The sequence below is a fragment of the Nocardioides sp. CF8 genome (assembly GCF_000389985.1).
Lineage (GTDB): Bacteria > Actinomycetota > Actinomycetes > Propionibacteriales > Nocardioidaceae > Nocardioides > Nocardioides allogilvus.
On record NZ_CM001852.1, the window covers coordinates 1,040,711 to 1,084,206 of the forward strand.

Below are 43,496 nucleotides of genomic sequence, written 5' to 3' on the forward strand. Positions count from 1 at the left end.
CGGGGCAGCGCGGGTGCCTGAGGGGCACACCCTTCGACGGCTCGCTGACGACCTCGACGCCGCGTTCGGCGGCAGCCTGGTCCACGTCGGCAGTCCGCAGGGCAGGTTCGCAGCCGATGCCGCGATCGTCGACGGCACGCGGCTGCTCGGTGCGCACTCGGTGGGCAAGCACCTGTTCGTCGAGTTCGAGCACGACCACCTGATCCACGTCCACCTCGGGCTGATCGGTGGCTTCGACGTGCACACCGGTGTCGAGGAGGTCCCACTCCCGGTCGGTCAGGTGCGGCTGCGGATCGTGCGCGAGGACGCGACGGCGTACGCCGACCTGCGGGGCGCCACCCAGTGCGAGCTGATCGGCCCGGCCCGCGGTGACGAGATCCGCGACAAGCTCGGCCCCGACCCGCTGCGCGCCGACGCCGACCCCGACCGCGCGTGGCGCCGGATCAAGGCCAGCCACCGTGCCATCGGTGACCTGCTGATGGACCAGGCCGTGCTGGCCGGCGTGGGCAACGTCTATCGGGCCGAGGTGCTCTTCCGCAACCGGATCCACCCGCTGCGGCCCGGCAAGACGCTGCGCGCGAGCCAGTGGCAGGCGATCTGGACCGACCTGGTCGAGCTGATGCGCGAAGGTGTCGTGCACAACCGGATCGACACGGTGCGCCCCGAGCACACGCCCGAGGCGATGGGCCGAGAGGCCCGCAAGGACGACCACGGTGGCGAGGTCTACGTCTACCGACGCACCGGACAGCCCTGTCTGGTCTGTGAAACGCCCGTCCGGACCGAGGTGCTCGCCGGAAGGAACAGCTTCTGGTGTGCCCGATGTCAGCCACGGTTCCGCTCCCGCGCCGTACAGTCGTCGGCAGCACCTGCGCGAGGACCGAGGACATGACGGCATACCGGGAGGGTCGAGTGACGCTGGCGCCCTCACTCGGCCAGCGATTCGAGTCCGCGCTGCTGGGCTTCCTGCCGCGTGAGTTCCGCATGCTCGCACTGCTGCTGGCACTGACGGCCACCGTCGGGCTGCTCATCTGGCGGGTGGCCGACTTCGTGCCCCTGACGGCGATGGTGGTGCCGCTGGTGCTGGCCAACCTCGTGCTGGGCCCGCGCCAGCTGCCGTGGTTCGTGGTCGTGACGCTGCTGACCCTGGCCGTGCTGGTGCCCCAGCAGCCCGACATCACGCCGCGCATCGCGGTCACCGTGGTGATCCTCTTCGGCCTCGGCTTCATCATCCTGCTCTCGAGCTTCCGCCGGTCCCGCCTCGGCGTGGCGGGGCTCCGCGGCGAGTCGATGCTGGTCGACCTGCGTGACCGCATCCTGCGCCAGGGCGGCATCCCCGAGCTGCCCACGGGTTGGTACGCCGCCAGCGAGCTGCGCTCCGCCGGAGGCACCCCGTTCGCCGGCGACTTCGTCGTCACCGCCCGCCAGGGTGACCGGCTCGACGTCGCCGTCGTCGACGTCTCGGGCAAGGGGGAGGGGGCCGGGACCCGGGCCCTGCTCCTCTCCGGCGCGCTCGGTGGACTGCTCGGCGCGCTCCCGCCCGAGGAGTTCCTCGAGTCGGCCAACGACTTCTTGATGCGCCAGGACTGGGAGGAGGGGTTCGCGTCGGCGGTCCACCTCTCGCTCGACCTCGCCAGCGGGGCCTATGCCATCCGCTCGGCCGGTCACCCCCCGGCAGCACTGCGCGTGGCCGGCACGGGGCGCTGGTCGGTGCTGGAGGCGGAGGGTCCCGTGCTGGGACTGATCGACGGGTCGACGTACGAAGCCGTCGTGGGCACCATGCGCCGCGGGGACGCGATGCTGCTCTACACCGACGGCATGGTCGAGACGCCGCACCGCGACATCATGCTCGGCGTCGACAAGATGCTGGGCCGCGCCGAGCAGCTGCTCCGGGGCGAGTTCGAGGGCGGTGCGAAGCGGATCATCGAGTCGATCGGCTCGCGCAACGACGACCGCGCCCTGCTGCTGGTCCACCGCCGCTGAGGCGGACGCCCCGGTCCGGCCCGCTGTTCGACCAGCGGCGGCGGTTGTGGGTGGACAGGGGCCATGTGGCACGATGAGATCGCGCAAATTGTGCATCTGCCTGCCTGCAGGCCGACGTCGGGATGCGCACTGCGGATGTAGCTCAATGGTAGAGCTCCAGTCTTCCAAACTGATTACGCGGGTTCGATTCCCGTCATCCGCTCCAAGGGAGTCAGAACCGCTCACGACCGGGCGATTTCGGCCCACTTGGCGGGGCGTAGCGTAGTGGCTAGCGCGCCTGCTTTGGGAGCAGGAGACCGCAGGTTCGAGTCCTGTCGCCCCGACTGCAACGTGCACCATCGGCCGGCAACTGACCAGCAGTTCCGGGCCGCCAGATCAGCCCTCAGGGCAGCCAGACAATGAAGGAGACCACCTGTGAAGAGCGCCGTCGAGAACTTGAGCCCCACCCGGGCCAAGCTGACCATCGAGGTGCCCTTCGAGGAGCTCAAGCCGAGCCTCGACAAGGCGTACAAGAAGATCGCTCAGCAGATCAACGTCCCCGGCTTCCGCCGCGGCAAGGTCCCGCCCGCCGTCATCGACCGCCAGGTCGGTCGCGGTGTCGTCCTCGACGAGGCGATCAACGAGGTCGTTCCCCAGAAGTACGCCGAGGCCATGCAGGCCAACGCGCTCGAGCCGCTCGCGCAGCCCGAGATCGAGGTCACCAAGTTCGAGGACAACGAGGCGCTGGAGTTCACCGCCGAGGTCGACGTCAAGCCCGACTTCGAGCTGCCGGCCTATGACGCCCTCGAGGCCCAGGTCGACGACATCGAGCTGTCCGACGCCGAGGTCGAGGAGCAGGTCCAGGCGCTGCGTGAGCGCTTCGGCACCCTCGCCGACGTCGAGCGCGCGGCCGCCGACGGCGACTTCGTCACCATCGACCTGACCGCTGCCAAGGACGGCGAGACCGTCGAGGGCGGCGAGGTCAGCGGCATGTCCTACAAGGTCGGTCGCGGCGGGATGCTCGAGGGCCTCGACGAGGCGCTCGCCGGCATGTCGGCCGGCGACGAGAAGACCTTCGCCTCCGAGCTCGTGGGTGGCGACCTGATCGGCGAGTCCGTCGACGTCACCGTCAAGGTCACCGCCGTCCAGGAGCAGGAGCTGCCCGAGCTGGACGACGAGTTCGCCCAGCTGGCCTCGGAGTTCGACACCGTCGAGGAGCTCACCGCCGACGTGAAGGAGCGCCTGGGTCGCGGCAAGCGCCTCGAGCAGGCCGCCGCCGCACGCGACGCCGTGCTCGAGGCCCTGCTCGAGAAGGTCGTCGTCCCGCTGCCGGAGACGATGGTCACCGACGAGCTCAACGCCCGTCGCGAGAACGTCGAGCAGCAGCTCGTGTACGCCGGCCTGACCATGGAGAAGTACCTCGAGGACGAGGGTCAGACCGTCGAGGAGTTCGAGGCCGACCTCGACCGCCGCGTCCGCGACGCCGTCGCCGCGCAGTTCATCCTCGACGCGATCGCGAAGAAGGAAGAGATCGGCGTCGACCAGCAGGACCTGTCGAGCCACCTCGTGCGTCGCGCCCAGCAGTCCGGCCAGGACCCGCAGGAGTTCGCCAACCACATGTTCGAGCACAACCACATCCCGGACATGGTCCAGGAGATCCTGCGCGGCAAGGCGCTGGCGACCCTGGTCGAGTCGGCCGTGGTGAAGGATGCCTCGGGCAACGTCGTCGAGCTCGCCAACCTGCGCCCCGACGGCACGATCGGTGAGCCGGTCGAGGCCGACACCGAGGCCGAGGCCGAGTCGGACGAGGCTCCCGCCGAGGCGTGATCCGCTGACATCCACGGCCCGCCCGAGACCTGGTCTCGGGCGGGCCGCTGGCATTTGTGCCCGTGCCGTCACCGATCTCACAGCGCTTTGAGTGCACGCCTGTTCACTCAAAACGATAGGGTGTCGGCATGACCACCCGTACCGAGCCATCCCTGCTCGACGCGCTCGCGCTGCTCGCGCACGTCGCCGACGAGGTCGTCGTGGACACGGTCCGCGACACGCACCTCGCCTGGGTGGGTCGGGTGCACGGCCTGCTCGACCGGCCACTCGGGCTGCCCAGCGCCCTCCCGGGTCTCGGCCACCGGGTCGTCGCGGCCTCGGTCTATGCCGGCGTCGGGCTCTCGCTCAAGGGCGTCAGCGCCGGCCTCGGCGCCGCCGCGAGGACCGGTGCCGGGCCCGCGATGGAGACCGGACCGCGCGGCCGGTTCGTGCGCTCGGTGGCCAACGGCCTGATCGGTGACCGCCTCGAGCGCGAGCGGCCGCTGCTCGCGATCGCCATGGCGCCGCGGGTGGGCGGGCGCGACGTGCCGCTGACCTCCGACGGGCTCGCGGCGGCGTACCCCACGGCGACGGGGCGCGTGGCCGTCTTCCTGCACGGCCTGTGCGAGCACGAGGGCTTCTGGGAGCGGGGCCGAGAGCGTCGCGGCACGACGTACGGCGAGGAGCTGGCCGGGCTCGGATGGACCCCGGTCATGCTGCGCGCCAACACCGGACTGTCCGTCCGCGCCAACGGCGCCTCCCTCGCGGCGGTGCTGGAGCAGCTGGTCGAGACCTGGCCGACCGGGGTCACGGAGCTGGCGCTGATCGGGCACTCCATGGGTGGGCTGGTCATCCGGGCGGCGACCGCGGTGCAGGGCGACTGGACCTGGCGCGAGCGCGTCACCAACGTCGTCACGCTCGGCACGCCACACCTCGGCGCCCCGCTCGCACGCGGGGTCAAGCAGGGGAGCGGGGCGCTCGCCCGGCTGCCGGAGGTCGCCGGCTTCGGGCGCATCCTCGACCAGCGCTCGGTCGGTGTCGACGACCTGATCGAGGGCCTCGACGAGGACTTCGCGCCGCTGCCGCACGCGCACTACCGACTCGTGTCCGCGACGCTGGCGGCCTCACCTCGACACCCGACCAGTGCGTTCTTCGGCGACATGCTGGTGCGTCAGCCGTCCGCCTACGGTCGCGACCGCCGCGGTCGCGACCTGTTCCCGGACAGCGAGGTGCTGCACCTGCGCGGGCACCACTTCGACCTCCTCAACGACGATCGGGTGGCCACAGCGCTGACCCGGTGGCTGGACTGACCGGCCGGGCGTCCGGGCCGGCTGTGCGCTGTGGGCGAACAGCGGTGCATATCGCGTGGAACTGTCGGTGCTTCGGGCTAATGTCGCTCGCGTGAACCAGAACTCCAGCCCAGCACTCTCGCCCGAGATGAATGGCGGCAACGGGACCTACGGTCTCGACGACCACATCTACCAGCGGTTGCTCCGCGAGCGGATCGTGTTCCTCGGCTCCGAGGTCCGCGACCAGAACGCCAACGCGATCTGCGCCCAGCTGCTGCTGCTCTCGGCCGAGGATCCCGAAGCCGACATCTTCCTGCACATCAACAGCCCCGGTGGCTCCGTCGACGCCGGCATGGCGATCTACGACACGATGAACTACATCCCCAACGACGTGGCCACGGTCGGCATGGGCCTGGCTGCCTCGATGGGTCAGTTCCTGCTCTGCGCCGGCACCAAGGGCAAGCGCTACGCCCTGCCGCACGCCCGGATCATGATGCACCAGCCCTCGTCGGGCATGGGTGGCTCCGCCTCCGACATCAAGATCCAGGCCCAGCAGTCGCTGCACATCAAGAAGGTGCTGCTGGACCTCATTGCCGAGCACACCGGTCAGTCGGTCGACCAGGTCGTCGCCGACGCGGACCGCGACCGTTGGTTCACCGCAGAGCAGGCGGTGGAATACGGCCTGGTCGACAAGGTCGTCACCAACGCGCGCGAGGCCGCCGATGAAGGCCGTCCGGCACGCCGCAACTCCAACGACAAGGGCTGATCCGCATGAACTACTACATCCCGCAGTGGGAAGAGCGCACTTCCTACGGCGTCCGTCGCATCGACCCCTACACCAAGCTCTTCGAGGAGCGCATCATCTTCCTCGGCACCCCGATCAGCGACGACGTCGCCAACGCGGTGATGGCCCAACTGTTGTCCCTGGAGTCGATGAACCCCGACCAGGACATCAGCATCTACATCAACAGCCCCGGTGGCTCGTTCACCGCGCTGACCGCGATCTACGACACGATGCGCTTCATCAAGCCCGACGTGCAGACCGTGTGCCTGGGCCAGGCGGCCTCGGCGGCTGCGATCCTGCTCGCCGCCGGCACGCCCGGCAAGCGCCTGGCGCTGCCGAACAGCCGCATCCTGATCCACCAGCCCTACACCGAGGGCACGTTCGGCCAGACCTCCGACATCGAGATCCAGGCCAACGAGATCCTGCGCATGCGTGAGCTGCTCGAGAAGATGATCTCCGACCACAGTGGCAAGGACATCGAGCAGGTCAGCCGCGACATCGAGCGCGACAAGATCCTCACCGCCGAGGCGGCCGTCGAATACGGCCTCATCGACGCAGTGCTCGAGTCGCGCAAGGCCGCGCCGGCCCTCGGCTAGGGCTCACCACAGGACGTACGACAGTGTCTTCAAGCCTCGTGTCCGGCCCCCAGAAGGGGCCGGCACGAGGTACCGTCAGGGAGTTTGCAAGGCCGGGGTCCCGACCCGGCAGGACCGGAGGATCAACCCGTGGCTCGAATCGGTGACGGCGGCGACCTGCTGAAGTGCAACTTCTGCGGGAAGAGCCAGAAGCAGGTCAAGAAGCTCATCGCAGGACCCAATGTCTACATCTGCGACGAGTGCATCGAGCTCTGCAACGAGATCATCGAGGAGGAGCTCGCCGACGGCGGCGAGGTCAGTCTCGACGAGCTGCCCAAGCCTCGGGAGATCTTCGAGTTCCTCAACTCCTACGTCATCGGCCAGGAACACGCCAAGAAGGCGCTCGCCGTGGCGGTGTACAACCACTACAAGCGCGTCCAGGCGGGCGTGTTGCCGGTCCCCGGCAAGCACGCCAAGGACGACGTGGTCGAGGTCGCGAAGTCCAACATCCTGGTCATCGGCCCGACCGGTTGCGGCAAGACCTATCTCGCCCAGACGCTGGCGCGCATGCTCAACGTGCCGTTCGCCATCGCCGATGCCACCGCGCTGACCGAGGCGGGCTATGTCGGCGAGGACGTCGAGAACATCCTCCTCAAGCTGATCCAGGCCGCCGACTACGACGTGAAGAAGGCCGAGACCGGCATCATCTACATCGACGAGATCGACAAGGTGGCCCGCAAGGCGGAGAACCCCTCGATCACGCGCGACGTCTCCGGTGAGGGCGTCCAGCAGGCACTGCTGAAGATGCTCGAGGGCACGACCGCCTCGGTGCCGCCGCAGGGTGGTCGCAAGCACCCGCACCAGGAGTTCATCCAGATCGACACCACCAACATCTTGTTCATCGTGGGCGGTGCTTTCGCGGGACTCGAGAACATCGTCGAGCAGCGCGTGGGCAAGAAGACCCTCGGTTTCACCGCCGACGTGCGCGGCGAGGCCGAGCGCGACGCCGACGACCTGATGGCGCTGGTGCGACCCGAGGACCTCACCAAGTTCGGCCTGATCCCCGAGTTCATCGGCCGGTTGCCGCTCATCGCGAGCGTCACCAAGCTCGACAACGAGGCCCTGGTCCAGATCCTCACCGAGCCGCGCAACGCGCTGGTCAAGCAGTACCAGAAGCTCTTCGACCTCGACGGCGTCGAGCTGGAGTTCACCGAGGGTGCCATCGCCTCGATCGCCGACAAGGCCCTCGAGCGGGGCACCGGTGCCCGCGGCCTGCGCGCGATCATCGAAGAGGTCCTGCTCCACGTGATGTACGAGGTGCCGTCGCGCGACGACATCGCGAAGGTGATCGTGACCCGTGAGGTCGTCCTCGACGACGTGGCGCCGACGCTGGTTCCCCGCGAATCGGAGTCGAAGAAGAAGAAGTCCGCCTGACCCAGTTCCTCCCTACGTCCGATCTGGCCCCAACGGGTCAGGTCGGACGTAGTCCTTTCTAGTCATTTGTGCCCCGATCGGACGATGTGGGTCCGGGGGCAGGCGAGAATGGGGGTCTTCGTCATGGCCCAGGAAGGGGATCTCGGGTGAGCACAGAGCACAAGCGGCCGCTTGTCGCCTTCATTGCGGTGTCGATCCTGTGCGCCGTGATGCTGGGCCACGGCATCCGCAGCGAGGCCCTCATCGGCCTCTTCGGGCCCCACCAGCCGATGACGGCCGCTCAGAACGAGCAGACCGTCACCGTGCGCGACCGGGCCGCTGCCGTGGCGCCCACGGCGGTGGCCACCGGCCTGCCCGGTCTCAGCGCCGACCCGTCCGTCGCGGCCGCCTCCACGCCCACCAGCGCTCCGACGCCGACACCTGCCCCGGTGGTCGTGCAGACGGGGTCGCTGGCATCGGTGCCGCCAGTCCCCGCTGTCACCGCCACGGAGCCGCCGACCCCCATGACGCTCCAGACGCCGCTCCCCACGCCCCCGCCCACCCCCGAGCAGGCCGAGCGTGAGCACGGCGAGCAGTCGGACGCCATGGCGGCCCGCAAGGCCGCCCGCGAGGCGGAGAAGGCCGCGCAGCAGGCGCTGAAGGCCCAGGAGAAGGCCGACCAGGCCGCGATCCAGGAATCCACCGCCCACGCCAGGGCGGCTCAGCAGGACGCCGACAAGGCAGCCAGGCAGGCGGAGCGGTCGGCCGACGTCGCGGAGAAGGCGGCGGACAAGGCCGACCACCAGCAGTCCGTGGCCCCGTCGACCACGACCACGAGCCCGGCCGCCAGCCCCGCCGCGACCCCGACTCCTTCCCCGGTTACGACGCCCCAGCAGCAGTCGCTGCCTGGTGAGCCGTCGACCGACCAGGCTCCCGTCCCTCAGGACGAGAAGCCCGTCGGCAGGGACCCGCGCGTCGGCTGATCCCGCAGCGCCAGCCCGGGCGGCGTCTCGCCGTGCCGCGCACAGGCGTGGCTTCGCCGGACCAAGAGATCCTGCTCGCCGGATCGTGCGGTGGGCAGAGCAGAACCTCTCGGTACGTCGGACGGTCCTGCGCCAGGAGCGTCCGCCCGGTCTCAGGTCGGGTCGACCGCCGGGACCTCGGCCAGCTCGGCCGCGACCGAGATCTCCTGGGCCTTCTCGTCGGCGGTGAAGACCAGGTCGCCGGTGATCTTCCCGGCGCGGCGCAGGTCGTCTGCTGCGGCCTCGATGCCGGCGAGCAGGTCGGCGGGCCCGGTGATCTCGACGCGGGACAGCTCGGCCTTCATCGAGACCTTGGCCTTGGACTTGGCGCCCCGGACCCCGATCAGGGCCGCCGCCACCGCGGACACCGCTCCCGGGTCGGCGGCAGCAGCCGCGCCCAGGTCGGCCGGGACGGGCCAGGCCGCGTGGTGGATCGAGCCCTCCTGCCACCACGACCACACCTCTTCGGTGACGTAGGGCAGGAACGGCGCCAGCAGGCGCAGCTGGACGTGCAACGCGATGGCCAGCGCTGCTCGGGCCGACTCCGTGGCCGAGCCGCCGTCCTCGTCGTAGGCGCGCTCCTTGACCAGCTCGAGGTAGTCGTCGCAGAACTCCCAGAAGAACTTCTCGGTGACCTCGAGGGCAGTCGTGTAGTCGTAGGCCTCGAAGGCTTCGGTCGCCTTGCGGGTGACCACCTCGAGCCGGCCGAGCAGCGCGCAGTCGATGGGGGCGCTGACGGCGAAGTGGTCGAGCGAGGACGCACCGACGTTGCCGAGCACGAACTTCGAGGCGTTGAGGACCTTCATCGCCAGGCGGCGACCGATCTTCATCTGCGACTCGTCGAAGGGCGAGTCGGCCCCGGGGCGACCGAGGGCGGCGCGCCAGCGGACCGCGTCGGCGCCGTACTTGTCGAGGATCTCGGTCGGGACGACGACGTTGCCCTTGGACTTCGACATCTTCTTGCGGTCGGGGTCGACGATGAACCCGGAGATCATCGCGTGCGTCCACGGCGAGGCGTGCTGCTCGAAGTGGGCACGGACGATGCGGCTGAACAGCCACGTGCGGATGATGTCGTGGGCGTGGGTGCACAGGTCGTAGGGGAAGACGCGCTCGAAGAGGTCCTCGTCGCTGAGCCAGCCACCGGCGATCTGCGGAGTGAGCGACGACGTCGCCCAGGTGTCCATCACGTCGGGGTCGCCCATGAAGCCGCCGGGCTTGCCGCGCTGGGACTCATCGAAGCCTTCGGGCGCCTGCGTCGACGGGTCGATCGGCAGCGCGTCCTCACGGGGGAGCAGCGGGTGCTCGTAGTCGGGGTCGCCGGCCTCGTCGAGCGGGTACCAGACCGGGAACGGGATGCCGAAGAACCGCTGACGCGAGATCAGCCAGTCGCCGTTGAGGCCGCTGACCCAGTTGTCGTAGCGGTGCTTCATGTGGCCCGGCAGCCAGGTGATCTCGTCGGCGCGCTCGAGCATCTCGGCGCGGACCTCGGCCTCGCGACCGCCGTTGCGGATGTACCACTGGCGGGTCGCGACGATCTCGAGCGGCTTGTCGCCCTTCTCGTAGAAGTTCGCCATCCGCTGGGTCGCCTTGGGCTCGCCGTCGAGGTCGCCGGAGGCGCGCAGGGCGGCCACCACGGCCTCACGGGCGCTGAAGGTGGTCTTGCCCTTGAGCTCTTCGTACGCCGCTGCGGCGTCCTCGCCCGAGAGCCACTCCGGCGTCTCGCGCAGCATCCGGCCGTCCCGCCCGATCAGGGTGCGGACGGGCAGGTTGAGCTCGCGCCACCACATCACGTCGGTGAGGTCACCGAAGGTGCAGCACATCGCGATGCCGGCGCCCTTGTCGGGCTCGGCGGCGGGGTGGGCGAGGACCGGGATCTCGACGCCGAAGACCGGGCTGGTGACGGTGGTGCCGAACAGCGCCTGGTAGCGCTCGTCGTCGGGGTGCGCGATCAGCGCGACGACGCTGGGGATGAGCTCCGGGCGGGTCGTCTCGATGTGGACGGCCTCGCCGTCGGGCTTGTGGAAGGCGACGCGGTGGTAGGCGCCCGGGTAGTCGCGCGCCTCGAGCTCGGCCTGCGCGACGGCGGTCTGGAAGGTGACGTCCCACAGGGTCGGCGCCTCCTGGAGGTAGGCCTCGCCGCGGGCGTAGTTGCGCAGGAAGGCGGTCTGGCTGACGCGCTGCGCCTTGGGGCCGATGGTCGTGTAGTTCTCCGACCAGTCCACGCTGAGGCCGAGCGTGCGCCACAGCGACTCGAAGACCTGCTCGTCCTCCTCGACCAGCCGCTCGCACAGTTCGATGAAGTTGGGGCGGCTGATCGGGACCTGCTTCTTCGGGTCCGGCTTCTCCGGGGGCGTGAAGTCGTCGTCGTAGGGCAGGGTCGGGTCGCAGCGGACGCCGAAGTAGTTCTGGACCCGGCGCTCGGTCGGCAGGCCGTTGTCGTCCCAGCCCATCGGGTAGAAGACGCTCTTGCCGGTCATCCGCTGGTAGCGCGCGATCAGGTCGGTGTGCGTGTAGGAGAAGACGTGGCCCACGTGCAGGCTGCCGCTCACGGTCGGCGGCGGCGTGTCGATGGAGTAGACGTCGGCGCGGACGGCGGAGCGGTCGAACTTGTAGGTCTCGTCGTTCTTCCAGCGCTCCGACCACGTGGCCTCGAGCCCTTCGAGCACGGCCTTGTCGGGTACGACGACGTCGCGGCGGGCGGACGTCGTGGACTCGGGCTCAGGGCTGGTGGCAGTCATGGGGCGCAGTCTATGAGCGTGGCTCGGAGGCGAGAAAACCAGTTACCCCTGTGACATCCGGTGACTAGCGTGACGGCATGGACCTCGAGTTCTTCGCCGACCCCGCCGCTTTCCTCGACGCGGCAGGCGACCTGCTGGCTGCCGAACCCGTGCTCGGCACGGTGATCGGCAGCGTCACCGAGCGCACGAAACGCGAGCTCGCGGCCGGGATCGACTCCTGGGCGGAGGTCGGCGCGCCCTTCGACCGCTGGTGGATGGTGGTGCGCGACGAGGCCGGAAAGGCCGTCAGTACGGCGATGCGGACCGCTCCGTTCCACCCGAACCCGGTCTTCGCGCTGCCGATGGCCGACGAGGCGGCCGTCGCGCTGGCGATCGCGCTGCACGAGCGCGGCGAGTCGCTCGGCGGCGTCAACGGCGCGCTGCCCACGGTCTCGGTGATCGCGGCCGAGACCGCCCGGCTGGCCGGCGGTGACGTGACGGTGCACCATCACACCCGGCTCTGGGAGGCGACGGACGTCACAGTGCCGCCGGCCCCGCCGGGACGGTTGCGGCGGGCCACCGAGGAGGATGCGCCGCTCGTGCTGCACTGGTTCACCGCCTTCCACGTCGAGGCCGACGTGCAGGCCGGCCGCGAGCCCGACCCCACCGGCGGCGAGCACAACACGATGGACAGCGCGCTCGTCCGGATCCGCGAAGGCGTCGAGTGGCTGTGGGAGTCGCCGGCCGGCGAGATCGTGCACCTGACCGGCCGCAGCGTGCCGGCCTACGGCGTCTCCCGCATCGGCCCGGTCTTCACGCCCCGCGAGCACCGGGGCCACGGTCTCGCGTCCCACGTCGTGGGCGAGCTGACCCGTGCCGGGCTCGAGGCGGGGGACCGGATGTGCCTGTTCACCGACCAGGCCAACCCGACGTCCAACAAGATCTACGAGGCGCTGGGCTACCGCCCGGTCGTGGAGATGGCCAACCTGCTGATCGGGTGACCTGCCGGCTCGCTGGCCCTTCCCGTGAACGAGGCACGGGCGCGCCCACCCGGTCGTGGCGCCCGCGCCCTAGACTCGTGGCGAGATGAGTGACAACGCTGCGAACGCCCGCCCGGCCGAGACCTACGCCGAAGTCGAGGACGCCCTGCTGTCCCGCTGGCCCGAGACGAAGCTCGAGCCGAGCCTCGACCGGATCGCCGCCTTCACGGAGCTGCTGGGCGAGCCGCAGAAGTCGCTGCGGGTCATCCACCTGACCGGCACCAACGGCAAGACCTCGACCAGCCGCATGATCGAGCGGCTGCTGCGCGCCCTCGACCTGCGCACCGGTCGCTTCACCAGCCCCCACCTCGAGCGGATGAGCGAGCGGATCAGCATCGACGGGGAGCAGCTCACCGACGACGAGTTCGTCGCGGCGTTCAACGACGTGGCGGCGTACACGCACATCATCGATGCCGAGCAGGAGCACCCGCTCTCCTTCTTCGAGACCATGGTCGCGATGGCCTATGCCGCCTTCGCCGACGCCCCGGTCGACGTCGCGGTCGTCGAGGTCGGCATGGGCGGCACCTGGGACGCGACCAACGTCGCGGACGCCGACGTCGCGGTCGTGCTGCCGATCGCGGTCGACCACGCGAAGTACCTCGGCGACACCACCGCCGCCATCGCCGCGGAGAAGGCCGGCATCCTCAAGCCCGGCTGCTTCGCGATCTTCGCCGAGCAGACCCCCGAGGTCGCCACCGTGCTCCTCGAGCGCGCCGTCGAGGTCGGAGCGACCGTCGCCCGCGAGGGCATGGAGTTCGGCGTCATCTCCCGCGTCCCCGCCGTCGGCGGCCAGGTGATCAGCCTGCAGGGCCTGCGCGGGCGCTACGACGACCTCTTCCTGCCGTTGTACGGCGCCCACCAGGCCCAGAACGCCGCGGTCGCCCTGGCTGCGGTCGAGGCCTTCGCCAGCGACGAGCCCCTCGACGTGGAGATCGTGCGCGCGGCCTTCGCCGAGGTCACCAGCCCCGGTCGGCTCGAGGTCATCCGCCGCAGCCCCACCATCGTGCTCGACGCGGCCCACAACCCCCACGGTGCCGAGGCGACCGCTGCCGCGCTCGAGGACTCCTTCAGCTTCTCGCCGCTCATCGGCGTGATGGGCGTGATGAGCGACAAGGACGCCGACGGCGTGCTCGCCGCGTTCGAGCCGCACTTCCACCACCTGATCTGCACGCAGAACTCCACGCCGCGCTCGATGTCGGCCGCCGACCTCGGCCGTGCCGCCATCGAGATCTACGGCGAGGACCGCGTGACCGTCGTGCCCGACCTCGCCGAGGCGATCGACCGGGCCGCGACCCTGGCCGAGGCCGGCGAGGCCTTCGGCGACGCGCTCGGCGCCGGGGCGGTGCTGGTCACCGGCTCGGTGATCACGGTGGGGGAGGCCCGCACCATGCTCGTCCGGAAGGCCCGCGCATGAGCGAGACCCCGACCCCGCACAACACCGATCGCTCGCCGCGCCGGGGCATGTGTGCCGCGGTGCTGTGCCTGGAAGCGATCACGATCGGCCTGACCACGCCAGTGATGATCACCATCGCCGACGTCGCCGTCGGCCCCGCGCTCGTCGTCGGGGTCGGGCTCGCAGTGGTGTGCCTGCTGCTCGCCGGCATGCTGCGCAAGCCGTGGGCCTACACCGCCGGCTACGCCATCCAGGTCGCCGCGATCGGCCTCGGCTTCGTGATCCCCATGATGTTCTTCCTGGGCGCCGTCTTCGCCGCGCTCTGGGCCACGGCCGACTTCCTCGGACGCAAGATCGAGCGGGAGAAGGCGGAGGCCTGGGCGGCCTACCGCGCCTCGCAGTCCTGACCAGCACGACCCGCGTCGGCGTGGGCGACATGGCACCCTGCCTGTGCGAGCAGGTCGGCTCCTAGCCGCTCGCCAGCGACTCGACCAGCACCGCGAGGGCCGCGTCGAGCTCCTCGTCGGTCGGCCCGCCGAACCCGACGACCAGCCCGGTCAGCCCTGCGCTGCGGCAGTAGTCCGCGAGCAGGTTGACCCGGAACCCGGCCGCCTCGGCAGCTGCCCGGGCACGGACCGCCTTGCGGTGCGGGAGCAGCCACGTGGAGTACATCCCTGCCACGGGTCCCGCCAGCTCTGCGTACGGCGACAGCGCGGCGACGACGCGCGGGGCGCGTTCGCCGTACACCCGACGCGCGGAGCGCACCACGGCGTCGAGGTAGCCGTCGCGGACCAGCGCCACGAACGCCCGCTGCACGGGCCAGGCGGGCGCGTCGTGGGTGATCGCACGGTGCCGTTCCACCTCCGGGCGCAGGGAGGACGGCGGCACCATCCAGCCCAGCCGGAGCGAGGGCAGGACCGACTTCGACGCGGTGCCGAGGTAGGCGACCACGTCGGGGTCGATCGAGGCGAGGGCCGGGACCGGGGCCACGTCGTAGCGGAACTCGGAGTCGTAGTCGTCCTCGATCACGACGGCGCCGTCGCGGCGTGCGGCGGCCAGGAGCGTCAGCCGGTCGTCGGCGGGCATCACCCGGCCGAGCGGGTGCTGGTGGGCGGGCGTGACGTAGGCCGCCGCGCAGCCGGACAGGTCGGTGATCGGGCGCACGGCCGGATGGTCGCGCACGTCGCGCCCGGTCTCGCGCACGGTCAGGGCAGCGGCGCGGTAGCCGGGGTCCTCGACCACGACCGGCTGGCGGGGCAGGGCGTTGAGGACGTGCCGGAGCCCGGCGGTGGTGCCTGCGGTGATGCTCAGCTCGTCCGGGTCGACGCCCAGCCCGCGGGTCGTGCCGAGCCGCTCGGCCAGGAGCGCGCGCAGCTCGGGCAGCCCGCGCGGGTCGTCGTAGCCGCGGGGCGGGGTCGCCGACGAGACCTCGCGCCAGGCGCGGCGCCAGGCGGCGTCGTGGCGGGTGTCGACCCATGGTGTGCCGGCGTCGAGGGGGACCAGTGGGCGTCGTGGTTGGGGCCGTCGCCGGGGCGGCGACGTCGGGTGGCCCGGTCCGGGGCCGCCGCTGACCCAGCTGCCGGCGCCCTGCCGCGCCTCGAGCCAGCCCTCCGCCCGCAGCTGGTCCCACGCCTGCTCGGTCACCGCGCGCGAGACGCTCAGGTCGGCGGCGAGCCGCCGGGTGCTGGGCAGCCTGGTGCCCGGAGCGACGGTCCCGGCCAGCACGAGTCGGCGCACCTGGTCGGCGAGCTGGACGCCGAGGGGGCGGGCGTCGGCGCGGTCGAGGGTCACCGGGAGCATGGAAAATGGCCTGTCTGTTTGCTGTCGAAGTGGCTCGTGCGTGCGGGCCACTGTCACGCCACGATGGTAGCCATGGACAGCACCGCGACCCTCGAACCCACCGGCCGCACCACGATCGGGCGCGGCCGCAACCGCGCCGTCGCGGACCGCGGCCGGCTGATGGCCCTCCTCGGTGATGCGTTGATCGCGCACGTCGGCGTGGTGATGGGCGAGCACCCGGTGGTGCTGCCCGCTGCCTTCGCAGTCGACGCGGACGGCCCGGACGCCGGCGGCACGCTCTACCTGCACGGCTCGGTGGCGGCCGGCTGGCTGCGGGCGGCCCCCGACGCGACGGTGTGCGTCACCGTGACGGAGCTCGACGGGCTGGTCGCCGGCCGCTCGGCCTTCCACCACTCGATGAACTACCGCTCGGCGGTGATCATCGGCGCGGGCCGACTGGTCGAGGATGCCGCCGAGCGCCAGCACGCGCTCGACCTGATCGTCGACCACATGATCCCGGGGCGGTCGGCGACCTTGCGGGCCAGCACGCGCAAGGAGCTTGCCGCGACCGCCGTCGTCGCCGTACCCCTCCACGAGGCGTCGATGAAGGAGCGCGACGGCGGGCCGGGGGACGAGCCCGAGGACGTGGCGAGCGGTGGCTGGGGCGGGCACATCCCGCTGCGCCGGGTGGCCGCGTCGCCCGTGCCCGACGCGGACGCGCGCGGGGTCGTGCCCGTCGAGGTGGTGGCCCGCGCCCGGGCCCTGGCTGCCCGTTAGGCTGCGGCCATGACCGAGCGCTCTCTTGTCCTTGTCAAGCCGGACGGCGTACGCCGCGGCCTCACCGGTGAGGTGATCCGCCGCATCGAGGCGAAGGGCTACGCCCTGGTCGCCCTCGAGCTGCGGGAGGCCACGCCCGAGCTGCTCGCCGAGCACTACGCCGAGCACGAGGGCAAGCCGTTCTACGAGCCGCTCGTCGAGTTCATGCTGTCCGGCCCGGTGGCCGCGATGGTGCTCGAGGGGGAGCGCTGCATCGAGGGCTTCCGCTCGCTCGCCGGTGCCACCGACCCCACCGTCGCCGCGCCCGGCACGATCCGTGGCGACCTCGGTCGTGACTGGGGCCTGAAGGTGCAGCAGAACCTCGTCCACGGCTCCGACGCCCCCGAGTCCGCGGCCCGCGAGATCGGCATCTGGTTCCCCGAGCTCGGAGCCTGACGCGGCCGCAGGCCGCCGGCACGCGCCCTCACGCCAACAGGTAGGGGAAGTTTCGCGCCTCCTGCCCGTTGCAACGGCCAACCCGTGACGGAGTCCCCGCTTAAGCGGGGACTCCGACGCAAGAACAGTTTTCAGGCCTTGCGGCCACCCCCGAGCAACCCGCCGAGCAGGTCGCCGAGGATCGAGCCGGCGCTGGTGCCGGCGGACGACGGGGTGCCGGCGCCCTGCGAGGCGCCGCCGAGGATGCTGGACAGGATCGAGCCGAGGACGCCGCCGCCGGCTGCTCCGCCGAGCGCACCGCTCTTGCCGCCGACCTGCTTGGCGAGATAGCTGAGCACGATCGGGGCCAGGATCGGCAGCAGCTTGGCGACCAGCCCGCTCGAAACGCCCGTGGAGCCGAGCTGGTTGACGACCTGGTCCTGGTTGGCCCCGAAGATGTGGGCGGCGATCTTCTGCCCCTCGGCCACGTCGACGTCCTCGACGTCGACCGGCGGCGTCGCGACGTCGTTGTCGTGCTGGCCGAGGGCCTCGGCCAGGGAGGCCTCGCCGCCCGGGTCCTGCGTGTTGGCCTCGAGACCGCCGAGGAGGGCGGGGAGGGCGACGTCCACTGCACGGCGTACGGCGTCGGGATCCTCGCCGAGCTTGGCGGCGATCTGGTCGATGGGCAGGGTCGAGACGAGCTCGTTGATGTCAGCCATGAGGGAAACGTAGCGGGACTCGGGCCCCGATGGCAGGGCGTGTCTCCCCGGAACGGGCAGGCGCGCTACCTACCCTGAGCCTTGGGTCGGACCAGTGCCGCCCCACTTCCCCATACACACGCATCTCCAGCGAGGCATCGCAGATGGCTTCAAGTTTCGTCGGCCGGGACATGGCCGTGGACCTCGGCACCGCCAATACGCTGGTCTATGTCCGCGGCAAGGGCGTCGTGCTCGACGAACCGTCCGTGGTGGCGATGAACACCACCACCGGCGAGGTCCTCGCCGTCGGCCACGAGGCCAAGCGCATGATCGGCCGCACACCCGACAACATCGCCGCCATCCGCCCGCTGAAGGACGGCGTCATCGCCGACTTCGAGGCGACCGAGCAGATGCTGCGCTACTTCATCCAGCAGGTGCACCGCCGCCGCTACTTCGCCAAGCCGCGCATGGTCATCTGCGTGCCGAGCGGGATCACCGCCGTCGAGCAGCGCGCCGTCAAGGAGGCCGGCTACCAGGCCGGCGCCCGCAAGGTCTACATCGTCGAGGAGCCCATGGCGGCTGCGATCGGCGCGGGCCTGCCGGTCCACGAGGCGACCGGCAACATGATCGTCGACGTCGGCGGCGGCACCACCGAGGTCGCGGTGATCAGCCTCGGCGGCATCGTCACCAGCATGAGCGTGCGCACGGCCGGCGACGACCTCGACCAGGCGATCATCGCGTGGATGAAGAAGGAGTACTCCCTGATGCTGGGGGAGCGCACCGCCGAGGAGATGAAGCTGACCCTCGGGTCCGCCTTCCCGCTGCCCAACGAGCCCGAGGCCGAGATCCGCGGCCGCGACATGGTCTCCGGGCTGCCGCGCACCGTCGTGGTCTCCAGCGCCGAGCTGCGTCAGGCGATCGAGGAGCCGCTGCACAACATCATCGACGCCGTGCGCTCGACGCTCGACCAGACGCCGCCCGAGCTGGCCGGCGACATCATGGACCGCGGCATCGTCCTGACCGGCGGTGGCGCGTTGCTCCGCGGCCTCGACGAGCGCCTCCGGCACGAGACCGGCATGCCGGTGCACGTCGCCGAGGACCCGCTGTCCAGCGTCGCCCTCGGCGCCGGCAAGTGCGTCGAGGAGTTCGAGGCGCTGCAGCAGGTCCTCGTCTCCGACGTACGGCGGTTCTGATGGCCGGACTCGGGGGAGGCGGTGCGACAGGTGGCCGCGAGCGGCGCTGGCGCGGCATCGACCGGCTCGACTCACGCAACCGTCCGCCACGCTCGGTGCTTGTGGCGCTGGTCCTGGCCAGCGTCACGCTGATCACGCTCGACTTCCACGGCGGCGCCGACTCGCCGCTCGAGCCGGCACGCCGGGCCGTGGGCGAGGTCTTCGGTCCGATCGAGGTCGGCACCGCCGCCGTGATCCGCCCGTTCACGGCCGTCCCGACGTGGATCCGGACCCAGGGCTCGCTCAGCGACGAGGTGCGCGACCTCGAGGCCGAGAACTCCGAGCTCCGCAGCCAGGTCGCGACCGCCGGCTACGACAAGAACCGGCTCGAGGAGTACGACGGCCTGACCCAGTCCGCCGAGAGCCTCGGTCGCGCGCTGGTCCCGGCCCGGGTCGTGGCCCACGGCCCCTCGCAGTCCTACAGCCAGACCGTCACCATCGACGCGGGCTCCCGGGCCGGCATCGGTCCGGACATGACGGTGATCAACAACGACGGGCTGGTCGGTCGCGTCCTGCGTGTCACCCGCACCACCGCGACGGTGCTGCTGCTCATCGACAAGGAGTCCAACGTGGGCGGCCGCGTCGGCTCGAGCCTGGAGATCGGCTTCGTCCAGGGCCGGGGCTCGCTGGCCGACGACGAGCTCGACCTGCACCTCGTCGACGACGCCGTCATCCCGGGCAAGCACGACACGGTCGTGACCTGGGGCAGCTCCCAAGGCCCCTACCAGCGTGGGGTGCCCATCGGTCGGGTCACCGACGTCTACTCCAGCCTGATCGCGAGCACGCAGCGCGCCGTGATCGAGCCCTTCGTCAACTTCTCCGCGCTCGACGTCGTGGGCGTGATGGTGCCGACCGGCACCACCAGCGACCGGGCCGTGATCGAGGCCGACGGAGCGATGCGATGAAATTCCGCCTCGCCCTCGCCGCCCTCGCGATCGCGGTCGCCCTGGTCCTGCAGGTCTCGCTCTTCCCGCACTTCGCCTGGCACGGCATCGTGCCCAACCTGTGCCTGCTCGTCGTCGTCGCGGCTGCCCTCACCATCAACGCGCCCGCGGCCATGGTGCTCGGCTTCGCGGCCGGGGTGGCCCTCGACCTCGTGCCGCCCGCCGACCACGTCGCGGGTCGCTGGGCGCTCGCCCTCACGGTGGTGGCGTTCCTCGCCGCCCGGGTGCGCCAGGACGTGAAGCCGACCGCCGCAGCCGTGGTCGGGACGGTCGCCGCCTCCTCGTTCGTCGGCACCTCGATCTTCGCGCTCACCGGCCTGCTCCTCGGTGAGAGCGGCTCGGTGCCCGATCTCCTGCTGGTCATCGCCGTGGCCGTCGTGTGGGACGTGCTGCTCACGCCGCTCGTGCTGCCACCGCTGATGAAGCTCTTCGCCCGACTCGATCCGCAGCTGGCGACGACCTGATGGCTGTCACCGGTTCACAGAAGAGCCGCCTGCGGCTCGTCGTCGTGCAGGCGCTCGTCTTCTCCCTCTTCGCCACACTCTTCGTCCGCCTCTACTACCTCCAGGTCGTCGGCGGTGAGGGCTACCAGGCCCAGGCGGCCGACCAGTCGGTCCGCGACATCGTCGTCCAGCCGCAGCGCGGCCTGATCGTCGACGACCAGGGCCGACCTCTGGTCGCCAACCGCACCTCCTGGGTCATCTCGATCGACCGCAACCTGATCGACAAGCTGGGGGAGCGGCAGCGCACCGAGCTCGTCCGCCGCGTCTCGGTCGTGGTCGACCAGGCGCCCGAGGACCTCGAGGAGCGCCTGGTCACCTGTGGACACGAGGGCAGCATCCGCGGCACCTGCTGGAACGGCTCGCCCTACCAGCCCGTGCCGGTCGCCACCGACGTCGGCAAGGACGTCGCGCTGCGCGTGCTGGAGCAGCCCGAGGACTATCCCGGCGTCGTCGCCGAGCAGCAGAACGTCCGCGCCTACCCGCGCCCGTTCGGCGTCAACCTGGCCCACGTCCTGGGCTACCTCAGCCCGATCACCGAGGACGAGTTCGACGCCGCTCAGGACGCCGACGACCAGTCGCTCAACGGTGCCTCCAGCGTCGGACGCGCCGGCATCGAGAAGCAGTACGACGAGTGGTTGCGCGGGCTCCCGGGCTACCGCCGGGTCGCGGTCGATTCGATGGGCCGCGTGCTCGGGGACGACAGCACCATCGAGGCCACGCCCGGCGACACGCTGGTGACCTCCATCGACGCCAAGGTGCAGGCCGTGGTCGAGAAGGCCCTCGCCGAGCGGATCAAGGTCCAGCGCCAGACCTTCGACGATGTCTCGGGGCGCTACTACGAGGCCGACTCGGGTGCCGCCGTGGTGATGGAGGCGAAGACCGGGCGGATCGTCGCGATGGCGAGCCAACCGACGTACGACCCCGGCGTCTGGGTGGGTGGCATCACCGAGAAGGAGCTCCAGCACCTCTACTCCGAGGAGGCCGGGACGCCGCTGCTCTCGCGCGCGACCCAGGGCCAGTTCGCGCCCGGCTCGACGTGGAAGCCCTTCATGACGGCCGGCGCGCTCCAGAACGGCTACTCGACCGACACCTCGCTGCCGTGCTCGAGCGGCTTCCAGGTCGGCAACCGGGTGTTCAAGAACTACGAGTCCGGCTCCTACGGCAGCATCGGCTTCGCGAAGGCGCTCGAGGTCTCCTGCAACACCTTCTTCTACCGCGTCGGCTACAACTTCTGGCAGAAGTTCGGCTCCGACGAGGCCGACGTGAACGCGAAGGACCCGCTGGTCGAGAAGGCGAAGACCTTCGGGTTCGGCTCCCGCACCGGGATCGACGTCCCCGGTGAGGCTCCCGGACGCATCGCCGACCGGCAGTGGAAGCGTGACTACTACGAGTCCATGAAGGACTACTACTGCGGACTGGCCGACAAGCCGCAGACCGCGGAGACCAGCGACTTCGTCTACAAGTTCGCCCGCGAGTTCTGCATCGAGGGCTATGCCTACCGCGCGGGCGACGCGGTCAACTTCTCCATCGGCCAGGGCGACACGATCGTCACGCCGCTTCAGCTGGCGCGTGCCTACGCCGCGCTGTCCAACGGTGGCACCCTGTGGCAGCCGACCGTGGCCAAGGCCGTGGTCAGCCCCTCGGGCGAGGTGCTGCGCCGGATCCGGCCGGTGAGGTCGGGGAACGTCGACGTACCCCGCAAGTACCTCGACTACATCGACGCGGCCCTGCAGAACGTCAGCAGGGTCGGGACGATGGCCTGGAAGCTCGTCGGCTTCCCGCTCGACGACGTGAAGATCCGGGCCAAGACCGGCTCGGCCGAGGTCTACGGCAAGCAGTCGACCGGCTGGGTCGCGTCCTACACCGAGGACTACGTCGTCGTCATGATGATCAGCCAGGGCGGCACCGGCTCGGGCTCCACGGGCGACGCCGTGCGCGAGATCTGGGAGACGCTCTACGGCGTCGACGGCGAGACCGTGAAGCCGGACGCAGCCGCCATCCCCGGCGTCGTCGCGCCCGACACCTTGCCCACCTTCCTGCGGGACGGCTCGATCCTGCCGCCGGTGAAGGAGACGAAGTGAGCATCTCGACCTCGACCCGCACCACGCTGAAGGCACCCGGCCTCGACTGGTTGCTGATGGGGGCCGCGCTCGCGCTGGTCGTCCTCGGCACCCTGCTCGTCTGGTCGGCGACCTCCACCCGCGAGGACCTCACTGGCGGCGAGACGACCGCCTACCTCACCAAGCAGCTCGTCAACGTCGCCATCGGGCTGGTCCTGATGGTGATGGTGATGGCCACCGACCACCGCTGGGTGCGGATCGTGGCTCCGGTGTTCTACGCCGGCTCGATCGTGGGGCTGGGGCTCGTGCTCGTGGCCGGCTCGACGATCAACGGCTCCCGCTCGTGGCTGCAGGTCGGCGGCATGTCGATCCAGCCCTCGGAGTTCGCCAAGCTCGCCGTCGTCGTCGGGATGGCGCTGCTGGTCGCCGAGCGCACCGAGGGACGCTGGCGCCGCGGCGTACGCACTCCCGAGGTGATCGGCATGCTGGTGATCGCGGGGCTCCCCGCCGCGCTCATCATGCTGCAGCCCGACCTCGGCACGATGCTGGTGCTGACCGCGACCGTCTTCGGCGTCCTGGCCGTCTCGGGCGCGGACCGGCGCTGGCTGATCGGGCTCACCGCAGCGGGCATCGCGGCTGCTGCCCTCGCCGTCACCGCTGGCGTGCTGAAGGACTACCAGGTCGACCGGTTCCTCGCCTTCACCAACCCCGGCCTCGACCCGCGCGGTGCCGGCTACAACACCGAGCAGGCGCGGATCGCGGTCGGCAACGGCGGCCTGTTCGGTCAGGGACTCTTCGACGGCTCGCAGACCCGCTCCGGCTTCGTGCCCGAGCAGCACACCGACTTCATCTTCACCGTCGCCGGCGAGGAGCTGGGGCTGGTCGGCGCAGGCCTCGTCATCGCCCTGCTGGCCGTCGTCATCTGGCGGGCGCTGGCCATCTCGGCCGACACCGACGACATGTTCGGCCGGATCGCCGCCGCCGGCATCGCCTGCTGGTTCGGCTTCCAGGCCTTCCAGAACATCGGCATGTGCCTGGGCATCATGCCGGTCACCGGCGTCCCGCTTCCCTTCGTGTCGTACGGCGGAAGCTCGATGTTCGCCGGCATGCTCGCGCTCGGCCTGCTGCAGAACATCCACCTGCGCTCGTCGTCGGCACTCCCGACCAGGTTGCTCGCCACTCAGCGGGTGCTGGTCCGCCGCTAGGACGTTTCCCCTTGCCGCGGAGCGGCTGCGGGGCTGCGCGTCGACGGTGAGCTCCCGACTTCGTCGGGCACTCACCGTCTCCGCTTGGGACAGTCCGTCGCGGCGGGGACCACGAAGTCGGCGTACAACCGCGCGTGGTCGGAGATCGAGGAGCGGAGCACGGCCGCCCGCTGCGGCTCGATGGTGGGGCTGGCGAGCAGGAAGTCGATGCGCGAGCCGTTGGGGCCGGTGCCTTCGGGGCCGGAGCCGACGGTCCAGGCGTCGACCAGCACGCTGGTCAGCGGCGCGAGGGTGGCGGTGTTGATGGTGGCGTTCATGTCGCCGCCGAGGATGACGGGGTTCTCCTCGTTGGCGATGATGCCGGCGACGTGGCGCGCCTGGGCCTCGCGCAGGCCGACGATCTTGTTCTGCAGGTGGGTGTTGTAGATCCGCACCTCCTGGCCGCCGATCTCGACCCCCACACCGAGGAGTCCGCGCTGCTCGCCGCCGGGGCCGTTGGGCAGGAGGTAGTTCTCGGAGCCGAGGATCTTGAAGCGGGACAGGATCGCGACGCCGTACTCCCCGCCGCCCGAGCGCACGTTGGCGCCGAAGGCGTGGTTCATCCCGAGCGCCTCGGCGAAGTAGGCCGCCTGGTCGATGTTGCCCGTGCTGCCCTTGAACCGGTCGATCTCCTGGAGCAGCACGATGTCGGGGTCGAGGGCCCTGATCTCGGCGGCAACGGTGCCGATGCCGCCGTAGGAGCGGTGGGTGTTGAAGTCGAGCACCCGGATCTCGACCGACTGCTGGAGCTTCTTGCACGCGATGGCCTCGATGCCGGGCGGCGGCGTCGGGATCACGTCGGCCTCGCCCTTGTCCGGCTTGCCGGGCTCCTCCGTCTCGTCGGTCGGCAGCGGCACGACGGTCCCGCTCGGGCTCTGGGTCGCGGTGGGGGTGGGCGCCGCGTCGGGCGCGTCGCCGCCGCGGGTGCGATCGAGGACGACCAGCGTCGCGATGATGCCGAGGACGAGGAGCAGCAGGCCCGCGCGGACGAGGTTCTCGCGCTTGGTCACTGGCTTCCCCCGGGATCTCTACGCGCCACATCGCGCGGTCGTCGGGAGAAGTGTGCCGCAGACCCGGTCCGGGAAGCGCGAAGAGGTCGCCGTACCCGAGAACTGCGCATCCCCCTTGCATCCGGCGTAGCCTTGGAGGCTGCTCCATTCCTGCCAGTCCTCGAGGTGTCTCTTCGTGTCCGTCGCTGTTTCCCCGGCATCGGTCTTCCCCCAGCTGGAGTCCCGGCTCCCGTCCGTCCAGAAGCCGATCCAGTACGTCGGCGGCGAGCTCAACTCGACCCTCAAGGAATGGGACTGCGGGGGTGAGACCACCGTCCGCTGGGCGCTGATGTATCCCGACGCCTACGAGGTCGGCCTGCCCAACCAGGGCGTCCAGATCCTCTACGAGGTGCTCAACGAGCGCGACTGGATCGTCGCCGAGCGCACCTACGCCGTGTGGCCGGACATGGAGGCCGTGATGCGCGAGCACGGCATCCCGCAGTTCACTGTCGACCAGCACCGCCCCGTGCGTGCCTTCGACGTCTTCGGCCTGAGCTTCTCCACCGAGCTCGGCTACACCAACATGCTCAACGCGCTCGACCTGGCCGGCATCCCGCTGCACGCCGCCGACCGCACCGACGACGACCCGATCGTGCTCGCCGGCGGTCACGCCGCGTTCAACCCCGAGCCGATCGCCGACTTCATCGACGCGGCCGTGCTCGGTGACGGCGAGGAGGTCGTGCTCGCGATCTCCGAGGTCGTGCGCGAGTGGAAGGCCGAGGGCGAGCCGTCCGGCCGCGACGAGCTGCTGCGCCGCCTCGCCGTCAGCGGCGGGGTCTACGTCCCCAAGTTCTACGACGTCGCGTACGCCGAGGACGGCACCATCGAGGCCGTCGTGCCCAACCGCCCGGGCATCCCGTTCCGGGTCGCCAAGCACACCCTGATGGACCTCGACGCGTGGCCCTACCCCGCCAAGCCCCTCGTGCCGCTGGCCGAGACCGTGCACGAGCGCTTCTCCGTCGAGATCTTCCGCGGCTGCACGCGCGGCTGCCGGTTCTGCCAGGCCGGGATGATCACCCGACCGGTGCGCGAGCGCTCGATCGAGACCATCGGTGCGATGGTCGAGAACGGCATCCGCAAGTCCGGCTTCGAGGAGGTCGGGCTGCTTTCGCTCTCGAGTGCCGACCACACCGAGATCGGCGAGATCGCCAAGGACCTGGCCGATCGCTACGAGGGCTCCAACGTCTCGCTCTCACTGCCCTCGACCCGCGTCGACGCCTTCAACATCACGCTCGCCAACGAGTTCTCCCGCAACGGTCGCCGCTCGGGCCTGACCTTCGCGCCCGAGGGCGGCAGTGAGCGGATGCGCAAGGTCATCAACAAGATGGTCAGCGAGGAAGACCTGATCCGGACCGTCGCGGCGGCGTACAGCCACGGCTGGCGCCAGGTGAAGCTCTACTTCATGGTCGGCCTGCCCACCGAGACCGACGAGGACGTGCTGCAGGTCGCCGAGCTGGCGAAGAAGGTGATCGCCAAGGGCCGCGAGGTCTCCGGCCACAACGACATCCGCTGCACCGTGTCGATCGGCGGCTTCGTGCCGAAGCCACACACGCCGTTCCAGTGGGCCGCCCAGCTCGACCACGAGACGACCGACGTGCGGCTGAAGAAGCTGCGCGACACCGTCCGCGACGACAAGCGCTACGGCCGCGCCATCGGCTTCCGCTACCACGACGGCAAGCCCGGCATCGTCGAGGGACTCCTCTCGCGCGGCGACCGACGCGTCGGCGGGATCATCGAGCAGGTGTGGCGCGACGGCGGCCGCTTCGACGGCTGGAGCGAGCACTTCTCCTACGACCGGTGGATGGAAGCCGCTTCGGTCGCCTTGGCCGGCACGGGCATCGACGTCGACTGGTACACCACCCGCGAGCGCGACTACGACGAGGTGCTCCCGTGGGACCACCTCGACTCGGGCCTCGACAAGGACTGGCTGTGGGGTGACTGGGAGGACGCCCTCGCGGTCGCCGACGGCTCCTCCGACGTCGAGATCGAGGACTGCCGCTGGACCCCGTGCTACGACTGCGGTGTCTGCCCGGAGATGAACACCGAGATCCAGATCGGGCCCACGGGCCAGCGGCTGCTCCCCCTCGCGGTCATCTGACGCTAGTCGAGAGACAGCGGTATTCCGCAGCCACCGGGTCACTGCGCGATACCGCTGTCCACGATGATGTGCGCATGACCACGATCGACAACGTCACCCTCGACACCGCCGCCAACGTCTACTTCGACGGATTGTGCGTCAGCCACACGTTCCACCTCGCCGACGGCACCCGCAAGAGCGCGGGCGTCATCTTCCCCAGCACGCTCACCTTCGGCACTGCCGCGCCCGAGGTCATGGAGATCGAGGCCGGCTCGTGCCGGGTCACGCTCGACGGGACGACGACGTCGTACGGCGCGGGGGAGTCGTTCGCCGTTCCCGGTGACTCCTCCTTCGACATCGAGGTGCTCGAGACGCTGAGCTACGTCTGCCACTACGGCTGACGATCGTGCACACCCACGACGTCACGGTCATGGGCGACGTCGTGCGCAAGCGCTACGTCTCGTGGGACGACCGCGAGCCGGAGCGGGAGTGGGCGGGATTGGTGCACCTGTCCCGTGAGTCGCCCGGCCTGGCGCCGACCCCGGTCGCACGTGAGGTCGAGGACGGTCGGCCCGTGGTCGTGATGTCCCTCGTCCCCGGCGAGCCGCTGACCAGCGCGCTGAGCGCCGCCCAGTCGAAGGCCTTCGCCGAGGTGCTGCGCCGGCTGTTCGCCGTACCCGTGCCGGAAGACTTGGCGGAGCGCGCGAACGGACCGCAGGTGATGCGGGACCACGTACGCGAATGGCTGTCCGAGGACTACGACCTCACCCAGTGCCAGGACCAGGCACTGGTCCGCACCGCCAAGGATCGTGCCGTCGCGTGGCTCGCTGTCGTTCAGCTGCCGGATCTCGTCGACCGCGTCGTGGCACAGGGGGACGGCAACCTCGACAACGTGCTCTGGGACGGCGAGGTCTGCCGGCTGATCGACTGGGAGGAGTACGGCGCCTCCGACCTCACCTACGAGATCGCGGACGTGGTCGAGCACGCGTCGTCGCGGCTGACCCGCAGCCTCGACGTGGACGCCCTCCTCGCCGACCTCGACCTCGACCCCACGCAACGGGAGCGGCTCGCGGTGCACCGGCTGCTGCTCGCCTGCTTCTGGCTGATGATGCTGCTGCCGGGCAACGGCGGCTTCAAGCGCAACCCGGCGGGCTCGACGGAGGACCAGGCGCGGCACGTGCTCGCCCTGCTGGATCAGAGCTGACTGTCGAAGTAGCGGATCGTCCGGTCCATCGCGGCGGTGAACGCGGGTCCGAAGGCGTGCCCGTCGTCGTACCACTCCAGGGTCGAGTCGACCCCGGCGAGGCGCATGGCGTCCTGGGTGGCTCGGGCCCACCGGGGCGGGCAGGTGTCGTCGAAGCGACCGTGCACGATCAGCACCGGCTCGGTGATCGCCGACAGGTATGGGCGGGCGGAGACTGCCTGCCAGAAGGCAGGCTGGTCCTCGGGCAGCCCGTGGGCCTCGACGATCGCCGCCGCGCGGGAGTCGCCGTCGCGCCGGACGAAATGGTTGAAGTTCTCGCCCTCCAACGACGACACCGATGCCCACAGGGACGCTGCGCGCACCAGTCCGGGCGCGGCGATCAGGGCCTTCATCACGACACCGCCGCCCATCGAGCGGCCCATCAGCGCGACGCGGTCGTCGTCCAGCGGCACGGCGCGTGCTGCGCGCAGTGCCTTCACCGCCGCGATCACGTCGGCGGAGTAGCCGAGCCGCAGGTCGCGGGCTGGGCGCGGATCGTCGCTCGACCCCGCGTGCCCGCGGTAGTCGACGTGCAGGGCGATGTAGCCCCGGCTCGCGAGCACCGTGCGCTCGCGCGTCATCCCCTGGCCGCTGGCATAGACGGCCGGGTCGATGTAGCCGTGCGCCAGCACCACCGCCGGGAACGGCCCGGGGCCCGTGGGGATGTTGAGCACGCCGCTGATCACCAGCGAACGCCTGCCGGACGTGGAGCGGTACGTCACGTCGAACGAGGTGTACGCCGCCGTGCTCTCGCGCACGGCACCGAGCCGCAGCCTCGAGCCGCGGTGTGAGGTCGCCTGCAGGGCAGCCATCGACACCGGGTCCAAGGGCGTGGTCGGGGCGACGGACGCCGTGCCGGTCGGTGAACTGGGTGCCGGCAGGACGGGTGACGTGTCCGGGGGCGTGGTGCCCGGAGGTGCCGCCGGTGTGCACGCCGTGAGCAGGACGGCCGTGAGCGCCACGGCAAAGAGTCGGCGGGTGCACCTCACGTGACCACGGTACGGCGGGCGATAGGGTCGCGCTCGTGACCGTGCACCCTCCTGAGCCCGACTCCACCGCGCTCATGGCGGAGCTGGCGGCCGCGCGGGCCGAGTTGGCGCAGCTGCGCACGGCCCAGGAGCAGGTCGCCGAGCGGGAGGCCGAGCTGGTCGCCGCCCGCGACGCAGCCGAGCGGATCGCGCGGACGCTCTCCGAGGCGTTGGCCGACCGGGTGCGCATCGACGCCGCAGGTCGAGGCCGGGGGAGCGGGCTGCTGAAGGGCCGGCAGAAGCCGGTCACCCGCGACGAGGAGGCGCAGCTCGAGCTGATCCGCGGCTCGGAGCTGTGGGACGCCGCGTGGTACCTCCGCACCTATCCCGACGTGATCGAGCTGGGGGAGGACCCGGCGCTGCACTTCGTGCGCCACCCCTACTACCCGGTCCGGCACCCGAGCCCGCGCTTCGACGTCCGGCAGTACCTCATCGACCACCCGGACGCGGTCGAGCAGCGGATCAACCCGCTCGTCCACTTCCTGCTCACGCCGGAGTCCCAGGGTGCCGACGCCTACCCGCCCAAGCCCCGCTGAGATGACCGGTCCGATCGACGGGCGCCGGGCCGAGGTGGCCGACTTCCGGCGGCGCTGGCACCGCTTCGCGCGACGCTGGCGCGCGGCCTCGCTCCGCGACCTCGACGAGGCGCGCACGCTGCTCGACAAGGCGCTCACCGAGGGCCTGCCGCCCGTCGGCGACGCCGACCCCGCGCCGCCCCCGCCCGCGGTCCAGGTCGCGTGCGCGCGCGCCGTCGTGGCCGCCAGCGGCTTCCTGGACGCCGACGACTACACCGTCCAGCACCGGCTGCGACGCGGCACCGACCCCGTCCGCCACTTCGTCGACGAGGGCTGGCGCAGCCTGCGCACCCCGAGCCTGCGCTTCGACCTGTGGACCTACTGGACCGAGCACCTCGACCCCACCGACGACACCGTCAACCCGCTGCTCCACTACCTCCTCCGCGGTCGGCACGACGGGCTCGCGGCGCTGCCGACCCCCGCCCCCACCCGGCCGCCGACCATCTTCGACGGCCCGCCGCGACGGGCCTGCCTGTTCGCCGGCTACGACCGCGACGGCCTGGTCGACGCCACCGTCGTCGCCTACCTCACCGAGCTGTCCCGCCACGCCGACGTGTTCTACCTCGCCGACGGGGTCCTCGAGCCGGGTGAGCTCGCGAAGCTCGACGGCGTCGTGAAGGGAGCCTGGAGCGTCCCGCACGGCGCCTACGACTTCGGCTCGTTCTCCCTGCTCGCGCGCGACCTCGTCGGCTGGGAACGCCTCGCGGACTACGACGAGGTCGTGCTCGCCAACGACAGCTGCTATCTCCTGCGCCCCCTCGACGGGGTGTTCGCGGAGATGGACACCCGCGCGTGCGACTGGTGGAGCCTGCAGGCGACCTCGATGGAGCACGACGAGTCCTACATCAGCGATGACTCCCCGATCCCGCTGGCCGAGGCCAAGCAGCGCCTCATCGGCCCCCGCCACTGGACCGACGACCGCTTCGTGCACCTGAGCTCCTACTTCCTGGCCTTCCGCCGCCCGGTCCTCGACGACCCCGGCTTCCGCTGGCGCCTCGACACGGTGACCCAGCAGCAGGAGAAGCGTCTCGTCATCCACAAGTACGAAGTGGGCATCAGCCGCTACCTCCTCGACGCCGGCTTCGACTTCGACACCCTGCTGCCCGACCTGTGGGCCTTCCACCCGCTCTACGGCCGGCACTTCTTCGAGCTGGTGGAGCGCGGCTTCCCCCTCGTCAAGCGCAACTACCTCGGCGAGAACCCGCGCCACGTCGCCGGGTTGGAGCAGTGGGAGGAGCGGTTGCGCCCCCTCGTCCCCGACGCCCCCTTCGAGGCCATGCGCGCCCACCTCGAGCGCGTCACCGCTCCCGCGATGCTGCGTGAGGCGTACGGCGCCCGCCTCGCCGACGACGGCCGACGCCAGATCCCGCTCCGGGCCACCCAGGGCTACGGCCTGCGCCGGCTGGACCGCGAGACGCCGACCTTCGCGCACTGGTGGGCCTTCCCGGTGGCCGCCACCGGTCGCCTCGACCCGGGCCTGCGCGCGGTCTTCGAGGAGGTCCGGACGGATCCCAGCGTGCACAAGGTCGTGCTCACCCGCGGCCGCCCCCTCGCCGACGAGCTCACCGGCGAGCGGGTCACCGTGCTGCCGATGGACACGCCCGACGGCCAGGCGGCGATGGTGCGCTGCGGGCTGATGCTGACCGACGAGACCCCCGACGTCACCTATCCCTTCTCGTTCCCGCGCTCGCGCCACGACCACGTCCACCTCGGGGTCGGGCTGCCGCACGTCCCGGGTCCCCACGCTGGTGACTGGGGCCGGCTCGAAGCGGTCGCAGCCTGCTCACCCGGCGAGGCCCTCGCGCGGGCCGCGACACTGCCCGACCTGGACCTCGCGCGCCTGTGGCTGACCGGCCTGCCCCGTCACGACCACCTGCTGCTCGCCCCGGAGCTGCTGCCCGCCGACCTGCGGGCCCAGGAGGAGAGACTGCGCGCCGGTCTCGCCGGCCGGCCGCTCGTCGTCTGGTGGGTGCGCGGTCCGGCCCGAGCCCTCCCGTCGGGCCTGGCGGACTGGGCGCGCGAGCACGACGTGGTCGTCGGGGTCCGGGAGCCGCGCGTCGACCGCGCCGACGGCTGGACGCGCGCCCTGCTCGACGCCGACCTGCCGCGGCTCATCGGCCTGTCCGACCGCTCCGTGACCTCCCCGGTGCCGGTGCACCGGGTCGCCTCGGCGATCGTGACCGACGACGACCCGCACGCCCTCGACGCGCTGGTCACCGGCGTCCCGCTGCTGCGGCTGACCGGTTCCGACGACCAGGCCGCGGCCGCCGACCACGGCTGGGCGCAGCCGACGAGCTGCCCCGACGAGGACGCCCTGCGAGCGAGGCTCACCGAGCTGGCGCTGGCCGGGTTCCCGCGCCGCGAGGTGACCGTGCCCGACGGTGCACCGCCGCTCGACGGTGCCGCAGCCCGCCGGTTCGTGCACCGGCTGCGGCTGCTCAGGCGTCGCTGACAGCGGGGGCGTCGGCCTCGGCGACCCACTCCTGCCACGGCAGGTAGGTCTGCTTGAGCCGGTCCACCAGCCGCGCGGCGCTGCGCCCGTCGGACAGGGCGTGCAGGGCACGGCCCCACTCGGCGTACGGCGCCTCGACCTGACCGTCGGAGAGCGCGCGCTCGACGACTGCGACCAGCGCGCCGCTGTCCGCAGGCACGGCGAACGGCAGGTCCGGCGTCGCCGGGGAGGCGACGGCGGGCCGACCGGTGGGGGAGAAGTCGGCGAGGTCGGCGGGGGTGCCGCTGACCAGGACGTCCGCGAGCCGCCACACCATCTCCGGGACCAGCGGGGCCCGCAGGCCCAGGGTGCCCTCGAGCCACGACACGTCCATCAGGTCGACGAGCGGTGACGGCACGCGGGGTGTCGCGCCGGAGGTGGGCAGCACCGCCACCACCACCTCGTCCGCGCGCGTGCCCGCCCACGTGGCCAGCGCCGCGAGGTCGAGCTCCCCGCCGCGAGCAGGTGAGAGCAGGACGAGCCGGCGGCCCTTGAGGAGCCCGCGCAGGGCGGTCAGCTCGCTGCGGAGCTCACCGGAGAGCCCCTCCTCGTCGCGCAGCAGCAGGTCGACGCGTGGCGAGCCGATCGCCCACAGGCCGTCGGGGTCGAGGTCGGGGTAGTCGGTCCCGGCCCCGTCGTGGGCGGCGACGAGCGCTCGGGTGAGGTGCGCCTCGTAGTCCGCGGGCGGCAGCGGCCGCTCTCCGGCGAGGCTCGAGCCAGCGAGCGCCACGACGGCCGGCTGCAGGCCGGTGGCGTGCCCGAGGTCGAGGAACCGGTGGTGGCGACGGCCCAGCGGGTGGTTGACGTCGGCTCGGGGACCGATCGTGCAGAAGACGGTGGCGGCGCGGAGGCCGTACATCTGACCGGCCGTGCTCTCCGAGGGCACGGCCGCGACGTTGTCACCGCCGAGCTTCACGCGGTGTCCACCGAGCAGCACGACCTTCTTGACCGACGGGTCGTCGCGGACCTCCTCGAAGACCGCGCGCACCGCGCCGGACAGCACGCCGGTGCGTGGGTCGACCGGGAAGATCCACCAGTGGTCGAACTTCGGCACCCAGCGGTCCTCGTCGGCGAACTCGGCCGGCCCGATGTGCCCGGGCGGCTGCACCGTGCCGTCGCGGCGGGAGCGGAAGCCGAAGCTGCGCACGAGGCTCCAGGGTGGCGCGGTGCGACGCATGCTGCGGTCCATCGCCTCGACGTCGGCGCCCGGAGCGGCTTCGAGCACCCGCTCCTTCCACCGGTGCAGGTCGGGGGTCTCGAACGGGTTCTCCGTCAGCAGCTGGCGCTTGAGCAGCGGGAAGCCCTCGTGCATCAGCTCGAAGGCCGACGCGCGGTAGACCGGGTGGTAGGCCAGGATCCCGTCGACGAACGTGGCCATCGTGAAGCCGGCCAGGATCAGCAGCCGGGAGAAGCCGATCTCGTACTTGAGGATGATCGTGACCTTCTCCGACTGCGACGCCACCTCGTCGAGCCGCTTCCGGAACCGCGGGTCGGTGTGCACGCGACGGCGGTAGCACAGGAAGTAGGAGCCGACGTGGATGAAGTCGGAGTAGCGCCACAGCGCCAGCTCGCGCATCTGCTCGCCGACCTCGTCGAGGCCGAGCCGCCGCCCGAGGGCGTCGAAGGCACGGTCGTCGAAGTCGTCGTACGTCGCCTGCAGCCCCCACCAGTCGCAGGCCGTCGCGTCCATCTTGGCGAAGACCTGGTCGAGCGGCTGCACCAGGAAGCACGAGTCGTTGGCGAACATCAGCTCGTCGTAGCCGTCGATGACGTCCCAGCCGACGAGCTCCTTGGCGAGCATCGAGTAGGAGCCGAAGTCGTAGCGGCCGTGCCGGATTCCCCACGCGCCCTGGGTGTACGGCGCCAGCTTCTCCAGCTCGCCGGGCGCGAGCTCGCAGTCGGCGAGGTAGTAGACGTCGGCGAACCGGCTCAGGTCGGCGATGTAGGTGACGACCGTGTCGTCGACGACCCCGTCGCCGTCGTAGCCGGCGAACAGGCAGACGCGGCGCGGGGCGTGGTCGGGACCGGGCGCCGCCGGGGGCGGCAGGGTCTCGAGGCTCGGGAGCGGGGACAGCCCGGCGCGACGGCCCTCGACGGCGTAGTGCACCACCGGGTTGATGTCCTCGCGCGTGGCGTCGAGGTGGTCGCACCAGTAGCTCCACATGTCGAAGTCCGCGGAGGGGTGGCGCAGCTCCTTCCACCCGCGCAGCACGAAGTGTTCGAGCTGCTCGTTGCGGCCGCACAGGTCCCAGAAGAGGTCCTTGTTGTGGGCCCAGTAGCCCATGGTGTCGAAGAGGCCGGCGGCCTGGATGACGGCCGCCTCGGCGCGGCCCCGCTCACGTGCGCTCGGGTCGAAGGACGACGAGGGCTCGCCGGGCGGGAGCCCGTCGCGGACGGCATCGGCGACCAGCCGGGCACGGGTCTCCTCGTCGGCACCGAGGAACGTCTCGCAGAAGGCCAGCCAGCGGGTGCGGTAGGCCTCGAGGGCCAACATCAGCTCTCCGCAGCGTCGACGAGGACGCGGCCGTCGTCGAGCTGCCCGTGCCGCTGCGCGTGCACGACGGCCGGCAGCCCGGCCTCGGCGACCTCGGGGTGGCGACGCAGGTAGCGCCCGGTGCTGAAGCCCTCGCTCGGGTCCAGGCGGCGGGCGTTGGCGTGGCGGACATGGTGCAGTGCGGGGGCGAGGCGCTGCTCGAGGATCTCGGACTGGTGCTGCCGGAGATACCAGCCGGCGTCGAAGAGCGCGCTGGCCTCGACCTCACGCACCAGCTCGGCCTCGGGATCGCGGCGACGCAGCCGGCCGAGACCGGACTCCTGGTCGCGCCAGTAGCCCGCGGAGAGCTCGGCGGCGAGGGCGGTCGCGAGTGCCTCGGACTGCTCGCGGAGCCGGGCCCGCTGGCGCCGTACGCGCTGGAGAGCCTCGGTCAGGTGCTCGAGCTCGTTGCGCACCCACGTGGTCTCGCGACGGGAGAGCTCGAGCTCACGTCTCGCGTCAGCGAGGCTGCCCGCCGCTGTCGGGTCCGAGTCGTGATCCACGCGTCGGAACCCTACACTCGCCCGGGATCCCGAGATCGAAACGGCTCGGGCGGGGCAAGGAGAGGCTGCGGTTCGTGCAGACACCAAGGGGCAGGTGGGCAGCATCGCTGCTGCCGGGCGACGCCGACACCCGTGGCGGTCTCTGGCGCAACACCGTCGTCTTCTGGGTGTGGGGCGCGCTCTTCTTCTCCCTGTGGTCGCTCGCGACCCCGCTGTGGTCCGCGCCCGACTCCATCGCCCACGACCTGCGTGCGTACGGCGCGGCGCACGGCAACCTCACGCCGGCCCCGCCGCCGGGGGAGCGGGTGTTCGGCACCACCGGCGTCGACCGCGTGCCCGCCGGGCTGGTCTCCTCGGCCGGCACGGCCGGCTGCTACGCCTTCCAGCCGGAGGTGTCGGCCGGCTGCATGGCGCCCCTGGGCACCGACGAGAAGCTGGTGCGCTACGACAACCCCGCGGGCCGCTACATCCCCACCTACTACGTCGCCACCGGTGTGCCGAGCCTGGTCGTGCCGCTCTCGCTGGCGATGCCGGCCGAGCGCGTCGCCGCGCTGCTGATCAGCTCGTTCTTCCTCGCCTGGGCACTGGCCGCGGCGTGCACCATGCGCCGCCCCGCGATCGCGGTCACGGGTGTCGTCATCGGCTGCTCGCCGATGGTGGGCTATCTCGGCGGCGTCGTGAATCCCAACTCCCTCGAGATCAGCGCGATGGCCGCGGTCGGCGCGAGCAGCCTCGCGGCGCTGCTGCGACCCGAATCGCCGATCTCGCCGACGATGCTGCGGCACGCGCTGCTCGCCGGCAGCGTCGTGTGCATCACCCGGATGATCTCCCCGGTCTGGCTGGCGATCTGGCTGGGCGTGCTGCTCGTCGCGTTCGGCGGCGTCCTCGTCAAGCGGCTGCTCGAGCGTCGGATGCTCGCGTGGACGGCGCTGCCGATCGTCGCCAGCCTGGTCAACTGCGCCTGGACGTTCAGCTCGGCCGGCGCCCTGTCCGGCACCCCGGTCGCGGCCCAGGTCTCGGCCTCGCAGGCGTGGTCGCTGTCGGCGGCGCGGATCGACGGCGGCCTCAACGAGGTCGTCGGTCAGTTCGGGTGGCTCGACACGACGCTGTCGCCGCGCGACTACACCTTCTACATCGCGGCCGCGGTGTTCCTGATCGGCATCCTCGCCACCTTCGTGGATCGCCGCCGCCTCGTCGCCATCGCGACGCTGATCGCGGCGGCCTACTTCGTGCCGGTCGCGATCCAGGCGGCCCAGTGGAACTCGGTCGGCCCGGTCTGGCAGGGGCGCTACACGATCCCGCTGCTGATCCTGGTGCCGACGATGGCCGCGATGGTGGCCGCGCAGTCCGAGCACCCCTTCACCGACCGGATCGCCTTCGCCTTCGTGCCCGTCACCGGGTTGCTGGCCTACGTCCACGTCCGGGCCTACTTCGTGCAGCTGCGCCGCAACGTCGGCGGCGCGTCCGGCGACGCCTTCGACGGAGGCTGGGAGCCGCCGCTGACCGCCGAGGTCCAGTTCGCCCTGCTCACGGTGTTGGTCGTGCTCACGTGGTTGGTCCTCAGCCGTTCCCTGCTCCGAGCCGTCGAGCGGCCCGTGCCCAGCGAGCCCGTGACCGCTCCAGCCTGACGCGTCAGCGTGACAGGACGTGGCGCAGCACGCGTGCGGTCGCCGCACGGGAGCGGCTGCGCAGCGCGACCGGGAGCAGCGACACCGCGTGCAACCGTGACGTCCAGTGCGTGCGGGCCGACCGGGCCGCACGGGACCAGCCGCGGGCGCGGAGCGTGGCAGCCACCTCGCCGAACCAGCGCCGCTCGTCAGCGAGCCGGTCGCCCTGCAACAGGCTGGTCGACGAGGCGCTCTCGTCGTGGCGGCGGTAGTCGAAGCAGACCTCGGGAACGAGGAGCAGGCGGTTGCCGGCCATCACCGCGTCCATGATCAGCGCGAGGTCGAGGATGATCGGCAGGTCCGCACGGAACGAGCGGGGCGCCAGCGCGTCGACCCGGAAGACCAGCGACGGCCAGTAGAGCCAGTTGCCGCGCAGCAGGCTGGACGCGAGGCGCTCGCCGCCGAGCACGGTCGGTCCCGTGATCCGTGGCCGGATCAGCGCCTTCACCCGGTCGGCGAGGCCGTTCGCGGGCTGGCCGTCACCGCCGATGACGCGCACGCCGACCTGGATCATCTCGACATCGGCGTACGCCGTGTGGTGGCGCCAGACGGTCGCGACGAAGTCGTCGTGGAGCAGGTCGTCGCAGCCGAGGAACATCGCGAGTCGTCCCGTCGCGAGGGTGCGGCACTTCTCGAAGTTGCCCGCGATGCCGAGGTTGACCTCGTTGCGGACGTAGGACACCCGTGGGTCGGCGTGGTGCTCGTAGGTCTGTCGGGCCGTCGGGTCGGGATAGCCGTCGTCGACGATGGTCACCCGCCAGCGCGGGTCGCTCTGGGACAGCACCGTCGCCATGGTGGCGTCGAGCAGCGCCGGGTCGCCCCAGTAGGGGATCAGGACGTGCAGGAACTCGTCCGGGTCCGCGTCATTGGTCACTGCGGTCGATCTGGTCGGTCGGACGTTGGGTCGCGTCGGCGTTCAGCCGCAGCAGGGCGATCTCCTCGGCGAGGGTCCGGGTGCGCTCCTCGAGCTTCCCGATCTCGAAGCTGTGCTGGAGGCTCATCGCGAGCAGCAGCAGCGAGGCGATGAAGAAGATCAGGTTGGACGGCACCTGCACGTTGAGCAGGTCGGAGAGGCCGAACAGGATCGCCGGGAACGCCGCGATGACCAGCGATCCCATCGCCAGGACGAACCAGATCAGGGCGTACTTCTCGCGCAGCCGGTGGCGGCGCAGCATCTCGAAGAGCGTGACGACGACGATGATCGCTGCGGCCAGGCCCAGCACGTTGGCGCTCGTCATGCCGCGTCCAGGGGGAGCGGGCCGTCTTCGGCGACGACACCCTCGTCGAAGCTGGCCGGCCACTTGCGGACGAGGGCCAGGCCGAGGGCGACGACGGCGCGGAACAGGAACACCGCGGCGCGGATCGGGGAGGCACTGGCCGTCCCGGCCATCCGGCGGCGCATGTCGATCGGCACCTGCGTGACCGTGCAGCCGACCCGCGTGGCGATGACGAGCGACTCGACGGTGTCGCCGAGGTACTCGGCCGGGTAGTGCTCGGCGAAGACGGTCATGGCGCGGCGGTTGCAGGCGCGGAAGCCGGAGGTGACGTCGGTGAGCCGGGTGCCGGCCAACCGGCTGAGCACCTTCGCCAGGAGGAACATCGCCCAGCGGCGCGGACCGCGCACGGTGTAGGGGTCGTCGGGCTTCGCGAACCGCACCCCGATGCAGATGTCGGCGTGGTCGAGCTCGGCGATCAGCGCCGGCAGGAAGCGCGGGTCGTGCTGGCCGTCCGCATCGATCTGGACGGCGATGTCGTAGCCCTCGCGCACGGCGTGGCGGTAGCCGGTGCGCATGGCGCCGCCGACCCCGAGGTTGAAGGGCAGCCGGGCCACGCGGGCACCGGCTGCTTCTGCTCGTTCGGCTGTCGCGTCGCCAGAGCCGTCGTCGACGACGAGGACGTCGACCTCGGGGTGGACCTCGAGGATCTCGCGAACCGTCCGGCCCACGCTGTCCTGCTCGTTCCACGCCGGGACGATGACGAGCACGCGGGGTGGTGATTCGGTTCGCGGCACGCGGGGGATCGTAGCAATCTGGAACTGCGGCATACTCCCCGGCGTGAACTCAGGGGGAAGGTCGGGTGCGCTCGTCGAGCGGGCGCGCGGGATGCGGGGCTGGCGGGCGCACGCACTGCTGCTGCTCATGTTCGCGCTGCTGGCGACTCCGCTGATCGCCCACGAGGCGACGCACAACCGCGAGCTGAGCATCTTCGACGAGTGGCAGTACGCCGAGCGGGTGCACCAGGTCGCCACCGGCGACGTCTGGATGCGCAACGGTGAGGTGATCGGCCCGTGGGCGCAGGGGACCCGGGCCTGCCGCGGGATCATCCGGGTCGTGCCGCCCCAGCCGGCTCCCTGCTTCGGCAACGAGCCGGTCCTGATCGCCAACTCGGCCGCGTCGGACCCGCCGCCCTACTTCGTCGCCACCGGCGCGGTGACGGGCGTGCTGCTGGCCACCGGGATCACCGACAACGCCGTCACCACGGGCCGCCTGGTGGGCATCTTGTGGGCCGCGTTGAGCATGTGGTCGCTGTTCCTGCTGTTCCGCGCCGTGGGCGCCACCCGCGCCGGCTCCCTGGTGGTCGCGCTCACGCCGCTGCTGGTGCCGGCGTTCCTCCAGCAGTACACGTTCATCACCCCGCACGCCCTCGACATCCCGGTCGGCGCCTTCGCGGCGCTGGCCACCCTGCGCTTCCTGCGCGCCGAGTGGCCCTGGTGGACCCTGGTCCTCGCCGGTCTCGGCGTCGCGGGGGTCAAGGGGTCCAACATCGCGGTCGTCGTCGGGCTCGGCATCGCGCTGCTCGCCGTCATGGCCTGGCCCCGGCTGCGCGGCGCCGGCGCTGCGGCCGCCGGGGAACATCCGCTGGGTGCCGCCGTCCGCCTGCGCGCCCTCGTGGCCGGCGTGGCCCTGGCCGGCAGCACGGTGGCGTTCACGGTCGCCTGGATGCTCGTCGTGAAGGCCACCCAGCTCGTCGAGCCGCCCCCGCCCGGCGACTACGCCGTCGACTCGCTCGCCCCGGCCGCCCTGGTGACCGACAGCATCCGCTTCCTCAGCCTGCTCGGCGAGGGGCCGCTGCTCGCACCGGGCCTGTGGTTCCTGATGGCGATGTCCGGCTCGGCGCTCGCGATCTGGACCGGCCTGGCCCGCCCGCAGCTGCCGTTCGTGCGCCAGCTGGCGCCCGGCTTCCTGCTCGGCGCCGCGCTGGCGCCGATCGTGCTCGACCTGATGGTGTTCGTGACGACGGGGCAGTACATCGGGATCCAGTTCCGCTACGGCCTGGCCCTCTTCCCGCTGGGCCTCGCCTTCGCCGCACTCCTGCTGCGCAGCCGCACCTCGGTCGTCGTCGCCCTCGCGGCCCTCCTGCTGTACGCCGCCTCGCCGGCGCTCGCAGGCCTCGACAGCATCGCCATGTGAGTCGCTGAGGTGCCCGCAGCCATGAACGGACCGGTCCGCCACGTCGACGACGACGAGCGCCGCACCCGCCTCGCGCGACGGCACGCCCTCCATCCTGGGCACCGCGTCGCCGACGCGCTCGCAGCCACCCGGGCGATGACCGTCCTGCACTCGACCGAGCCGCCGACGCCGTACCTCTCCCTGCAGGCGCGGGTGGACGGCCTGACCCGGGCCGACGTGGACCGGGCGCTCTACGACGACCGCAGCCTGGTCAAGCAGCTGGCCATGCGCCGGACGCTGTTCGTCTTCCCGCGCGACCTGCTGCCGGCGGCGTGGGGGAGTGCCTCCGCCAGGGTCGCGGCCCAGGAGTGGAAGAGGATCGCCAAGGACGTGGTGGTGAGCGGGCTGGCCGCCGACGGCGACGCGTGGCTGCGCGAGGCGCGTGCGGCCGTCCTCGCCCGGCTCGCAGGCGGGGACGAGCTGGGTGCGAAGTCGCTGCGCGAGGAGCTGGGCGAGCTGGCCGGCCGGGTCGACATCGGCGTCGGGACGAAGTGGGCGGGAGAGGTCCCGATCGCACCGCGCGTGCTCACCCAGCTCGGCGCGGACGCCCGCATCGTGCGCGGCCAGAACGGCAGCCACTGGCGGGTCTCGCAGCCGAGGTGGACGTCGATGACGGCGTGGTTGGGGGAGTCGCCCGCACCGCTCGACGAGGCGGCCGGCTATGCCGAGCTCGTACGCCGCTGGCTGCGCACCTTCGGGCCCGGGACCGAGACCGACATCGTGTGGTGGTTGGGCTCGACCAAGTCCGCGGTCCGCCGGGCGCTGGTCGACGTCGGCGCGGTCACGGTCACCCTCGACTCCGGCGACACCGGTTGGCTGCTGCGCGACGACGCCGCCCCCGAGCCGGCCGTCGAGCCCTGGGCCGCGCTGCTGCCGGCGCTCGACCCGACCCTGATGGGCTGGAAGCAGCGCGACTTCTACTTGGACCCCGGCCACACGCCGTACCTCTTCGACACCAACGGCAACGGCGGCACGACCGCGTGGTGGAACGGCCGGGTCGTGGGCTGCTGGGTGCAGGACCTCGACGCGTCGGTCCGGGTGGTGCTGTGCGACGACGTCGGTGCCGACGGGCGGGCCGCGCTCGAGCACGAGGCCGCCCGGCTCACGGCGTGGCTGGACGGGGAGATCGTCAACAGCATCTACGCGTCGCGACTGATGCGTGAGTCGAAGTTGCCGTGAGGCTGCCCTGAAGTCGGCAACTGCGGCTGCCCACGGCTAGCCTGTGCGGCGATATGGCACGCAAGGATCCACCTCAGCAGCCGCCCCCGGTCCAGCGACTTCGTGTGCGCTACGCCAAGCGAGGCCGCCTCCGGTTCACCAGTCACCGCGACTTCAGCCGCGCCTTCGAGCGCGCGGTCTTCCGTGCGCGCATCCCGATGGCCTACTCGTCGGGGTTCAACCCGCACCCGCGGATGTCCTACGCGGGCGCAGCGCCGACCGGTTCGGCGAGCGAGGCCGAATACCTCGAGATCGCGCTGGCCGAGGTGCTGGTCCCCGCCGAGGTGCACGCGCTGCTCGACGAGGCGCTGCCGCCCGGCCTCGACATCCTCGAGGTCGTGGAGTCGCCCGGCGGGTCGCTGGCCGACCGCCTGGAGGCCAGCCGCTGGCGGATCGACGTCTCGGCGCCGCTCGCCGACGTGCGGGCCGCGGTCGAGGCCTTCCTGGCCGCCGACGAGGTGCTGGTCGAGCGGATGACGAAGAAGGGGCTGCGCGAGTTCGATGCGCGCGGCGCCGTGCTCGACCTGGCGGCCGACGCCTCCACCGAGCGCGAGGGAGCCGCCCTCGAGCTGGTCCTGCGCCACGGCGTCCCCGCGGTCCGCCCCGATGACGTGCTCAGCGCGCTGACCTCGATCTCCGGTACGGCGATGGGTGAGGCCCCGCTGATGACGCGGCTCGCCCAGGGTCCCCTCGAGGATTCCGGCGCCATCGGCGACCCCCTCCTCTAGCCGACGCGGCACGCGTTGCGCCGGGTCAACGTTGCCGGGGTTTGGGAGCGAGTGTGCGATACTCGCCACGTTCGACGCGGATGGTCCGCCATCCACGACGAGCCGACGACGTTCTCGCCGGGCCCCCTCAAGGTCCGGCACATCCAGATGTTGTTCGTCACCAGCTCCGCGACGCGGCTCGTGCATCAGTGACAGTGATGCACTCTCCAGGCCCAGCGACCGCGGAATGGCGACCGACGCGCATCGGATGACGCGCACGCGGAGGGTGTCGCCGCCATACGAAGGCTTTGCGTCCGACGCCCCTCACCCGGGTCTCGAGGCGCCGACACGGTCCCGGCTTCGATCCGGGTGCCGGCGAGGAGAGCGACATGCTCGACGACAACCCGAACGACAACGACAACACCACCACCGGCGGCTCTGAGCCCGCTGGTTCGCCCGAGGCCTCCGCCCCGGCCGCTCCGGTCGTGAAGAAGACGACGCGCAAGGCGGCGCCGCGCAAGACCGCGACGACGCGTGCGAGCGCGGCCAGCCCGGTCGCCGAGCCGGCCACCGTGGTCGCCCCGGCCGCCGAGCCGGTGGAGACCCCCGCCGCGCCGACGGTGAAGAAGACGACGCGCACCCGCTCCAGCGCCGCGAAGAAGACGTCCGCTGCTCAGGACGCCAGCGTCCAGGACGCGCTGATCCCCGACACCACGAGCGACGCAGCCGACGCGCCGGTCGCCAAGAAGGCGCCCGCGAAGAAGGCTGCCGCCAAGAAGACGGCCGCCGCGAAGACCGCGTCGGCCAAGGCTCCCGCTGCTGCGAAGGCCCCCGCGGCCAAGAAGACGGCGGCGAAGAAGACCACGAAGAAGGCCGCCGAGGTCGAGAGCCCGGCCCTCGACGAGACCGCCGAGGCGACCGAGACCGGTGCCGCCAGCACGGCTGTGCCCCTCTTCCAGGCGCCGGTCGTGACCTCGACGCGACGCACCCGCACGACCAAGAAGGTCGCCGCAGCCCCGGTCGAGGAGGTCGCCGCCGAGACCGCCGCCGACACCGAGACCGCCGCCGAGACCGAGGCCGCCAGCGACACCCCGCCGGCCAAGAAGGCCGCCGCCAAGCGCACTGCGGCCAAGAAGGCGCCGGCCAAGAAGGCCGCAGCCCGTCCCGAGACCGCGGACGAGGACGAGGTCGAGACCGACCAGGCCGACCAGGACACCGACACCGACGGCACCGCCGAGGGTGACAGCGACTCCGACACCGACGGCACCGGCCCCGCCCGTCGCCGCCGCCGTCGTGGCGGGCGCCGC

The 43,496-nt window shown here is 71.4% G+C and carries 37 protein-coding genes, 2 tRNA genes and 1 pseudogene; 30 read left to right on the forward strand and 10 right to left on the reverse strand.

From position 1 onward, the window contains the following. Positions 1-13: 13 nt before the first annotated feature. The 10 genes from CF8_RS05155 (at position 14) to CF8_RS05200 (ending at position 8,809) form a co-directional block, all read left to right on the forward strand. Positions 14-889 carry an Fpg/Nei family DNA glycosylase gene (locus CF8_RS05155; RefSeq protein WP_010832076.1) on the forward strand — a complete coding sequence of 292 codons (876 nt, stop codon included), beginning with the start codon at positions 14-16 and terminating at the stop codon, positions 887-889. Beyond that, positions 886-1,980 (forward strand): PP2C family protein-serine/threonine phosphatase, encoded by a 1,095-nt coding sequence (locus CF8_RS05160; RefSeq protein ID WP_036490289.1) that lies wholly within the window; start codon positions 886-888, stop codon positions 1,978-1,980. The genes CF8_RS05155 and CF8_RS05160 overlap by 4 nt, the downstream gene beginning before the upstream one ends. Before the next feature lie 131 nt (positions 1,981-2,111). After that, positions 2,112-2,185: transfer RNA gene (locus CF8_RS05165), tRNA-Gly, on the forward strand. Between the two features lie 45 nt (positions 2,186-2,230). After that, positions 2,231-2,303 (forward strand) — tRNA-Pro (locus CF8_RS05170). Between the two features lie 91 nt (positions 2,304-2,394). Further along, on the forward strand, positions 2,395-3,786 hold the full coding sequence (tig, locus tag CF8_RS05175; protein WP_010832078.1) for a trigger factor: 1,392 nt from the start codon (positions 2,395-2,397) through the stop codon (positions 3,784-3,786). A 128-nt stretch (positions 3,787-3,914) separates the two neighbouring features. Further along, entirely contained in the window at positions 3,915-5,075 is a 1,161-nt protein-coding gene (locus CF8_RS05180) for an alpha/beta fold hydrolase (protein ID WP_010832079.1), read from the forward strand. Positions 5,076-5,202: 127 nt separating this feature from the next. Further along, positions 5,203-5,820: an ATP-dependent Clp protease proteolytic subunit gene (locus CF8_RS05185; RefSeq protein WP_036492258.1), complete on the forward strand. Its 618-nt coding sequence runs from the start codon at positions 5,203-5,205 to the stop codon at positions 5,818-5,820. A gap of 5 nt (positions 5,821-5,825) precedes the next feature. Continuing rightward, positions 5,826-6,434: an ATP-dependent Clp protease proteolytic subunit gene (locus CF8_RS05190; RefSeq protein WP_010832081.1), complete on the forward strand. Its 609-nt coding sequence runs from the start codon at positions 5,826-5,828 to the stop codon at positions 6,432-6,434. Between the two features lie 129 nt (positions 6,435-6,563). Next, a complete protein-coding gene (clpX, locus tag CF8_RS05195) occupies positions 6,564-7,847 on the forward strand; it encodes an ATP-dependent Clp protease ATP-binding subunit ClpX (protein ID WP_010832082.1) in 1,284 nt (427 codons plus the stop codon). Between the two features lie 146 nt (positions 7,848-7,993). Then, on the forward strand, positions 7,994-8,809 hold the full coding sequence (locus CF8_RS05200; RefSeq protein ID WP_036490291.1) for a hypothetical protein: 816 nt from the start codon (positions 7,994-7,996) through the stop codon (positions 8,807-8,809). Between the two features lie 152 nt (positions 8,810-8,961). On the opposite strand, the gene valS is transcribed toward CF8_RS05200, so the two are convergent. Next, positions 8,962-11,586, reverse strand: a complete 2,625-nt coding sequence (valS, locus tag CF8_RS05205) for a valine--tRNA ligase (protein ID WP_010832084.1) — start codon at positions 11,584-11,586, stop codon at positions 8,962-8,964. Positions 11,587-11,663: 77 nt separating this feature from the next. Here valS and CF8_RS05210 point away from each other — a divergent pair, with 77 nt between their 5' ends. The 3 genes from CF8_RS05210 to CF8_RS05220 all read left to right on the forward strand — a co-directional run bounded on the left by CF8_RS05210 (position 11,664) and on the right by CF8_RS05220 (position 14,405). Next, the gene (locus CF8_RS05210; RefSeq protein WP_010832085.1) at positions 11,664-12,566 is read left to right on the forward strand and encodes a GNAT family N-acetyltransferase; all 903 of its coding nucleotides are present in this window, start codon (positions 11,664-11,666) and stop codon (positions 12,564-12,566) included. 85 nt (positions 12,567-12,651) lie between these two features. After that, positions 12,652-14,019: a bifunctional folylpolyglutamate synthase/dihydrofolate synthase gene (locus tag CF8_RS05215; RefSeq protein ID WP_010832086.1), complete on the forward strand. Its 1,368-nt coding sequence runs from the start codon at positions 12,652-12,654 to the stop codon at positions 14,017-14,019. After that, positions 14,016-14,405 carry a DUF4233 domain-containing protein gene (locus CF8_RS05220; RefSeq protein WP_010832087.1) on the forward strand — a complete coding sequence of 130 codons (390 nt, stop codon included), beginning with the start codon at positions 14,016-14,018 and terminating at the stop codon, positions 14,403-14,405. The genes CF8_RS05215 and CF8_RS05220 overlap by 4 nt, the downstream gene beginning before the upstream one ends. 61 nt (positions 14,406-14,466) lie before the next feature. Here the strand turns inward: CF8_RS05220 and CF8_RS05225 are convergent, their stop codons facing one another. Further along, positions 14,467-15,798, reverse strand: coding sequence for an aminotransferase-like domain-containing protein (locus CF8_RS05225; RefSeq protein WP_010832088.1), 1,332 nt, complete (start codon positions 15,796-15,798; stop codon positions 14,467-14,469). A gap of 72 nt (positions 15,799-15,870) precedes the next feature. On the opposite strand from CF8_RS05225, the gene CF8_RS05230 reads away from it, so the two are divergent. Next, positions 15,871-16,554: a pyridoxamine 5'-phosphate oxidase family protein gene (locus CF8_RS05230; protein WP_010832089.1), complete on the forward strand. Its 684-nt coding sequence runs from the start codon at positions 15,871-15,873 to the stop codon at positions 16,552-16,554. Between the two features lie 9 nt (positions 16,555-16,563). Then, a complete protein-coding gene (ndk, locus tag CF8_RS05235) occupies positions 16,564-16,989 on the forward strand; it encodes a nucleoside-diphosphate kinase (RefSeq protein ID WP_010832090.1) in 426 nt (141 codons plus the stop codon). 131 nt (positions 16,990-17,120) lie between these two features. Here the strand turns inward: ndk and CF8_RS05240 are convergent, their stop codons facing one another. Further along, positions 17,121-17,687 (reverse strand): DUF937 domain-containing protein, encoded by a 567-nt coding sequence (locus CF8_RS05240; protein ID WP_010832091.1) that lies wholly within the window; start codon positions 17,685-17,687, stop codon positions 17,121-17,123. Positions 17,688-17,830: 143 nt separating this feature from the next. Between CF8_RS05240 and CF8_RS05245 the strand changes: the two genes are divergently transcribed. From CF8_RS05245 to rodA, 5 genes are read left to right on the forward strand one after another with little or no spacing between them, the layout of a single operon-like run. Further along, on the forward strand, positions 17,831-18,859 hold the full coding sequence (locus CF8_RS05245; RefSeq protein ID WP_036490292.1) for a rod shape-determining protein: 1,029 nt from the start codon (positions 17,831-17,833) through the stop codon (positions 18,857-18,859). After that, the gene (gene mreC, locus CF8_RS05250) at positions 18,859-19,803 is read left to right on the forward strand and encodes a rod shape-determining protein MreC (protein WP_010832093.1); all 945 of its coding nucleotides are present in this window, start codon (positions 18,859-18,861) and stop codon (positions 19,801-19,803) included. The genes CF8_RS05245 and mreC overlap by 1 nt, the downstream gene beginning before the upstream one ends. Further along, positions 19,800-20,306, forward strand: a complete 507-nt coding sequence (gene mreD, locus CF8_RS05255; protein ID WP_010832094.1) for a rod shape-determining protein MreD — start codon at positions 19,800-19,802, stop codon at positions 20,304-20,306. Before mreC ends, mreD begins: the two co-directional genes overlap by 4 nt. Continuing rightward, complete coding sequence (mrdA, locus tag CF8_RS05260) at positions 20,306-22,426, forward strand: penicillin-binding protein 2 (RefSeq protein ID WP_010832095.1); 2,121 nt, start codon at positions 20,306-20,308, stop codon at positions 22,424-22,426. The genes mreD and mrdA overlap by 1 nt, the downstream gene beginning before the upstream one ends. Further along, on the forward strand, positions 22,423-23,610 hold the full coding sequence (gene rodA / locus CF8_RS05265; protein ID WP_010832096.1) for a rod shape-determining protein RodA: 1,188 nt from the start codon (positions 22,423-22,425) through the stop codon (positions 23,608-23,610). The genes mrdA and rodA overlap by 4 nt, the downstream gene beginning before the upstream one ends. A gap of 71 nt (positions 23,611-23,681) precedes the next feature. Here the strand turns inward: rodA and CF8_RS20700 are convergent, their stop codons facing one another. Further along, positions 23,682-24,659, reverse strand: a complete 978-nt coding sequence (locus CF8_RS20700; RefSeq protein WP_010832097.1) for an endonuclease/exonuclease/phosphatase family protein — start codon at positions 24,657-24,659, stop codon at positions 23,682-23,684. A 175-nt stretch (positions 24,660-24,834) separates the two neighbouring features. On the opposite strand from CF8_RS20700, the gene CF8_RS05275 reads away from it, so the two are divergent. The 3 genes from CF8_RS05275 to CF8_RS20705 all read left to right on the forward strand — a co-directional run bounded on the left by CF8_RS05275 (position 24,835) and on the right by CF8_RS20705 (position 27,979). After that, positions 24,835-26,796 carry a TIGR03960 family B12-binding radical SAM protein gene (locus CF8_RS05275; RefSeq protein ID WP_010832098.1) on the forward strand — a complete coding sequence of 654 codons (1,962 nt, stop codon included), beginning with the start codon at positions 24,835-24,837 and terminating at the stop codon, positions 26,794-26,796. Between the two features lie 74 nt (positions 26,797-26,870). Then, a complete protein-coding gene (gene ppnP, locus CF8_RS05280; RefSeq protein ID WP_010832099.1) occupies positions 26,871-27,176 on the forward strand; it encodes a pyrimidine/purine nucleoside phosphorylase in 306 nt (101 codons plus the stop codon). A 5-nt stretch (positions 27,177-27,181) separates the two neighbouring features. After that, the gene (locus CF8_RS20705; RefSeq protein WP_010832100.1) at positions 27,182-27,979 is read left to right on the forward strand and encodes a phosphotransferase family protein; all 798 of its coding nucleotides are present in this window, start codon (positions 27,182-27,184) and stop codon (positions 27,977-27,979) included. Here the strand turns inward: CF8_RS20705 and CF8_RS05290 are convergent. Beyond that, positions 27,970-29,007, reverse strand: coding sequence for an alpha/beta hydrolase family protein (locus tag CF8_RS05290; protein WP_036490295.1), 1,038 nt, complete (start codon positions 29,005-29,007; stop codon positions 27,970-27,972). The genes CF8_RS20705 and CF8_RS05290 overlap by 10 nt on opposite strands. A 35-nt stretch (positions 29,008-29,042) precedes the next feature. Between CF8_RS05290 and CF8_RS20710 the strand changes: the two genes are divergently transcribed. Together CF8_RS20710 and CF8_RS05300 are read left to right on the forward strand one after the other, a co-directional pair. Next, positions 29,043-29,582 (forward strand): hypothetical protein, encoded by a 540-nt coding sequence (locus tag CF8_RS20710; RefSeq protein ID WP_010832103.1) that lies wholly within the window; start codon positions 29,043-29,045, stop codon positions 29,580-29,582. Between the two features lies 1 nt (position 29,583). Beyond that, positions 29,584-32,073 carry an LPS biosynthesis protein gene (locus tag CF8_RS05300; protein ID WP_010832104.1) on the forward strand — a complete coding sequence of 830 codons (2,490 nt, stop codon included), beginning with the start codon at positions 29,584-29,586 and terminating at the stop codon, positions 32,071-32,073. Here the strand turns inward: CF8_RS05300 and CF8_RS05305 are convergent. Beyond that, positions 32,060-34,606, reverse strand: a complete 2,547-nt coding sequence (locus tag CF8_RS05305; protein WP_010832105.1) for a rhamnan synthesis F family protein — start codon at positions 34,604-34,606, stop codon at positions 32,060-32,062. The genes CF8_RS05300 and CF8_RS05305 overlap by 14 nt on opposite strands. After that, entirely contained in the window at positions 34,606-35,148 is a 543-nt protein-coding gene (locus CF8_RS21845) for a hypothetical protein (RefSeq protein ID WP_010832106.1), read from the reverse strand. Before CF8_RS21845 ends, CF8_RS05305 begins: the two co-directional genes overlap by 1 nt. A 74-nt stretch (positions 35,149-35,222) precedes the next feature. On the opposite strand from CF8_RS21845, the gene CF8_RS05315 reads away from it, so the two are divergent. Beyond that, positions 35,223-36,776, forward strand: coding sequence for a DUF2142 domain-containing protein (locus tag CF8_RS05315; protein WP_010832107.1), 1,554 nt, complete (start codon positions 35,223-35,225; stop codon positions 36,774-36,776). A 4-nt stretch (positions 36,777-36,780) separates the two neighbouring features. Here CF8_RS05315 and CF8_RS05320 read toward each other — a convergent pair whose 3' ends face one another. From CF8_RS05320 to CF8_RS05330, 3 genes are read right to left on the reverse strand one after another with little or no spacing between them, the layout of a single operon-like run. Beyond that, positions 36,781-37,689: a glycosyltransferase gene (locus CF8_RS05320; protein ID WP_010832108.1), complete on the reverse strand. Its 909-nt coding sequence runs from the start codon at positions 37,687-37,689 to the stop codon at positions 36,781-36,783. Then, on the reverse strand, positions 37,679-38,053 hold the full coding sequence (locus tag CF8_RS05325; RefSeq protein ID WP_010832109.1) for a DUF2304 domain-containing protein: 375 nt from the start codon (positions 38,051-38,053) through the stop codon (positions 37,679-37,681). Before CF8_RS05325 ends, CF8_RS05320 begins: the two co-directional genes overlap by 11 nt. Then, positions 38,050-38,826, reverse strand: a complete 777-nt coding sequence (locus tag CF8_RS05330) for a glycosyltransferase family 2 protein (protein ID WP_036490297.1) — start codon at positions 38,824-38,826, stop codon at positions 38,050-38,052. Before CF8_RS05330 ends, CF8_RS05325 begins: the two co-directional genes overlap by 4 nt. Positions 38,827-38,869: 43 nt before the next feature. On the opposite strand from CF8_RS05330, the gene CF8_RS05335 reads away from it, so the two are divergent. From CF8_RS05335 to CF8_RS22955, 4 genes and pseudogenes are all read left to right on the forward strand, one after another. Then, complete coding sequence (locus CF8_RS05335; protein WP_010832111.1) at positions 38,870-40,225, forward strand: glycosyltransferase family 39 protein; 1,356 nt, start codon at positions 38,870-38,872, stop codon at positions 40,223-40,225. Between the two features lie 21 nt (positions 40,226-40,246). After that, positions 40,247-41,443, forward strand: a complete 1,197-nt coding sequence (locus CF8_RS05340) for a winged helix DNA-binding domain-containing protein (RefSeq protein WP_010832112.1) — start codon at positions 40,247-40,249, stop codon at positions 41,441-41,443. A 53-nt stretch (positions 41,444-41,496) separates the two neighbouring features. Continuing rightward, on the forward strand, positions 41,497-42,210 hold the full coding sequence (locus CF8_RS05345; protein WP_010832113.1) for a TIGR03936 family radical SAM-associated protein: 714 nt from the start codon (positions 41,497-41,499) through the stop codon (positions 42,208-42,210). Positions 42,211-42,578: 368 nt separating this feature from the next. Beyond that, positions 42,579-43,496, forward strand: a pseudogene (locus CF8_RS22955) (hypothetical protein); the annotation flags it as partial.

Coding starts and splice junctions, on each gene's coding strand:
- CF8_RS05215 (WP_010832086.1), top strand. CDS start 12,652: ATGAGTGACAACGCTGCGAACGCCCGCCCGGCCGAGACCTACGCCGAA.
- CF8_RS05160 (WP_036490289.1), top strand. CDS start 886: ATGACGGCATACCGGGAGGGTCGAGTGACGCTGGCGCCCTCACTCGGC.
- valS (WP_010832084.1), bottom strand. CDS start 11,586: ATGACTGCCACCAGCCCTGAGCCCGAGTCCACGACGTCCGCCCGCCGC.
- CF8_RS05180 (WP_010832079.1), top strand. CDS start 3,915: ATGACCACCCGTACCGAGCCATCCCTGCTCGACGCGCTCGCGCTGCTC.
- CF8_RS05185 (WP_036492258.1), top strand. CDS start 5,203: ATGAATGGCGGCAACGGGACCTACGGTCTCGACGACCACATCTACCAG.
- CF8_RS05220 (WP_010832087.1), top strand. CDS start 14,016: ATGAGCGAGACCCCGACCCCGCACAACACCGATCGCTCGCCGCGCCGG.
- CF8_RS05340 (WP_010832112.1), top strand. CDS start 40,247: ATGAACGGACCGGTCCGCCACGTCGACGACGACGAGCGCCGCACCCGC.
- CF8_RS05345 (WP_010832113.1), top strand. CDS start 41,497: ATGGCACGCAAGGATCCACCTCAGCAGCCGCCCCCGGTCCAGCGACTT.
- CF8_RS05325 (WP_010832109.1), bottom strand. CDS start 38,053: ATGACGAGCGCCAACGTGCTGGGCCTGGCCGCAGCGATCATCGTCGTC.
- CF8_RS05210 (WP_010832085.1), top strand. CDS start 11,664: ATGGACCTCGAGTTCTTCGCCGACCCCGCCGCTTTCCTCGACGCGGCA.
- CF8_RS05240 (WP_010832091.1), bottom strand. CDS start 17,687: ATGGCTGACATCAACGAGCTCGTCTCGACCCTGCCCATCGACCAGATC.
- mreD (WP_010832094.1), top strand. CDS start 19,800: ATGAAATTCCGCCTCGCCCTCGCCGCCCTCGCGATCGCGGTCGCCCTG.
- CF8_RS05305 (WP_010832105.1), bottom strand. CDS start 34,606: ATGTTGGCCCTCGAGGCCTACCGCACCCGCTGGCTGGCCTTCTGCGAG.
- ndk (WP_010832090.1), top strand. CDS start 16,564: ATGACCGAGCGCTCTCTTGTCCTTGTCAAGCCGGACGGCGTACGCCGC.
- mrdA (WP_010832095.1), top strand. CDS start 20,306: ATGGCTGTCACCGGTTCACAGAAGAGCCGCCTGCGGCTCGTCGTCGTG.
- CF8_RS05190 (WP_010832081.1), top strand. CDS start 5,826: ATGAACTACTACATCCCGCAGTGGGAAGAGCGCACTTCCTACGGCGTC.
- ppnP (WP_010832099.1), top strand. CDS start 26,871: ATGACCACGATCGACAACGTCACCCTCGACACCGCCGCCAACGTCTAC.
- mreC (WP_010832093.1), top strand. CDS start 18,859: ATGGCCGGACTCGGGGGAGGCGGTGCGACAGGTGGCCGCGAGCGGCGC.
- CF8_RS05225 (WP_010832088.1), bottom strand. CDS start 15,798: ATGCTCCCGGTGACCCTCGACCGCGCCGACGCCCGCCCCCTCGGCGTC.
- CF8_RS05300 (WP_010832104.1), top strand. CDS start 29,584: ATGACCGGTCCGATCGACGGGCGCCGGGCCGAGGTGGCCGACTTCCGG.
- CF8_RS05245 (WP_036490292.1), top strand. CDS start 17,831: ATGGCTTCAAGTTTCGTCGGCCGGGACATGGCCGTGGACCTCGGCACC.
- CF8_RS05230 (WP_010832089.1), top strand. CDS start 15,871: ATGGACAGCACCGCGACCCTCGAACCCACCGGCCGCACCACGATCGGG.